We start from the raw sequence: 57,093 nt of genomic DNA on the forward strand, positions 1-57,093 counted from the left end.
TACTCATGAGTAACCTCCTTTGGAAGAGTATTAATATTCTAATTATATATAGCTCAATAACTGGTGAAAAGAGGATAAATTGAAATCATTTTACTTTATAGTTCAACTTTTGAAGAATAGTGCATACAATATAAAGTCTTTTCCTTTCTTCATTTAAGTTTTACGTATATAATTTAAAAGTACTATTTTTATTTTATATTTTTTATATTTATAACAGAATAGAGGTTTAAAAATGGGTGTTAAAATCATTACGGATAGTGCGGCGGATTTACCGGTAGAATTGCTGCAAGCATATGATATTGATTTAATTCCACTCCGTGTATATGATGAAGCAGAAACAGAGTATTTAGATGGGGTTACATTAAAATCGGTTACATTACTGCAAAAAATGAGAGAAGGTGCAGTGTATAAAACGTCACTGCCTTCACTTGAAACATTCCAAGAAAAATTTGTTTCCTATGCGAAAGAAGGTAACCCTTGTATATATTTAGCCTTTTCATCTGAATTGTCTGGTACATATCAATCGTCAGTTCTCATTAAAGAAGAAGTGAAAGAAACATACACTGATTTAGATTTAGAAATTATCGATACAAAATGTGCTTCGCTTGGCCAAGGGCTTGTCGTATTAGAAGCTGCTAAAATGGCGAAAGATGGCGCATCGAAAGAAGAGATTTTAAACCGTGTCGCTTTTCTAATGAACCATATGGAACATATCTTCACTGTAGCTGACTTGCAGTACCTTGTTAGAGGTGGACGTTTAAGTAAAGTAGCAGGTTTTATCGGCGGTTTATTAAACATTAAGCCGATCTTAAATGTGGATGAAGGAAAACTTGTACCACTTGAAAAGGTACGAGGGAATAAGAAAGTATTAAGTCGTATTGTTGATATTATGGAAGAGCGCGGAAAAGACCTTAAAGATCAAACAATCGGTATGACTCACGGTGATGATTTAGAAACTGCCGAAGCATTAAAAGCATTAATTACTGAAAGATTTGGCTGTGAAGTATTTATCGTAAATACAATTGGTGCAGCAATCGGAGCGCATACAGGACCAGGTGCGTTAACATTGTTCTTCTTAAATGAGGTAGAGTAAAGGATTGATCTTTTGATCAACCCTTTTTTATTCTAATATAATTGTTTTATGTTAATAAAAAATATGTAATTATTTATTAGTTAGTAGCTTTCTTTTTAGTAGGTAAGAAGGTAGATAGGAAACCGGTGAAGGCTAGCATGAAACCAAATGTTTCAGTATCATCAACTACTAAACCATTGTTCCACTGATAAAGGAAGGATGCTAGCAATAAAAGAATAGCAGCGCCTCCAACATATCTTGCTATTTTTCGTGTTGAATCTTTTTTTGTTTTTACAATCATATTTGTCATCCTTTCATATTTACTAAATAATTCGACAAACTAATTTCTAGGATGTGATATTGATAATTCATCTATTGAGCTCATTTAATTTATTTTCATTTACAATAGATGTCTTCCATGTACTAGGTAAATGTAATTAACCATTCGATCTATTTTAAGAATGATAGTTTACATGTAGTTAAATCCTTTTCATTAAGTTTATCGTAATTCAAGTATATGGCGCCGTCTTTGTTAATAACAAGAAGTAAAATTGTATGAAAAAAGTGGGCAAAAACCTTAAATTTAAACCATTAAATTTAACAAGCTATCTAGAAATAATCATAATATGAATGTAATATTAAAATGAATGATACATTTTTTTACATTTGTGAAATTGTATATTTTATATAGTATGAAAGATTAAGAAATACATAATGACTTATTTAGTGAAAAGCATGAAATGGTTAATTAGGGAGAGAAAAAGATGGAAATTGGGGAACGTATTCGGCAAGTTCGTATGCATAAAGGATTGACACAGGGGGAGCTCGTATCAGAAATATGCTCAGTAACCTATTTAAGTAGAATTGAGAGTGGGAAAATCAAACCATCATCTTCTTTTTTAAAACAAGTTTCTAAGAAGCTGGGTGTTGATTGCGATTTTCTCATAGATGGCAATTACGAGGAGATAAAGCTTACTATTCTTGAAATATGTGATAAATATAAAAAAGATAAAAGTATAACTGAAGCTGAATTATCTTTGTTAGAATTATACGTTCGTGAAGTGGACGCAATTCCTTTATTATTAAAGACGTATGGCGGCATCATATACTATCATGTCCGAAATAAAAACTTATTATATGTGAAGTTATTTGTAGATCAAGCTTCGCAAATGATTCCAAGTCAAGTGAAAATGCAAAATACTGAAGATTATATATATTATTTAAGAGCTCGAGGTCTTTATTTTTCTAATAAAGGGGAGTATTTTACAGCATATGAAGTTTACAAAAAGATAGAAAATATGCTGGAACCAGAAGAGACCGAGTTGCACGCAGATACGTATTACAATCTAAGTATAGTAAGTCAGAATCTTAATAAAGATCAAAGTATTAGTCGCATATATGCAAAAAAAGCATATAAATTGTATAAAAAGTTTAATATAGAACAATATAAAATTTATACGTTAATACTTCTTGCGATGCAATATAACAAAGATAAACAGTATGAACAAGCATATGAAACTTTAAAACAAGTAGAAAATGAATCAAAGGTGGAAAATGAGCCATTAAATTTATGTTTTTTGAAATATAATTACGGGAAAATTTATCAAGCATTAAAAGATTATAAAAATGCAATAAAGTGTTACGAGGAAAACTTGATCCTTTGTGAGTATTTACCAAACAAAGAAGGTAAGGTATATACAATTCGGAATTTAATAGAAATTTATATAGAATTAAAAGATTGGCAAACAGTAACTAAACTTATAGATGAGGCATTTGAAATTTTATCGATTTGTGATGTACCGTATGCCCATGTTCAACTATATGGATTTAAAGCGGAAAAATCTAGAATATGGGCAGATTATAATGGATATGAGAAGAATATGAAAACAGCAATTGAGATGGGTATAGAAAAACAGCAATATAGCTTAGTTGCCGCATTAGCTTATAAATTGGGGGATTATTATTATGAGAATCGCTCATATAAATTATCTGCTAAGTATTTTAAACTATCAGCTGAAAATAAAATGGATTAAAAGGGGGGGTAGTTGGATACTTCAGGAAATCATAAGCTTAAAAAGGATATTCAAAAGAGTATGTTATTTTATGCTCTTAAGAATATCCTTTTTTATTTTTATTCTACAACTACCGGTCGATATGGTATTGGTGAAGATAAAATCATCGAAGTTTTCACTGTACCAAACGGAATAACGATATCAATTAATTCCTCTAATTCTTTCATAGAGTGAACTGCTACTTTTAAATAATAGCTACTTTCACCGGTTACTCGATGACATTCGAGTATTCTATATTCTTCGTATATTTTTTCCTCAAATTTTTTGCATGGAATCTTTAAATTTTCGATTCTTAAAAATGCTTGAATTGATTTTCCAACTTCATCTAATGATATCCGTGCGGTATATTTCTCAATTATTCCAGTATCTTGTAACCTCTTTAGTCTTTCTGTAACGCTAGGGCGGCTAAGGTGTAGATGCTCAGTCATTTCTGTAATTGTCATCCTGGCATCTTCTTGTAATAATAGGATTATTTTCTTATCGATCTCATCCATTACTCATGCTCCTTTGCAAAGTTGAAAGTAAACTTCTGAAATACATGCATAATATAAAATCTAATGCTAAATTACATACACAATTGAATGTTGAATAGACTGATAACTTTCTATAATTAAAATATAAATGGAGGTGCATGTAATGTCTAATCATTTCAACGTAACAATTTCTATTAAAAAGGGAACAGCTTTATACGTAGGAGCAGTTTTAGGATCAGGAATTCTTATTTTACCTGGTATGACTGCGAGTATAGCGGAAGGAAATGCGATTATTTCTTGGCTTATTATGATTTTACTTAGTATCCCACTTGCATTAACATTCGCTTTTTTATCTATTGAGCATCCAAGTGCAGGGGGAATTGCAACTTTTTCTGAGAAGGCTTTTGGTAAAAAAGTAGGTGCGATTATAGGGTGGTGTTTTTTTATCGCAGGTAGTGTTGGACAAATCATTGTATCACTGACAGGTGGAATGTATATAGTAAAAGTCTTTTCTTTACCATCGTATTTTTCTTATATTATCGGGTTAATCATAGTAAGTATTTCTATCGGTTTCAATTTATTTGGATTAAAAATGAGCGGTTCATTTCAAGTATGTATCGGTGTATTAACTTTTTTTATTTTAATCGTAACAATTATAAGCTCACTACCTTATATTGAAATGAAAAATATAAATGTACATATTTCTATGAAAGAAGTAAACCCGATTTTAGATGCGTCATTTTTAATTTTTTGGTCGTTTTTCGGTTGGGAAGCAATTGCGAGTTTAGCTCCAGAATTTAAAGCACCTAGAAAAAGAAATATTATTTTGTCTACAGGATTTGCGATTATTATTATTGGAGTTTTATATATGGGGATTGCATTATCAGTAATTGGAACAAAATCATATCATATTAATGCTGATAATACTACAGCTCTAGTGCTGGTAATAAAACAAACATTAGGTAATCAATTTGCATGGTTAATTGGATTTTTAGCTTTTATTATTTGCTTAGGGACGACAAATGCATTTATCGCAAGCATGGGCCGTTTAGGCTATTCACTAGGAAAGGAAGAAGTTGCACCTCGTTATTTAGCATGTATTAATGAAAAAAGAGCAGCGCCAACAAATGCAGTAAAAGTTGTAGGTTTTATTGCGATAATAGGTTTGTTAATAAGTTTCGTTTTTCATATTAGTATAGATAGAATCGTATTAATACCGAATTCGTTAGGGATTGTTACATATATAGTCGGCACTGCGGCCGGAGTTAAGTTAATAAATAATAGGTTAGGTAAAATTTTTTCTATAATAGCTTTTACATGTTGTGTAGCGGTTTATCCCTTTATTGGAGGAGTCATACTTATTCCAATACTTGTAGCTCTAGCGTCTTTATGCTATCTACATTTCATAAAAGATAGACTTGTAAATGGGAGGGAGCAGAATAAGGAATGTTAAAATGCATTCGTTTAAGTTTCAATTTTTAGAGATATCTAAAAATTGAAGATTCATATATAATTATGGAGGGATTAAATTATTGTAACTATTTGTAAAAATAGGAGGCTATTAAAAATGAATAAGCTTATATATGCTCCAACTAACTGGGATTTATGCAGGCTATATTCCAATGAACAGGACCCTATGATTTCTATAGAACAGCTAAAAGTAGAATATAAAGCAACAAAAGACTCAGTAATCCTTTCACAACTTATACAGGCTATCGAAAAAGCAGAGTATTACTTATATTGCCGTGCTGCTGAAGATGAGAAGCATTCTGAAGATACTTTACTAAGTGTAAAAGTAAATCAATTAAAGAAAGAAGTTCAACTATTAATAGAATCTAGTAAGGGACAAAGTGTTAATGCAAATCATTCAAGTATTAGACTTATAGAAAATGAATTAAAAGCTTGGGAAGATATGTATACACAATTAAGAAATAAGATAGAAGTAATACACGATAAAGAGACTTTATCATTTGGACAAGCAAATTACGTTGCGATGAATAGTGATGATCATAATGAAAGATTAATAGTATTTGATTCTCTTACAAATGCTTTGAATAAGGAAAAAGATATCTTTGCTACTGTATTGAATCAAATTGGAAGATTACGTAATACGCGGAGTAATGAATTAGAAAGGAGAGAAGTTTTAACTCAATCCCTTCAAATGAATGGTATTTCTGAAACTGTATTATCACAAATGTGGGATGTAACAGAAACACAACTTGATAAGCTAGTAAGTGCTTTAAACGTATTTAAAAAGGAAAAGAATTCGATTACATGGCATGAACTTATGACATTAAAAGAAAGTAATAAGACCGTTATTCCTTTTTCAGTAGGAGTACAAAACATATATGATGCATTTGAAAATATAGATGAAGAGTTGACAAAGTTCGCGCGGAATGCAATAGCGAATGGATGGGTAGATGCGGAACCAAGAGATAGTAAACCACCTGGAGGATTTTGTGCTCCTTTTTTCGGTGAAAAAGAATCCCGTATTTCAATGCGTTATGATGGAACAATTGATAGTGTAAGAATACTAGCTCATGAACTAGGACATGCTTGGCATTTTTATGTTATGAGTTTTGAACAATCTACTTCATTTTTAGATGATTATCTGCCAATGAGTACAGCTGAATCAGCGTCTATTTTCTTTGAAATGGTACTTGTAGATCACTTAATAAAAACAGCAGAATGTACAGAAATGAAAAAGTCATTGCTCAGTTGGAAAATTAGAAATAGCTTTAATTATGTTATGGCAATTCGTGCATCGTTTCAGTTCGAAAAGAGTTTTTATGAAAAAAGTAAAGAAGGTCCTATAAGTGCTGATGAAATTGAGAAATTATCTATAGCCGCGCAAGAAAAGGTATATGGAAATGCACTAACAGAATATCAGCCGTTTGTTTGGATGAAATACGTTCAGTTTTATATAGCAGATGTTCCTTTTTATAATTATCCATACACATTTGGTTATTTAGTAAGTTTTAGTTTACTAGAATTAGCGAAAGAAAATAATAGGGAATTTTATTTGAGGTATAAAGAATTTTTGCGAGAAACGGGAAAAGCTCCAGTTGAAGAACTTATGAAAATACATTTTGAAATTGATCTAACAAATTATGAGTTTTGGAATAAAGCTTTTATACAAATAAATAAAGATATTGATGAATATTTGCAGCTTATGCAGGGGGAGCGCAAATAGATAAAGGGGACTACATACATGAACAGAATCGGTATTATCGGAGCAATGCAAATAGAAATAGACTTACTATTAGAAACACTACTTATTAAAGAGGAACATACTATTGCGGGAATACCTTTTTATAGAGGAAACTTTATGGATACAGAAGTTGTTATTACGCGATGTGGTGTAGGGAAGGTAAATGCAGCTGCATGTACACAAATATTAATTAGTAAGTTTGAGGTAGACTCTATCATTAATACAGGTGTTGCGGGTGGATTACATCCGGATGTGAAAGTTGGCGATCTAGTTATTTCTACAAATGTTACGCATCATGATGTTAATAAAAATCAAATGAAGAATCTATTTCCGTTTCAAGAAGCGTTTCAAGCAAGCGAGGAATTAAGAGATTTAGCCCAAAAAGCTGTTAATAGTAGTAGTTTAAATATTACTGTTCATGAAGGAAGAATCGTCAGCGGAGAATGCTTCGTCGAGGATTCAAAATTAAAGGCGCAATTAGTCACTGAATATGCACCTCATTGTACAGAAATGGAAGGGGCAGCAATTGGACATGTTGCTTACATAAATGATATACCGTTTCTTGTTTTGAGATGCATTTCTGACAGTGCAGATGATTCAGCGCAAGTTTCATATGATGATTTTGCGAAAACCGCAGCGAATTATTGTTCAGAAATTATTGTTGAGATGTTTAAAAATATTTCGAGTAAAACTGTATTGTAGTTAATAAGTAAAGAATGGGAGAGAATGTCATGTTACAAGCACTAATTTTCGATATGGATGGAACTTTATTTCAAACAGACAAAATTTTAGAATTATCACTAGATGATACATTTGATCATTTACGTTCACTACAATTATGGGATACGATAACACCTATTGATAAATACCGTGAAATCATGGGTGTGCCTTTACCAAAAGTTTGGGAAGCTTTATTACCGAATCATTCTATAGAAGTAAGAGAACAAACTGATGCATATTTTTTAGAAAGACTAATTGAAAACATTAAGAGCGGAAAAGGTGCTTTATACCCGAACGTAAAAGAAATTTTTACATATATAAAAGAAAATAATTGTTCAATTTATATTGCTAGTAATGGTTTAACTGAATATTTACGAGCGATCGTATCTTATTATGCTTTAGACCAATGGGTTACTGAAACGTTTAGTATTGAACAAATAAACTCACTTAATAAAAGCGACTTAGTTAAAAGTATTTTGAACAAGTATGATATAAAAGAAGCAGCAGTAGTAGGGGACCGTTTATCTGATATAAATGCAGCTAAAGATAATGGCTTGATTGCGATTGGATGCAATTTTGATTTTGCACAAGAAGGTGAACTTGCTCATGCAGATATAGTAATAGATGATTTAATGGAGTTAAAGGGAATATTTCCTGCTGTGCAGAGATAATAAAGGTGTTTAATTTATAATAAAGTCATTTAAAAAATAATATAATTGTTTAAAAATCCTTCTTCTACTAACGGAGTAGATTAGCTCAATAAGGAATCAAAATAAGAACTTGTAGCTTCTGAAGAAATGGAAAAAAAGAAAGATTTTAAATTCAAAATAGCCTCTGTTATATAGGGGTAGAGAGATTATAATTCATTTGTGATGAATTAGTAATAGTTTGATTTGTTTTAAAGCTGAGTAGAGGATTATAAAGTGTGTGCAGTTTTTTGCCAATTCCTATATGTCTTATTCCACGGAGGAAATATGCTTAAAGATAATTTTAAAATTAGTAATATTCCCACGGTTTTATGGGGAAATAAGAGTGAAAAAATTTTTATTGCAGTACATGGAAATATGTCAAATAAGGAAGATACAGTTATTCAAATATTAGCTGAAGAAGCCAATCAAAAAGATTATCAAGTATTAAGCTTTGATTTACCTGAGCATGGAGAAAGAAAAAATGATAATACTCCTTGTAAAGTACAGTTTTGTGTTAGTGAATTATCTATAATTATGAATTACGCAAAACAACATTGGAAAGAAGTAAGCGTGTTTGCATGTAGTATGGGGGCTTATTTTAGCCTTTTAGCCTATCAAAATGATGTGATAGAAAAGGCATTGTTTTTATCACCAGTAGTTAATATGGAACGAATTATCGAAAATATGATGAAAGGCTTTAATGTAACACCAGAGCTTTTGCAAAAAGAAATGACTATAGAGACACCTATTGGTCAAAAGTTATATTGGGATTATTTATGCTATGTAAAAGAACATCCTATTAATATATGGAATACAGATACGTATATTATGTACGGAGCCAAGGATGAACTGTGCGAATTTGAAACTATTAACTATTTTACAAAAAAACATCGTTGTGAATTAGAAGTCATGGAGACAGGCGAACATTACTTTCATACTGAAGAACAGTTAAAGATATTTGAACAGTGGTTACACAAACATATCGATTAACAAATTATAATTTATCTTGAACCTGTTAGAGAAGAATAGTGAATATATAAACTGATATTATACTTGAGAGACATTATAAATGTGAATGTATTCACTTAAACAAACAAGTGCTTTAGTTCAATAAGAATTAAACAACTTTATTAATGATTTTTGAGTACAAATACCTTTAAATGTATAGAAATTAAACAATTATATTATCGATTTATATCTGAAGTGAAGAATACGCATATACGAATTGAATAAAGTAACAATCATAAAAATGCTCAGAATAAATGATTCTTGAGCATTTTTATGTATTTTCATATTAAGGAGGAATTTACTTGAAAGATATACATATTCAACAAATTGAAGATTTAATGATATACGAACACGATTATCTTGTTCAAGAAAGCAAAGACGAAGGATTTAATTTCCTAATAAAACTAATAAGTGAATATGAAAATAAAATAAACACATTTAATAAAACTGGTGAATGTTTATATGGCATTTTTCAAGGGGGAAGGCTAATTGGGATTGGAGGTATAAATGAAAATCTGTATACAGAAGACAATAAGATTGGTAGGTTAAGGAGATTTTATATTGCAAAAGAATACCGAAGGAAAGGATTAGGGAGGTTACTGTTAGTGAGAATTTTAAGCGATGCGAAAAAATATTTTACTATTGTTGTCTTAAATACAGATACAGAACAGGGTGACAAATTTTATACTTCGAGTGGATTTGTGAAAGGGACAAAATATGTAGGAGCGAGCCATTATCTAAACTTAGATAAAAGGATGTAGTGAATTATTATTTGTTCTTCTTCGGAACGTTTGTTCTGTTCTGTGTAGGTTTATGATATGATTTATTTAAATATATTATTGGAATGGGGAGTTAGATGGTGGGAGAAAATAAAATTATTAATGATTTCAATGAATATTCAATTTGGATAAATACATTGAAAGGTATGAAAGAGGAATTGTGGGTGGCACCAATATCAGAGGGGAAATGGACTGTTGGTGAAATCATATCTCATATTATGAATTGGGATGACTATCTTTTACGTGAGACATTATCATCAGTGAGAGATGGACTGGGAATGGAGTTCCCTGACTTTGATACATATAATAAAATAGCCTCTAATTATGCAAAATCAGGTATATCTAAGATAAAACTTCTTGAAGAAGCACAAGCTAAAAGAGATTTACTTGTTCAAGAGCTTAACCGACTGTCTATTGGAAAGCTAAAGGAACATTTGACTGCCAATGGAGTATCATATTGTCCTCATACTGGAATACCGTACTCTCTAATATATATTATTAAAGAATTCGTAGATCACGATAACCATCACAAAAGGCAGATTATTAATTTTTTAAATGAAAATCAAGTTGTTAACTGATAAAGAAAGATCCCGCGAATGATACTTGCGGGATCTTTCTTTAATTAATTATAATTTAACATTCATTTGTTTTAATAAAGTTTTCGGATCACCTTTTACATAATAAAAATGTGGATTATTCTCATCATCGTAAAGCATAATGTAAGGTTTTTCATTAAGTGGGAGCAGGATGAGTACTTCATCGATTGTTGTATGTAACCATTGATTTGTAATAGAAACAGGCCTAAATAAAGGGATTTTTATCATATGTCCATCTTTCGGAACGACATTTAAGTTTTTGAATGGACCGGTAATTGATTTTGCGTATTGAACTGCTTCTTTTTGAATGGCTGAATCTAAAGATTGTTTTTGGACTACCATTTCTTTTTTGCAATCAAATACTTCAATTTGTTTATTTGTATTTGCGAACGCATTTGTTGATAATAAAAAGAAGAGAAGAGTAATGACTCCTATTTTTTTGAACATGAAACAACACCTCACACTTACTATACCCTCAAACGTTGTAAATATTTTTATGTCACATTGATGTAACAAAGAAGTTGTATGATAAAATTGGTATTTGTTTATAAGTAATGGAGGAAATATAATGAAAGTATTAATCGCGGATGATGAACAAGATATGCTGAAAATTTTAAAAGCGTATTTTGAAAAAGAAGGCTTCGAAGTTTTATTAGCAAAAGATGGAGAGGAAGCACTTCAAATATTTTATGATGAGAAAATTGACTTAGCTATTTTAGACTGGATGATGCCGAAAAGTAGTGGTATTACTGTCTGTCAGGAAATAAAAAAGAATTCAAGTGTGAAAGTATTAATGCTTACTGCGAAAAGTGAAAGTGAAGATGAATTAGCAGCTCTTCAAAGCGGGGCAGATGAGTTCGTGAAAAAACCATTTCACCCGGGAGTGCTAATTACTCGAGCGAAAAAGCTTGTGCAGCATGAAGATGTTATCCAAGTTCAAGATTTAAAAATAGATTTCACCAAAAATAAAGTATATAAAAATGAGAAAGAATTAGACATTACAAAGACAGAATTACAATTAATAAAGTGCTTTTTAAATCATAAAGGCACGATTTTAACGAGGAAAAAGTTGTTAGATATCGTTTGGGGATTTGATTATTTTGGGGAAGAGCGAACGGTTGATACGCATGTAAGAAGGTTACGTAAAAAAATAGGAGAAAATATTATAAAGACACATCGTGGTTTAGGATACAGTTTGGAGGAAGAGTGTGAATAAACTCGGTAAAAAGTTATTTTTCAGCATCTCTTTAACAGTCATCCTTATTTATACGGTCTCTTTATTATTAATTAACTATTTTTTACCAAAATATAATGTGCACAAAACACGCGAAAGCTTGGAAGGCATTACAGCGCAAATACAGTCAATACCGCGTAAAGAACTGGATGATGCCATAAATCGTATTGAAAATGAAGGTAATGTTACGATTGCTTATACATCAATAAATAGTTCAGAAGATGCTATTAATGAAGAATTACGCATGCAACTTACAAAAAAGAGAGTTGCATTGAATAAACTTTGGATTACAAAAGAAGAAATTACGAAAGTGAAGAACCTCGGACAATCGAATAAAATATATGATCAAGAAAAGATAAAATCTAGTTTTTTTGCGAAATACATTGCGAAAGATGATATGTTGATTTTAGTAGGAGTTTCTATCGCACATTCTAATGAAGTAATTAAAACTCTTAACTCATTTTATTTATATATTTTGGGATTTTCACTATTCCTTATTATCGTGCTCGTCTGGATTTTTTCAAAAACAATCACTACACCATTGAATGAATTGAGTGATGTCGCAGAAGATATTTCACGTCTGAAATTTAAACGGACGAAAGTTAAAACGAATGATGAAATAGGTGATTTAGCAAATAGTATCAACATTATGAGTGATAAATTACATGAAGCACATCAAGATTTAACAGATCGAAATGACCACTTAAAACGATTTATGGGCGATGTAACTCATGAATTAAAAACACCAATCGCATTAGTAAAAGCATATTCTATTGGAATAAAAGACGGTTTAGATGATGGTACATATGTTGATACAATCATTAAACAAACAGATCAAATCTCAAATTTAATTGAAGAGTTATTACGATTTTCTAAATTAGAAAGAGATATTTTACATAAAGAAGAATTCCCTATTGAACCACTAGTCCAAAGTATAATAGATAAGCATAAAATTGAACTGGAGTCGAAAGAAATCAATTTGCAAGTGAACTATAATGCTGGTGACGCGATTGTTTATGCTGATTTAAATAAAATGAGAATGGTCTTTCAAAATTTAATCTCTAATGCGATAAAATATACAACGAATCAAAATATAAAAATCACAGTAGAAGAGAAAAATGACATTGTGTATTTTCGAATTCAAAATGGAATTGCTGCTGAGGGCATTAAAGAGATAGATAAAATTTGGGAACCTTTTTATGTATTAGAATCTTCTCGTAGTAAAGAAAAATCAGGTACTGGATTAGGACTAGCGATAGTAAAAAGTATTTTAGAAAGACATGGATTTGAATACGGGGTTTCGGTAGTAGATGGGGAAATACAATTTTATATGTATATAGATAGGAACTAATTGTTATTAGTTCCTTTTCTTTATATGAAAAGATTTGATAGTTCTACAAATTTCTCAACTTTTTACATAAAATATAAACTGAATTTTCTGTATTTTTGATGTATAGTAAAAGAAGGAATATATGGGGAGGGAAGGGCATGAAAAAAAAGAAAATAGCAATTACACTATCGACTATATTATCTTTAACAATTACTTCAGGAGTTTCTAGTATGACTGCTCATGCAGAAAATAAAGAAGGGATCTCCGCAAAGGAGAATAATGTTAAGTTAAATGGTCAAGTTTCAGAAGCTTTAATGTCAAACACGAAAATTGAATTAGAAAATGGGATGACGAAACCAATTTATTCACTTGATGAAGCCATTGTAGAAAATCTATTTGTAGAGACAGAAGTTGATAGTGATCGAGATGGTAAAAAAGATCGTGTATCAGTAAAGGTTATGCGTCCAAAGGCGAATCCAGATGTGAAAGTTCCTGTTATTTATGAAATGAGTCCATATCGATCTGGTTTAAAAGATGTTCCTGTTTATAATGTTGATGAAGAATTGTATGCGTATGAAGGAAAACCGTATGGGGCAGTTAATCTTGGATCGTATGGTAATTATTATGTTCCGAGAGGATATGCAGTCATTTTAGGCGAAAGTATTGGAACTGGAAAATCAGATGGATGTCCGACAACTGGAGATGAGCAAGAAATACTAGGGACTAAGTCTGTCATTGATTGGGTAAATGGTCGTGCGAAAGCATATACAGAGGATGGTAAGGAAGTAAATGCAAGTTGGTCTTCGGGAAATGTAGGAATGACAGGAGTTTCTTATAATGGTACATTACCGAATGCTGTCGCAACGACTGGAGTTGAAGGGTTAAAAACAATTATTCCAATCGCAGCAATTAGTAGTTGGTATGATTATTATCGTGCAAATGGAGCAGTAATTGCGCCAGGTGGATATCAAGGAGAAGATACAGATAATATGGCTGAAGCAGTACTAACAAGAAAGAATCCTGAAGTTTGCGGGCAGGTTATTAAAGAACTAACAGCTGGACAAGATCGTAAAACAGGCGATTATAACGACTTTTGGGATAAACGTAACTATGTAAAAGATGTAAAAAATGTGAAAGCAAGTGTATTTGTAGTTCATGGGCTAAATGATTGGAATGTAAAAACGAAGCAGTTTTCACAGTGGTGGGAAGCTCTTGGCGAAAACAATGTTCCTCGTAAAATGTGGTTACATCAAGGTGGACACGGCGGAACATCAAGTAATAACTGGCAACAAACGCAAAATAAATGGTTCGATTATTGGTTATATGGAATTGAAAATGGAATTATGGCTGAACCGATGGTAGATGTACAACGTGAAAATAAATCGTGGCAAAAAATAAAAAATTGGCCAGATCCAGCGGCTGTACCATCAAAAGTCCGTATGTATTTAAGTAATAAAGCAGTCAATCTACCATTAAGTATGGGATCAGTAAACACGGTTTTTTCATTAATAGATGATGCAAAAATAAAATCGAATCAATTAGTAGAAAACCCAGAGCTGGAAATAGCGAACCGATTAGTATATACAATGCCTGTACTGCAAAAAGATATGCGAATAAGTGGGACGCCGAAAATTTCAATAACAGGTAATATTGATCGGTCTGTTTCAAATTTAACCGCTTTACTCGTTGATTACGGCGGAGCGAAGCCTGAAATTGTAACGAGAGGTTGGATGGATCCGCAAAACTTAAATAGTATAGAAAATTCAACGGCACTTCAACCTGGTAAGAATTATACATTTACATGGGACATGCAGCCAGATGATTACGTATTTAAAGCAGGACATCAAATTGGAGTCGTATTAATCGCAAGTGATTATGATTATACAATTAGACCGAAAGCAGGAACAAAGCTTACGGTGAAATTGAGTGAAGTGACATTGCCGATTGTGAAATAAAGGTACATGAGGGGAATGAGATAAAAGAGCTTACTAAGGTAAGCTCTTTTATATTGAGTGGATTTGTTTGCTAGAGTTTTATTAAAAATGTTTCTGTTAGTTTTCATTGTCCAAGCATTCTCTTGAAAACCACATATACTATTTATATTCAAGGTGGTCACTATTCTTATTGGGGCTGTTTTTTTAATATAAATGATACTTTAGGGAAGTAGGGAGATTAAATTTGGAAAACGAAGAACAAGGAAGAATTGAAAATCAAGTGTATTCTAATCGGGTTGTAAGATCAGAATTTGATAAGCATTGGGAAACTTGTATTTCAAAAAGTGGTTATGTAATCTATGTAGCGACGAGTGATCATGCTGAAGTAATAGTACTACTTTCAGATGGTTCAAGTAAATTATTAATCTTCAAAAAAGGCGGTAAAGTAATAGTGGGTGGCGGTGGAACGAGTCACTACAGCAAACCACATATTGCAAGAAATATTTAATGTAAAAAATGGTAATCGAGAAGACGCTGACAACCGTATAGTCTTTAATTTGCATATGGAGATACGTATCCTAAAGTGAGTTTTTGTTTTAGATTCTGGCGTTTTTAGTAATAAAAATAAGATGAAAAAGATCTTTAACGTATAAAGGTCTTTTTTGTTTATTCACAAATAAAATTAATGGAGGTGAGCTAATAATGAAAAATATTGGAGTAATCTATGTTCTTTCGGGAGTTCTCCTATTCGGGCTTACATATATAACTTCCGCAATTTACGCGGGTTCATTAGAAATTTGGGATAGACCAAGCGGGAAATTCTTTACTGCATTTTATGAAATTCATGGTACAATTTTATCGATAATTTCAATTTGTTTTATTATAGCGGGGATATACTGTATACATAAAAAAGTGTAGTGAAAATCAATCAGCCTTTCATGTACTATACATGAAAGGCTGATTGGTTGTATGTGTTGAAAGATTTTTTTATAAGAATTGTAGTTTTTAGGTAATAGTTAAAAATGTAACTGCTTATGTATGATTAAAATTATTTCGTCAAATGAATGTCACATAAAAGTCTTATAGTGTATATAGAAGGTGAAACATACATAAAGCAGGAGATGAAATGATGAAAAAAGCGCTACAGTATATATTCATATTACTTACGCTATTTACTTTAAGTTATGTAATTTATACTAACTACGAAAAGCAGAAAGAGATTAAAAATAATAAACAAGTAATTAGTGAAGTTGCAAAGAGGTATGGTATTCCAGAGTGGATACCATTATCTATTGCTGATCATGAAACAAAATTTGATCGAAAAGCAATAGGGGATAAAGGGACATCTTTCGGTCTGTTTCAATTACATCGTGATGGTTTAGCACCAGCACAATTATCGGAAGAGAGCTTAATAGATTCACAAATAAATGCAACAATAGCGATTTCTAATATGGTTAAATCGTATGAACGCGGTGTGAAAAAAGGATTGGTTGATTGGGAGTTACTTAAATATGTTGCCAATACATCAGGATGGCCAGGAAACTTAGGGGGAGAATGGACGGACAATAATACAAAATATAATATAGGGCTAGAACAATCATACCAATTATATAAGTAAGAGGAAGAAGTATAAAAGGCATTTCCAATTTGGGGAAATGCCTTTTATATGTTATAGTATAATAGTGTTTGAATGGTATGTTATTTTACTATATCTTCAAATTTGTTATGTAGTATTTTTATATTAAATAACTACTAATATCATTTTTTTATATAAGGAGTAAGTAGTAGGAATATGAAAAATATAGATTTTATACTAGAAAGTGATGAAACATTAAAACCGTCAGAAAGATTAGTACTATTATTATTAGAGAAGCATAGAATGTTATATACGAACGATCTATTAGCTCTTTCAAATTTATCATATAAAACATTAACAGATTCACTAACAGCACTCGTTTTAAAGTCTTATGTTTTAAAGGATACAGGTAAGGGAAGAAGGCAGAATTGTTATAGATTAGTATGATAAGATTAGTAATTATAGATATTTTATATGTGTTTTTTTCAAATGTAAGGTAAAATTCATTTTTTATTTTCGAATGAAAAAGTTAGTATAGAGGGTACATATATATTTAAATTTCATTTTTTTATTGTATTTTTTAATGATAGAAACAAGAAAAATAAACTGTATAAAAATGAAATTTAAAAAACAATCCGTTTTTAAAATGGATTGTTTTTTATTGGAATAATATTATTTGATAAATTGAAAGCATGAATGATTATTCTACTTCACATGTATATTTTTCAGGTAATAATTCCATAACGCTACATTTTACAAGTTCACCATTATAAGAAAGTATAACATTCGTATTTTTTCCGTAATCACTTATTAATTCTCGACACATACCACATGGAGCGACAACCCAACATTTTTCTATATCTTCATGAGGATGTGGGTGAGCAACTGCTACAATGGTATCAAATTCATGATCACCTTCTGAAATAGATTTTCCGATTGCCATAGCTTCACCGCATACTGTTATTCTTCCAACATTTGCTTCAACATGTACTGCTGCATACACATTACCCGTGTTGGTTCGTACAGCTGAACCGATATGATGACGACCATATTTATAGTTTTTTTCGATTACTTTTTCAGCAGCTCTAATTAAATCATAGTCTTCAGTGTTTAAAGGCATTACTTGTAACATAGTCTCTCTCCTTTATTAAGCATAATACGATCACTTTAACAGAAAATTTAAATATTTAAAACGGATAATTAAGTTTAATCACTATTATCAAAAAAACAATAAAATAACATTATTATGTAAATTATTAATTTGAAAAGGAAAATATAATAATGAATAGAACATATAGAAAGGGATATTCAAATAATTTGAAAACGGGGGGATTATTATGAAACATTTACAATCAATATCACAAGCAGTCATAAGCGGCGACAAGGAAAAGGTAGAAGAATTAATAAAGATTGATCCAAGTGTTGTTAACGAATTTAGTGAAGATGGCTGGACACCACTTCATTTAGCAGCTTATTTTGGACAAATAGAATTAGCAAGTTTTCTTTTAAAAAATGGTGCAGATATACATGTTAGAGCAAAGAATGAAAATGAGAATACACCACTTCAAGCGGCAATTGCGAACAAACAAAGCGAGCTTGTAGCTTTCTTAATTGAAAAGGGATCAGATGTGAATGCAGTTCAAAGTGGTGGTTGGACAGGTCTTCATGAAGCAGCTTTATTAGGAAATGAAGAAATAATTATATTATTACTTGAAAATCGGGCTAATAAAACGATTAAGAAAAATGATGGGAAAACAGCATACGATATTGCATTAGAGAAAGGGCATGAGCATCTTTTACATTATTTGCAGGGGGAAGTAAGTTTATGATTAATCGCTGGAATGTAGGGATTTTTCTATTTAATGAAGTGGAAGTGTTAGATTTCGCGGGGCCGTTTGAAGTTTTTTCCGTTGCTACAACGAATGGCGAACGACCATTTACTGTACATACCGTTAGCCAAGATGGGGAAATGATTATGGCGCGGAACGGATTAAAGGTACAACCGGATTATAGCATTGAAAACTTACCTCCAGTTGATATTTTAATTATTCCTGGTGGATTAGGTGTTAGAGAAAACGAAGTAGAAAATAAAATTGTAATAAATTGAATTCGCAAGCAGATGAAAGAAGTGAAGCTAATGGCCTCTGTTTGTACTGGAGCGCTTTTGTTAGCTAAAGCAGGTTTACTTGAGGAAAAACAAGCGACAACACATTGGGATAGTATTGAAAACTTTAGAAATAATTTTCCGAATGTTGAAGTATTAGAAAATGTAAAGTTTGTAGATGAGGGGCATATTATTACGTCTGGTGGAATTTCAGCCGGAATTAATATGTCATTTCATATTGTAAAAAATTTGTTAGGTGTTCGGGTTGCTGAAGAAACAGCGAAGATAATGGAATATGATATTGATTTACAATATTAAAAGTAAAACAAGACCAGCAGTTGGAAAAATCCAAATGCTGGTCTTGTTTTATATTGACTGAATATACGCTAATTCCTCATTTGTAAGGATCGGACGGGTAGTTGCATCTGCATTTTCTTTCGCTTGTGTTTCTGTTTTTGCGCCAGGAATTGCGACCGATACTGCTGGATGGGAGAGGACGTAGCGAAGTGCAAGTTGTCCTAATGTCTGATTTTTATTTGAGAGTAACCTTAATTTTTCTACTTTTTGTAAATCTTCTTGAAACCACTTTTCTTTTGGCCATTCTTTGCGTAAATCTCCGTCAGGAAAAGTTGTTTTATTTGTAAACTTTCCAGTTAATATCCCCATTTTTAAAGGTCCGCGTATAACAGCTCCTAAATTGTTCTCTTGTAGGTAGGGCAGTATGTCGATTTCTGGTTTTCGGTTTAATATGTTGTAATCAAGTTGCACAACATCAATTTCATTGTTTTTATTGAAATGTTTTATATATTGTAGGTCGTGAGTTGAAACACCAACAGCTCTTACTTTTCCGTCCCGTTTTAATATTTCAAATGCGCGTAAAAATGCTTCTGTTTCTTCTTGTTTATCCCACCAAATGTGACAGAAATAAACATCAATATAATCTGTTTCTAAGCGCAGTAAGCTAGTTTCAAATACTGCGATTACTTTTTCGGCAGTATTATAAACAGGCTCTCCACTTGGATCATAGTGATGCCCAATTAAACCGCCTTTCGTTGATAAAACGATATTATTACGGTGCTCTCTTATTGCTTGAGTTACTAACCTTTCACTATGTCCTAAACCGTATACATCAGCAGTATCAATAAAGTTTACGCCGCATTCAATTGCTTTCTTCATAGCGGTTATAGATTGTTTGTCGTTAACAGGACCCCATTCATCGCCGCCAATCGCCCACGCTCCAAAGCCAATTTCAGAAACAATAATTCCAGTTTTACCTAATGTACGGTAGTGCATCGCTTTTCCTCCTTGTAAGCATGTTATAACATCGGTATGCAAAACTGGAATTTATGTGTGTAAAAATGTTTTCTACAATTGGGGAAAAAGAATAACATAAACTACTATTTTATAGCAGCATAAATAAAAATTTTCATATCAAATACGGAAATGTCGTCGAACGCTATCTCTAATTGGTTAATTTGTGAGATTTTTTTGTGAAGGAGCTTATTTTATAAGAATAGAATTTAAGTTAGTAAGAGGATCGTGCCGATGGTAGTGAAAAATATGGGTTAGGGGGATTTGAAAATGAGGAAACTCAAAAGAGTAAATGTTCCTAATATACCAGAGCAACTATCACAGTCTAATGACAATCGAGCAATAAATAAAAAGAAATTAAGGCGATTTATATTCATGTTTATTTTTGTCGCTGCAACTACTTTGTACGTTCAATATATATTGACGAAACAACAAGAAATAATAAGTGAAAAAAAAGATACAATAACGAATCAAAAAAAACAATTAGTTTCATTAAAGAAAGATCAAGGTTCTTTAAAGACTAACATCGAGAATTTAACGGATAATGAAGAAGAAATTTTAAAGTTTGCGAGAAAAGAGTATCAATTTTCTAAGTCCAACGAAACAATATTCGTATTGCCAAAGTGAAGTGGTGGAACAGTTAGCGATAGCTAACTGTTTTTTGATGTATGAGGGAAAAGGTGTTTGTAGTATGAATGTCATGGTACAAGGAGCAATGACATATTGTAAAAATGAGAAGTTTGAGCCATTTTTAATTGTTGAAATAGATTTTCATAATTATGGAATATACGTCAAAATAAATATTGTTAAAATTCTGTCAATTGTATATAATACAAGGTAAGCGGATACATTTTTTAATCAACGTTGAGTTAACAGCTCATACGTCTGTTAAGAAAACCATTATCCTCGTATAAGAAAGGAAGATAGCTGTGTACGCTTCAAATACAATTTACGTCGTAGGGGATGCGAAAGCACCTCAAAATAATCCTATTACCGAAAAGTTCAAAAGTTATTTTGTAGCATTTGTACTTGAGAAGGATACAGGGGAAATTGTAGATGCAGATTGCTCAGCAACAATTGCATTAACATCTCAATTTGTTAAATATTTGTTTCTACATAAAAATATTAATGACCCAGCATTAGTAACAGAAATAAAAAATCGATACTTCGGTTCGTCTCAAAAGGCGCTACTTGTAGCGCTAAAGGATGCACAGAAAAAATATAATCAGATTGCTGCTTTGTCTACCCATTCATAGACAAAATCCAGCCGTAAGAATTTTCTTATGGCTGGATTTTTTTATTTCGTATTAATAGGCAGAATAAAAGCCTCCCGTGGATTAAAGTTACACTCTAAAGACAACGAAAGGATGAACAAAATGAAAATTACTGATGTGAAGGTAAAACGTCGACACGTAAAACTTCATACACCGTTTAAAACAGCGCTCCGTACTGTAACGGAAATCGAAAGTATAGATGTGGTTATTCATACAGATGAAGGGATTGTTGGGAAAGGAGCTGCTACTGCAACGCCGGTTATTACAGGTGATTTTGCCAACGGGATTGAGGAAGCAATATTAGGGCCAATTCGCTCTGTATTAGTTGATAAAGATGTACTGCAGTTTCAAACGTTATTGTTACACATTCAAATGAGCTGTATAGGAAATACAAGTGCGAAAGCGGCGGTAGATATGGCTTTATACGATGTATATTGTCAATTTCACAACATACCATTATACGCATTACTAGGTGGAAAGAAAGAGATTTATACTGATATTACTGTAAGTGTGGATGAACCTTTATTAATGGCAAAAGAAACGAAAAAGCATATCGAAAAGGGATTCCAAACATTAAAAATTAAGGTGGGTAAAGAGGCGCATTTAGATTTGGAACGCATAGAGGCAATTCGAAATGTGGTTCCAAAGAGTACAACGTTACGTTTAGATGCAAATCAAGGATGGAAACCGAAAGAAGCGATTTCTATTATTAGAGAAATGGAGAATAGAAATTTAAATATAGAATTTGTAGAACAACCAGTTCATGCGAAAGATTGGGAAGGATTAAAGTACGTAAAGGACAATGTACAAACGCCTATTATGGCAGATGAAAGTATGTTTTCAGCGGGTGACGCATTAAAAATTGTCCAAGGAGGATATGCAGACCTGATTAATATTAAATTAATGAAATGCGGTGGTATTCGAGAAGCCTGGAAAATTGCGGATATCGCGGAAGCAGCAGGTGTGAAATGTATGGTTGGAAGTATGATGGAATCTTCACTTTCAGTTAGTGCTGTTGCCCATTTAGCTGCGGCACATCCGAACATTCATTACTTTGATCTTGATGCACCGTTATGGTTAGTAGAAGAGCCAGAAGGAATGACTTACACTGGTCCAAAGGTAAACCTGCATTCTGTAGTGAATATACAATCTTAGGAGTAGTACCTAGTAAACTATCTTTTAAGGGGGATATATATGAAAAAAGTAGGAACTGCATTTTTAACAACTTTATTTATATTTTCATCGTTTACTTCGGCAAATGCTGAAGAGAAGAAGGATAATAAAGCATTTATAGATGTATCTGCTGCAACGTTATGGACTGCGCCTGACTCATTACGACCAATTGATGCACCGAGCGCAACAAATCCAGTTGATTTGTGGAAGTGGACGAAATCAATGACGCTTGATGAGAAGCTTTGGTTAACGAGTGCAAATAAATTAGAAACGCAAGCGCTACTCGGTCAAGAAGTAACAGTAATTGATAAAAAAGGTGATTGGGTAAAAGTACTAGTGCACGGACAGCCAACTCCACGAAACGAAGAAGGCTATCCAGGTTGGATGCCTGAAAAACAATTAACATATAATCAAGAATTTGCAGATAAAACAAATGAACCTTTCGTATTAGTAACGAAACCGACAGCCATTTTGTATATAAATCCTTCTGAAAAACATAAATCACTTGAAGTCAGTTATAATACGCGACTGCCGCTATTAAGTGAAGATCCGATTTCATACCGTGTATTGTTACCAAATGGTCAGAAGGCATGGCTACGAAAAAATGATGGAACTGTTTACCGTTCTCAAAATGATATTCCAAAGCCGACAGCTGATGATTTAATAAACACGGGAAAAATGTTTTTAGGATTACCGTATATATGGGCTGGTACAAGTGGATTCGGATTTGATTGCTCTGGATTTACACATACGATTTATAAATCACATGGTATTACAATACCGAGGGATTCTGGGCCACAATCAAAAGCAGGAATTGCGGTTGATAAAGAAAACCTACAAAAGGGCGATTTAATATTCTTTGCACATAACCAAGGAAAAGGTAGTGTTCATCACGTTGGAATGTATATTGGTGACGGAAATATGATTCACTCACCAAGAGCTGAAAGATCAGTTGAAATTATTCCGTTAAATACACCAGGATATATAGAAGAATACGCGGGTGCTCGTCGTTACTTACCTTAAAAAATAGAGGGGGTTTTCAAATGAAAAAAGTTGTTCGTTACTCATTAGTTAGTACTCTATTAGTTTCTTCATTTTTAGTGGGCTGCGCAAAAGAAAAAACAACGACAAAGCCGAAAGATGAGAAGAAAGTATTACAGCTACTAGAAACGGGTGAAATTCCGTCATTAAATTCAGGAAAAGTAACTGATGCGGTATCGTTTAACGTGTTAAATAACGTAATGGAAGGGTTATTCCGTTTATCGAAAAATGATGAAGTGATTGAGGCTGGGGCACAGAAATATGAAGTGAGTAAAGACGGAAAGACTTATACATTCCACTTGCGTGATGCGAAATGGTCTAACGGTGATCCAGTAACAGCTCATGATTACGTATATGCTTGGAAGCAACTTATTAATCCAGATACAGTCTCTCAATATGCATATATCGCGTACGATGTGAAAAATGCGGAGAAGATAAATAAGAAACAATTAGGCTTAGAAGAATTAGGTGTGAAAGCAAAAGATGATAAAACGTTCGTTGTTGAGTTAGAACATCCAGTACCGTATTTTACGAAACTACTTATTTTACCGTCTTTCTATCCAATTAATGAAAAGTTTGCGAAAGAGCAAGGCGATAAATACGGGTTAGAAGCAAATAAAGCGATATATAATGGGCCATTTACATTATCAGAGTGGAAGCATGAAGCAAGTTTTACAATGAAGAAAAACGATAAATATTGGGATAAAAAAGAAGTGAAGTTAGATGAAGTAAACTATCAAATTGTTAAAGAAATTTCAACTGCGGTAAATTTATATGAAACAGATAAAGTAGATAGGGCTGTCATTTCCACAGAATTCGTAGATAAATATAAAAATAATAAAGAGCTAAAACAATATACAGATCCGGTTATGTACTTCTTCCGTTTCAATGAAAATGTACCAATTCTTAAAAATAAAAATGCCCGTCTTGCACTAAGTACTGTGTTTGATAAGAAGGGGCTCGCAACTTCATTTTTAAATGATGGTTCTGTCGCTGCGAACTACTACGTACCAAAAGGATTTTTAAAAGGTCCAGATAAGAAAGATTTTAGAAGTACGGCAGGTGAGTTTAATAAGACTGATGTAAAACAAGCGAAAGAATATTGGGAAAAGGCGAAGCAAGAAACGGGAACAAATGAAGTAACGCTGGAGTTATTAAACTATGACTTAGAAAACTTTAAAAAAGTAGGCGAGTATATTAAAGAACAGCTTGAGAAAAATTTACCAGGCTTAAAGGTAAATGTGAAATTACAACCACATACACAAAAACTAGCGCTCGAGAAGAAAAAAGAATATGAAATGTCGTTATCACGTTGGTTACCTGATTATCCAGATCCAATGACATACTTAGAAGTTTTCCTTTCGGGAAGTACCGTAAATAATACAGGATATGCAAATCCAGAGTATGACGCGTTAATTAAGAAGATTAAAACTGAATTAGGTAATGATGAAAAAGCTCGTTGGAAAGCACTGCAAGATGCTGAAAAAATGCTTCTGGATGATGCAGTAATTGCACCAGTATTCCAGCGAGGATTATCGTATTTACAAAAGCCATATGTGAAAGACTTATATGTACATCAATTTGGTCCAGCTACAAGCTTAAAATGGGCAGATGTACAAAAGTAAAGTGATGGAGAAACAGACTTCACGTATGTGATAGTCTGTTTTTTCTTATAGCTTCAAATGAGTTATAGACATTTCAAATGTTTTCTCGCCGTTTAAAAATAAAATTATTACATAAATTCCAGTGTGAAATTTATGTGGAATCTTGTATAATTAACGTGTTTCTTTGGAAACATTTTCTTGTGCTATTTGTATAGGACTTAATAGAACAAGGAAGGAAATACATACATGTATAATAGATAAATAGAATGGAACATGTATAGAGAAAAAGGAGAGAAATGATGACGTGTCAAAAACAAGGGTTACAATTTAATAGTACTAGAAAGAGGAATAGCAGATGAAGATGAAGCATGTTTTCGGACCAATTATTTTAGCTTGCGTACTTTTTTTCATTGTATTGCTTATTCCCTCTAAGAGTTTAGTATCACTAATAAGCGATAAAAAGGTAGAAGATGCAGCAACTTCCTTGCAAAAAGAAAAATTGCAAAGTGTTTTCTTACAGCAAAAAATGTTAGAGAATTCGCAGTATTTACCGATGTATGGTTCATCAGAATTTTTACGAATGGATGCATATCATCCGTCTAATTATTTTAAAGTAAATCCGGCAGGCTTTACTCCATTTTTAATAGGGACTGGTGGTACGCAAAGCTTGGCTCATATTTTAAATATGACGTCTACAATGGATGGATTAGAAGGTAAAAAGGTAGTCTTTGTTCTTTCACCACAATGGTTTACAAAAACCGGTGTGTCACAAGGGGATTTTACAAATAATTTCTCCAAACAACAAGCCTATCACTTTATTTTTAATGATGAAATAAATCCTGAAATGAAGAAAAAAATCGCGAAGCGTTTATTAGATTACAAAGTTGTTCGTAAAGACGCGATCTTAAGTAGTTCTCTAGAAAGTATTATATATAACGATACAAAACATAACATAAAAGCTGGATTAGCTAAGCCGCTAGCGTATATGTATCGGAACATTTTAGATCATCGAGATTTATTTAACTCTCTATTTAAGATTGAACCGATGAAAGAGAAAACGAATATGGGATTACGTTCGCTTTCTTGGGAAGATGCACGTAAACATGCGGAGCAAGAAGGTAAAGTGGGATCCACAACAAATACATTCGGAATTGAAAATCCATATTACTATAAACATAATTTAAAGAAAAAATTAAAAGGTTTAAAAAACTTTAGAGCAAATGAATCTTATGATGATTCACCAGAATATGATGACTTACAAATTGTTTTAGATCTTTTCAAAGAAAAAAATATAAAACCACTCTTTATTTCTGTGCCTGTAAACGGACCGTGGTATGATTACGCTGGTTTCCCGAAAGAACGTCGTGATGTGTATTATAATAAGGTTCGCGAGCAAGTCGAGAAAGCGGGATACCCAGTAGTCGATTTTTCTAGCCATGAATATGATAAGTATTTCTTAAAAGATACGATTCATTTAGGTTGGAAAGGCTGGATTTATTTCGATGAAGCAGTGCATAAGTTTTACTCTGAGAAATAACAACTTAGAAACAGGAATGGCAATTAAGCCGTTCCTGTTTTTTAATATAAAGGATTTTGGTGTGGGCAATTTGGAAAGGCGTGTATATCTTGAATTTGTCTAAAATCATAATGTTTCATTGCAAATTGAGCTTGGTAAAGGTATTCATAAACAAATAATTGATTATTTTGTACGCCGCATAAAACGCCGGATGTCCCTTGCCCATTAATGAGGGAAACACCAACAGGGCGTCCGATTAAGTATGGTACTTTTTGCTGCCAATGCATAGGGGAAATCACTCCTTTTGAGTTACTATACGAATTATATGACTGAATGGTTGCTTATCCACGTAAATCTTAAACGGGAGGGGTTTTTATGTAATGTCTAGAAGTTATATATGAATCGATTATTAGTGTGAAAGAGGAATGAATTATGGAGAAAGAAAGTATTCTAGAAGAAAAGTTAAGACTAATAGAATGGTGCCAAACATTGAAGTGTGTAACTAATGATGTATGGTTTGAACCTTTTAGAAAAGGTTCATGGGGAATTGCGGATGTGATTTCACATTTAATCATTTGGGATGAGTTTTTAATGAATTTTAGAATTCCATACTTTATAAGTGGACAATCTGTACCCCATGTTCCAACAGGTGTTGAGGAAATGAATGAGGGTGCAATAAAATATGCGAGATCCGGTATTTCAAAAGAAGAACTATTAGATCAATTCAGCTTTACTCGTAAACAGTTAGTTGATCAAATTAATCAAATTTCTGCCCGGAATTTTAAAGATGATTTCCAATTCGGCACGAAAAGAGTGAGATTAAACAATTATTTTTCATCACTCATTCAACATGATTTAAAACATAAAGAAGAAATTATACAATTCCTAAAACTTAGCGAAGCCAATAATAAAAACCGCTATAATTCTAAATGAATTTATAGCGGTTTTTATTATAATCTTAAGCAAGATTTTTACGTTTTTTTGTCCACTTTTTTATTACGAAATATAAAATAATAAGAACAACCCCGCCAATAGCGAAAGATTTCACATACGGTCCAGCAATTTCATTAATATTCTCCCAGTTTTCACCTAGTTTTTCACCTAGATAAATGAAAATGATAGACCAAGGGATTATCGCAAGTGCTGTTAAAGTAGTGAAACGTAGTAATGGCATTTTTGTAATACCAGCAGGAATTGAAATCGCATGACGCACTACCGGAATGAAGCGCGCTGTGAAAATTACGCCAGTTCCGTAACGATTAAACCAATCTTCAGCAGCATCCATTTGTTTTTTATGTATGAAAATATACTTACCGTAACGTTCTAATACAGGGCGACCACCATATCGACCAATCCAGTAAACAAAAATTTGGGCAATAACACCACCAATTGTACCGAATATAACTGCGCCTACAAATGAGATACTACCATTGAATACTAAGTATCCCGCATAAGCAAGGACAATCTCACTTGGAATAATTTCAATCATAAGTCCGAGCATAATGCCCCAATAACCTAATCCTTCAAAAAATGTTAATACTGAGTGAATAAAACTACTTAACATTGTTGCACCTTCTAATTTATGAATTTTGAATATAAGCCCCTTTATTTAACAACATAAAAGGTTCACTATATGTAGATTATACCTTATTTATATAGGGGATTGCCATTTCAATTCTTTTATGTCTCTCATAAGTATTATAGTAAAGGATATAAGTTGAGTTTTCATGAAGAGAGAATGAAAGGAATATTAAAAAATTCTCATTTTATATGTAGTAAAAATAGGGGGATTTTTATTTGTATGTTATACAATAAAGGTGGAATATTTGGAATTTATATCTATAAAAAGGGCTATATGCAGGAGGAGTTAAATGAATGTTAGGATTACCCCGTGGTGAAGTTTTTTTAGTTCCATGGACTGAGGAATGGGAAGTTGCATTTTTAAAAGAGAAACAATTAATTGAAGACCAAATTGGAGAATATATTTTGGCAACACACCATATTGGAAGTACTTCTATTCCATACTTGAGTGCAAAACCTATTATTGATATTGCAATTGAATTGAAAAATTTTGAGAATGGTGTGAAATGTATTGCTAGGTTAGAGCATTTAAAATATAGGTATAGAAAAGATGTATTACCTGAAAGATATTATTTTAATAAAGGAGAGCCGAGAACACATCAAATTCATATGTATGAAAAGGGGAATAAATATTTAATTGAGCAATTGTGTTTTAGAAACTACTTAATAAATAATAAAACTGCTCGGATTGAGTATGAGCAGTTAAAGATGAAATTGTCACAGGTTACCCCCAATAATAAACATAAATATGCTGATGATAAAACAGGCTTTGTTAAATCTGCATTGGATAAAATAAACAATTGAAAAAGGAGGCTATGTGAAACTATTGGCATTCCTAAATTAAATAAACCTATTATCTACATAGAAACATCGATATAATCGTATCTTTTATAATGACAAAAAGAGGGGCCATAATCTATGGCTCCTCTTTTTACGGCTTCACATCTAAATTTTGTAAAAATAACGTTGCTGTCACATATCGTTTCGCTAACATTTGTACATATGCGGTATGTACAGATAGTGTAGCGATAATAATAGCGTTACGAATTGCTTCGCGTTGTTCGTTATTTATTTGATCGAACTTGCTTGCGATTTTATCCGCTTTTTCTTTTACAATATTTTCAATCGTATGAATTGTATCTGTAGCATTTAGTTGTATGCAATTCCCTTGATTTAGTTCTTCAAATAAAGAGGAGTAAGCACCATATAAATGAACAGGATTAATTAAATCGTCACTACGATCGGCCGGGTCGTTTACGATGAGTCGTAATAGTTTACGAATAGATTCAAAATCAAGTGCCGTTTTTAAATCTTCAACAATAAATAGTAAGGCTGCTTGTTCGATTGAGTATTTCTTCCCTTTTTGAGGGGAGCCAATCATTTCTTTTATATCTCGTTTCACCCAGTTTTGCATAGCAGTTACAGAGAAACTCGTGTTTTCAATCTGATTACCAAGCGCAACTATTTCATTTAAAGAAAAACCAACATCTGTATCATCGATTTTAATTAATTTTTCAAAAATAGGTGAAAGTGCGGTTGTAATAAAAGCTGTAACGCTTTGTCCGCTTTCAATATCTTTTTTATGTGACTTTGCCCAAGCTTCTTGTAAAATGCTAAGAGGCTTTTTCGGATTCCATCCTCTAAGTGATAGAAGGAGCGTTGCCATTTCGTTTCGTGTGAGATGAAATGTTTCCATCTTTTCACCTCCAAAATTATAAAAAGTTCTTATGAACTTATAATATGTTTTGTTTCATTTAAAGTCAATTCTGTTTTGCTTAATTTTTCCTATGTCATAAATTTGTCGTAAGTAAATAATACTTGCATATTTCGACAAAAGTTCATATAATAAGTTCATAAGAACCTTTAAAAAGTTTTTAAAATAAATCTATCATTCTTATTTTAAAAGAAAGGTAGATTTCACATATATCTATATAAAAGGAGAATGGATATAATATGTTGAAAAAATTTGTAGCAGTAATGACAGCATTCATGGTTATCTTTGGAGCTAGTAGCTTTATGTTCGTAAATCACGCGGAAGCGAAAAGTTACAAATCTGGTAAGAAATCATATACACCAAGTTCTGGTCAAAATTCAAAAGTTGATTTAAACAAAAAAGATTCTAATGTAAATTCACAAAAAACGACAACAGATTCAAAAACAAAAGCAACAAACACAGCACCAAAAAGTAATAAAGGTGGCTTTATGAAAGGCTTATTACTAGGTGGTCTTGGTGGTTTACTAATGGGTAGCTTATTTGCAAATATGGGAGCTCTTGGTTCTGTATTAGCGTTTATGGTAAATATGTTAGTAATGGCTGGTATCGTAATGTTAGCAGTTCGTGCATTTAAATACTTCAAAGATCAACGTAAGAAGAAGGCAGATGAAGTAGCATGGAAACAATAAAAATTTCTGAACAAGAGCTTATAAATGCACTTTGTGTATATATCGCTGAAAAAAGACAAGTTGGTCCAGAAGAAGTTGCAGTTGAACTAATGTATGATGATGACTACGGTTTCTCTGCAGAAGTAGAGGTAAATGGTCGCCAGCAAATTTTAATTCAAGCAAACTTAATCGAAGCGCTACGCTTACTACTTGATCGAGAATACAACGTCAATTCATTTGCTGCAAGATTGCAACTTGAATTAGATGATGAAGAAGGCATTTACGCATTAGCGAAATTTAATAACTCAGAAGAGTAGTGAAAAGAGCTGTTGAGAGTAATCTCAGCAGCTCTTTTTAGTATGTGCATATACAGAAGAATAATCACGCCAAATTTCATTCATCTTCCGTCTGCCAACATCAATCATGGGATTAAATTGAATTGCTGCTTTTTGACGAACAGAGTGAACGTTTTGCATTGCTTGGTGTAATTGTTGCTCGATTACGTCACGTTTCTCACTTGCATGTTTAGCAATAGATAGACCTGCAACCTTTCCTTGCGCCATTGCGATTTTACCACTTTCAATTCCAGTAATATTGCCAGCTACAAATAAACCAGGAAGGGGGGTTTCCATTTCTTCTGAATGAAGTGGAACATGTCCGCCTAATTCTGGAATGTAATGGAAAGGGCATCCCGCTACAGCGGCAAGCTCAGCAAGAGGATACAAACCTCCGGCAATACAAACGAAGTCAGCCTCATATATCTTTTCTGAGCCATTAATAACATTTCCGTTAGAATCAATATTAGCTACACGCACACCTTCAACTTGATCTGTACCGATAATTTCAAGTGCAGCTTTCCGGAGATGAAGTGGTGTCCCGTTTATTTTCATTCCGTTATTTGGATAGAAGGTTAATCCAGCTTTTCGAATCCAATCATATTTCATAAAACGGCTACCTATACGCAAAAAAGCAGAAGGAGCGAGGTGTGCCGCATTTAAAAGAGAGTTTAAAACTTCTTCCGGTTCACCAGCTTTTTGGCTTAACTCACTTTTTTCAGGAAGTACAATATGATCCACATTAATTCCAGCTAACTGTAGTTCATTTAAAATAGCGAATGACAAAATGTTAGCGCCAATAATGATTCCTTTTTTTCCAACTTGCACGCGATGAACATTTGTCATAACTTGAGCTGCTCCAATTGACATAACCCCTGGAAGTGTCCAGCCAGGAAGGGGAATAGAATACTCAGCAGCCCCAGTAGCAATGAGTACGAACGGTGCTTCTAATGTACCGATATTTGTATGTATGAGCCAAGAGTTCTCATCTTTTTCTAAATTAAAGACAGAAACACCGCACCGAATATCGACTAAAAGTGATTTTGCTTCTTCGTGAAGGCGTTTGGATTCTTCTATGCCGTTCCACCATTCTCCAGTAGGCTCTTGATGCAATTGTCCTAACAATCTTCCGCCAGGCTTCATAAATTCATCAATAACAAGTACGTTAAGTCCAAAATGGGCACAAGAGATAGACGCTGATAATCCTGCTGGTCCTGCGCCAATAATAATTACATCTATCATTGCTTTTTCACCATCTCTCTCACGATATTTGGATGCTGTTTTCCGCTTTCAACAACCATATTGTCTTCTACAACAGTTAAGCACGCTCTTACGTTCGTTTGATTATTTACTGTCACGCGGCATTCTGAACAATGTCCGATATTACAATAAATACCTCGTGGTGTCCCGCTATCTTCATGGACCCTTAAAGTTCGTATTCCGTTTGCTAACAGGGCAGCAGCTATACTTTCGTGTTCATAAGCTTCGTATTGTTGACCGTTAAATTGAAATGTGATGCGTTCACTATTATTTAAACTACCTAAAATAGGGTGATCTGTAATTCTACTCATTTACTTTCACCTACCGCTCCAAAAGTAACCGCGCGCACGGGTGGTTGATATTTTAAAGGTATTTCATTAGGAGTTATGTCAGGGTTTGCATTTTCAATCATTCGATCTATCATCATTCTACATGTGCGGCCACCGCAAAATCCCATGCCAGCACGTGTTCTTAGTTTTAATTCTCTTGCCGAGCATTTATATTCAGCAATTGTCGATTGAAGTTGTCCGTATGTAACTTCTTCACAACGACAAACAATTAAGTTCTCTTTATTCGTCATATGTACTCCTCCTCTAGTTCGGTTTACATAAATTATTATGCAAAAACTATGCCAATATAGAGGGGGAGGGGGGTATCTCGCTATTTGCCGGGCAGTAAGACTCCACCTCAAAATTCAGTGAAAGCAAAGAAGTTAGGTGGGGGTCGGGCTGCCCGTAAAAGCCCGATTGGTGAGGGCTGATAATCAAGTGGGGATGAACAAAACCCCCACTGATTAAAGTTTCACTTTATTGTAACCCCAGCCTTTTTAAACGGTTATATAAAGTGGCCCTCGTTACGCCAAGTTGTTTCGCACATTCTAATTTATTACCATCCAAAATGCGTAAAGCTCTTTCAATTACCTTCTTCTCGTGCTCATCCATTTCTTCTTGTAAAGAAAGAATCGTATTATTGTTGCTGAGTAATAGGGATTGAGCTGTATGATTGTCTAAAGTTTCATTTGTATGAAATGGTAAATATTCTTGTTTAATAATGCCGTCTGTCGCAAATACGACGAGTCTTTCAACTACGTTTCGGAGCTCGCGAATATTACCAGGCCAATTGTAATGAAGTAGTTCATGCATAATATTTGAAGGTAAGTCTCGAATTGGTCTGTTATAGTTTATTGAAAAATCATTTAAGAATGAGTATGTTAATTCAATAATGTCCTCGCGTCTTTCACGTAGTGGTGGAATATGCAAGCTAACTACATTTAAGCGATAGTATAAATCTTCTCGGAAAGTTCCTTTTCTCATTTCTTCTTGTAAATCACGATTTGTAGCAGCGATAATACGGAAATCAATATTTATTTCTTTCTCTCCACCAACTCGGTAATACTTTCTTTCTTGCAATACACGTAAAAGTTTCACTTGCATATCGAGAGGCATTTCACCTATTTCATCAAGGAACAAAGTACCACCTTGAGCGAGCTCTATTTTACCTTTTTTTCCTTTACTATTCGCTCCAGAAAACGCCCCACGTTCGTATCCGAATAATTCACTTTCAAATAACGCTTCTGGAATTGCGCCGCAGTTAATTGAAATGAAAGGCGCCTTTGCTGCCTCACTTGCTTCATGTATTGCTTTCGCAAATACTTCTTTTCCGACACCGCTTTCGCCGAGTATTAAAACGGTTGATTTCACTGAACAGACCTTTCTAGCTAATTGAATAGTCCTTTGTATAACAGGGCTTTTTCCATTCATCGCAAGGAAAGGATCCGATGTATCTTTATATTTTGCTACTTCTTGCTCTAACCGGTGCATTTCATGTGACATATTAAATAGTTTTTCATTCAATACAACTTGATTTGTAACATCTGTTTCTGAAACGACTGCTCCTATAATTTCATCGTTACAGTAAACTGGGTTTGAATTTATTAATACGAACAAATCAGGACGAGGCTGATGGAATTGAGCGATTATACTTTTTCCGTCATGTAATGATTGTAAAATTTCTAAATCTTTATAATCAAAAAAACGAGTGATTGCTTGTCCGATAATTTCATTATGGTTGACTGAAAAAATCTTTTCGGCGCCATCCGTCCAAGTACGGACGTATTCTTTATCATCGATGACTGTAACAGAAGAATCAGTTGTTTGAATAACAGTATTATAAAAAGCTTGTAGTTCATTGTAATACTTATAAAGAAAAGGAATCGTTTGCTGAGCAGTTATACAGCATATAGGTTCTTGAGTTTCGCTTATAATAACGACCGCTGAATAGCTAGAAAAGGCTTCGATTAAAGCATTGAAAGAGTCATTTTCATATATAACTGCACAACTCCATTTTTCAGTAGATGAATGGATGTAATAAAATTTGTCACCTACCTGTTTCATGTACTTAAATATACTTGTACGATCGATTGATAAAATTTTTATAAACTCTTTTATTGTTGGAAATGAAAATGTCATAATGTCCTCCTATTATGTATAAAAATTTAGACAGTGATAAAAAAATAATACACCTATTTACGATAAATTTAAAATATTTTTACAAATAAAAATTATTTCATATAAATAGTTCTGCCTGTAGAGTTGGCACACCAATTGCATAAATAGAAAGTGAGAGATTTAGGAGAAAGGAGGGTGCTATGTGAGACACTGTGACGTTTTAATAATAGGCGGTGGTATTATAGGCTGTTCTATCGCGTATTACACATCAAAATACGGAAGAGACGTAACAATCATTGAAAAAGGAGAATTTGTCAGTGGGACGTCTTCACGGTGTGATGGGAACATTTTGGCTATCGATAAAGACCCAGGGTTTGATAGTCAAATGTCGTTAGTAAGTCAAAGATTAGTAACTGAATTAAGTGAAGAATTGGAGCACTCATTTGAATATAGGGCGCCAGGAAGTATTCTCGTTTGTGAATCAGACGAAGAGATGGAGGCAGCGCAGCAATGGGTGAATCGTCAAAAAGATGCTGGGTTACCGTTTCGAATGCTTGATCGGCAAGATATAAGAGAGGAATCACCATTTTTTGCGGATGATTTATTGGGTGGTTTAGAATGCGCAACTGATTCTACTGTAAATCCATATCTCCTTGCATTTTCACTTCTAGCAGAGTCGAAAAAATTGGGTGCGAAAGCTTTTAATCATACAGAAGTAAAAGAAATGAAAAGAGATATAGACGGCTCCTTTATTGTAGAAACGACAAATGGGACGTTTACTGCGAAGCAAGTTGTGAACGCAGCCGGTGTGTGGGCTCCTAAAATCGGGCAGATGTTAGATGTAAACATCCCAATCGAACCGAGAAAAGGGCATATTATTGTAGCCTCAAGGCAACAGCACGTAGGTTGCCGTAAAGTAATGGAATTTGGTTATTTGATTTCTAAATTTGGTGGAAAACGAAAAGTGGATGCTTTAACTGAAAAATATGGGGTAGCTCTTGTGTTTGAGCCAACAGAAAGTCAAAATTTTTTAATTGGTAGTAGTAGAGAATTTGTAGGGTTTCATACGAGGATAAATAACGAGGTTATTAAATGTATTGCAAATAGAGCAATTCGTTTTTATCCGAAAATGGCAGATATGATGGTGATTCGTTCATATGCTGGATTACGCCCGTGGACAGAAGATCATTTGCCAATCATTTCAGGAGTGGAACATATTCCGAACTACTTTATAGCAGCAGGACATGAAGGCGATGGAATTAGTCTTGCGGCAGTTACTGGGAAAGTGATTGAGGAGTTATTAAATGAAAAAGAAACAATCATTCCTATTGAACCACTTCGTTTGAGTCGTTTTACAGAAAGGGTGTTAAACGGATGAGGTCACAGAAAGTCTTTACGACGATTGATACACATACGGGCGGAAATCCAACGAGGACATTAATTAGCGGACTTCCTAAGTTAATTGGAGAGACGATGGCAGAGAAGATGTTACATATGAAAAAGGAGTATGACTGGATTCGCAAATTGTTAATGAATGAGCCACGTGGTCATGATGTAATGTCAGGAGCACTATTAACAGATCCGTGTCATCCTGAAGCTGATATAGGTGTTATATACATAGAGACAGGTGGATATTTACCGATGTGTGGCCACGATACAATCGGTGTATGTACAGCTTTAGTTGAATCAGGTTTAATTTCAGTAGTTGAACCGGTTACTTCTTTAAAGCTAGATACGCCAGCTGGCTTAGTTGAAGTAGATATTACTGTTCAAAATGGTAAGGCGAAAGAAGTCTCCTTCTGTAACATACCTGCTTTTTTACTGAAAAATATTTCTGTACACGTCGATGGAATTGGAACTGTAGAGGCTGAAATTGCGTATGGAGGAAATTTTTATGCCATTATCGATGCGAAGTCAGTAGGACTAGAGTTAGTACCAGAAAACGCATCTACAATCATTGATAAGGCGATTCATATTCGAAACACAATTAATGAGAAGTTTGAAATCATTCATCCAGAGTATTCGTTTATAAGAGGATTAACACATATTGAATTTTATACAGACCCTACTCATGAAAGTGCACATGTGAAAAATACAGTTGTTGTTCCGCCGGGAGGAATAGATCGATCTCCATGTGGTACAGGAACATCAGCGAAGTTAGCTGTATTATACGCTCATAAAAAAATCGACATCGATGAAGAATTCGTTCATGAGAGTATTGTAGGTTCACTATTTAAAGGGTGTGTTATGAATACGACATATGTAGAAAACATTGAAGCTGTAGTAACGAAAATTACGGGATCAGCTTGGCTTATGGGAATGCATAGATTTTTTTACAATGAAAAGGATCCGCTTAAAGAAGGCTTTTTGCTAATTCCGCCGATGGAGCATGAAACGGAGGATGTAAAATGAACATTCAAAAAATGTATACAGCAGTAGATGTGCACGTAGCTGGCGAAGCATTTCGTGTAATAAAGGACGTACCATGCAAATACTACTACAGTTTAGAACATTTAAATGAACAATTTTCAGGCGAATTAGCAGAAGAAATGCAGCTTTTATTAAATGAACCACGTGGTTTTATTGGGTTAAATGGATGTATTGTCGTTCCTTCTATTCATAAGGAAGTTGATGCAGCTGTATTATTTTTTAATCATGAAGGATCTATTCCTCTTCATTATGGAGGTATTGTTGCGGTAATAACGATGTTACTAGAAAGTGGATATTTAAAAAAGAGAGAGTCTAATCAATACAAAATTGAAACACTATCTGGAATATTTTCAGTCCATGCCTATGTAGAGAATGATGAAGTTATTTCGGTGTCGTTTGAAAGTAAACTATGTTATATGATTGAGAAAAATTTAAAGGTTGGTAATATAAGTTACTCTCTCGTACAGGCAGATAAAGTATATGCAGTTGTAGAAAAGGATACGTATTCGCCAGAAATCAGTATTGAAAACATCTCTAAATTAAAAAAATGGGGTGAAGCTACACTTCAAGCTATACAAAAACAGTCATTAATAAAAAGACTTATTTTAGTAGATTCTATGCAAAAAGAAAAGAACCATATAAAGTCGATTACATTTCATGAAGATAACTTTATAGTGCGTTCACCAGGTTTTGTTTCTACTATTGTGTCTTATGTTCATGCTTTATTTAAAAATGAATATATAGCGGATAAAGCTATTAAAAATGAAAGTATTTTTAATAGCTTTATAACAGTGGAACAAGTGAAGAAAGAAGAGCTAGGATACATTTTCCGTTTTGAAAGTAGAGGGTTTATTACAGGCATGCAGACGTTTCTATTAGATCCTACAGATCCGTTTCCAACAGGATTTCTATTAAAATAAAATGTTAAAGGGAGAGATAAAGATGCAAAATATTAAAGGGGCATTTCCAGTATTAATAACACCAATGGATGAGTTTCAAGAGATTGATTGGAAAGGTGTAAAGCAAAACGTAAACTACTTTATTGAGAAAAAAGTAGCTGGAATTATTATTAATGGAAGTACGGGAGAATTTGTTAGTTTATCAAAAGAAGAACGATTTAACATGGTAGAAACAGTATTAAAAGAAGTTGATGGCCGTATTCCAGTCATTGTTGGAACTGCTGCGGAGACGACGAAAGAAACGATTGAATATACGAAACATGCAGAAGCGCACGGAGCGGATTGTGCATTAATTATAAACTCTTACTATTGTAAACCGAAGGAAGAGGAAATCTATTTTCATTTTAAAGAAATCTCAAACGCTGTAAATATACCAATAATGTTATACAATAACCCATTTACTTCTGGTGTTGATATGAGTACAGAGCTAATGCTCCGTATTGGAAAAGAGTGTGAAAATGTTACACATATTAAAGAATCTAGCGGAGATATTCGAAAAGCGAGAGATTTAGTAAGACAAGGCGAAGGTGCTTTTCAAGTTTTCTGTGGGTCTGAAGATTTAGTTATGGAATCTTATTTAGTTGGTGCAACGGGATGGGTTTCAGTGGCTGGAAATATCGTTCCAGGTCTCGTTACGAAAATGTATGAGCATTTTCAAAATGGTGAACTAGAAAAAGCATGGGAAATAAACGATGCTATTTTACCTCTTTGTGAGTTTCTTGAAGGGTCTGGGAAATATGTACAAATCGTTAAACGATCAATGGAATTACACGGGCAAGTCGGAGGACCTTCTCGTTATCCGAGATTAGGATTAACTGAAGAAGAAGATCAAAAGCTTCAAACGATATTATCCGAAATCGCAGCTCATGCAGCTGTTTAAATAGGGAGGCGTGTATATATGTTAACGACAAACATTGAGCTGAAACCAAAAGTGAAAGCGTTTTTAAATGAAGAAATTAAAATGTTTATTAATGGCGAATTTGTTCCTTCTATTAGTGGGAAGACATTTGAAACATACAATCCAGCGACAGAAGACGTTCTAGCGGTCGTATGTGAAGCACAAGAAGAAGATGTTGATATTGCAGTAAAAGCGGCAAGATTTGCTTTTGAATCAGGCCCTTGGGCGGAAATGACTACTGCTGAAAGAGCGCATCTTATTTATAAATTAGCAGACTTAATTGAAGAACATAGAGAAGAATTAGCACAGCTTGAGGCTTTAGATAATGGGAAGCCATATCAAGTAGCACTTGATGATGATATTTCAGCGACTGTAGAAAATTATCGTTATTACGCGGGATGGGCTACAAAAATTATCGGGCAAACCATTCCAATTTCAAAAGATTATTTAAATTACACACGCCATGAACCAGTTGGTGTTGTTGGTCAAATTATTCCGTGGAATTTTCCGCTCGTTATGTCTTCTTGGAAAATGGGTGCCGCTCTTGCGACAGGTTGTACCATTGTACTAAAACCTGCAGAGCAAACGCCTTTATCTTTATTATATACAGCGAAGCTATTTAAAGAAGCTGGTTTTCCAAGTGGTGTCGTAAACTTTGTACCAGGTTTTGGCCAAGGAGCAGGAGCTGCAATTGTAAACCATCATGATATTGATAAAGTAGCTTTCACAGGTTCCACAGTTACAGGGAAATATATTATGCGTCAATCTGCAGAAACAATTAAACATGTAACTTTAGAACTTGGTGGTAAGTCACCAAATATCATTTTAGAAGATGCTGATTTAGAAGAAGCGATTAACGGTGCATTCCAGGGCATTATGTATAATCATGGTCAAAATTGTAGTGCAGGATCCCGTGTATTTGTTCATCGGAAGCATTATGAAACTGTAGTAGAAGAGCTTGTAAAAAGGGCAAATAATATTAAACTTGGAGGCGGGATGGAAACAGATACAGAAATGGGTCCACTCGTATCTAAAAAACAACAAGAGCGTGTGCTAAATTACATTGCACAAGGAAGAGCTGAAGGTGCTACTGTTGCAGCTGGTGGTGAACGTGCATTTGAAAAAGGTTATTTTGTTCAGCCGACAGTATTCACAAATGTTACTGATGATATGACAATTGTTAAGGAAGAAATCTTTGGACCAGTTGTCGTTGTACTTCCATTTGATTCGACAGAAGAAGTAATTGAAAGAGCAAATCGCTCTTCATATGGGCTTGCTGCTGGGGTATGGACACAAAATATTAAAACTGGACATCAAGTTGCTAATAGATTAAAGGCAGGAACAGTGTGGATTAATGATTATAACTTAGAAAATGCAGCTGCACCATTTGGTGGATATAAACAATCAGGTATTGGACGTGAGTTAGGTTCATATGCACTTGATAATTATACAGAAGTGAAAAGTGTTTGGGTAAATATAAAGTGAAACTCTATTCAGTGAGTAGCTTTACTGCTCGCAAATAGCGGGATAATAAAATGATGAAATATAGTAAGAGATGCGGACAACTGGAAGGCATGAAAAAGGTTGTCCGTTTTCTTATATATAAAATTGCTTTTTCAAAAGAATTATAAGGGGGATTTGGATGGAGCAGTTAGTAGAATGGTTAGTAGGGCAAGTATGGAGTATTGGTTTAGTTGTTTTCGCATTAGGAGCAGGAGTGTATTTTACAATTGCCACTCGTTTTTTACAAATTCGTTATTTTAAAGAGATGATTAAACTATTATTTGAAGGGAAGAGCTCGGAGACGGGAATATCATCCTTCCAAGCGTTTTGTTTAGCCTTATCAGGTAGGGTTGGAATAGGTAATATCGCAGGGGTAGCGACAGCTATCGCTTTTGGCGGGCCTGGAGCTGTATTTTGGATGTGGGTAATGGCTTTGTTAGGGGCAGCTAGTGCGTTCGTTGAATCAACATTATCTCAAGTGTATAAGAGTAAAGTAGGGAATGAATATCGCGGCGGTACACCATATTTTATTGAAAAAGGTTTAAAAATGAAATGGTTTGCAGTTATTGTAGCGGTCGTTGTAACACTTTCATATGGCGTTTTATTACCAGGTATTCAATCTAGTAGTATCGCAGTTGGGTTTGAAAATTCTAATGGTATTAGCAAATATATAACTGGTATATTATTAGTCGTATTATTAGCAGCTATCATTTTTGGTGGCGTAAAGAGAATTGCGGGCGTTTCACAAATGCTTGTTCCTTTTATGGCAATTGGTTATGTAATTGTTACATGTATCATTTTAATTGCGAATATAACGGAAATTCCAAGTATGTTTGCTTTAATTTTCTCAAGTGCTTTTGGTGTAAATGAAATGTTTGGCGGCATCGTCGGCGCAGCTATTGCATGGGGAGTAAAGCGTGCTGTATTTTCAAACGTCGCTGGTGTTGGGGAAGCGACGTATAGCTCAGCTGCTGCTGAAGTATCGCACCCTGCAAAACAAGGGTTAGTTCAAGCATTTTCTGTATATATCGATACAATTGTAGTATGTACTGCGACAGCGCTTATGATTTTAATAACAGGTATGTACAATGTTATACCTGAAGGGAAAAGCGCTATTGTACAGAATATAGGAAATGTGGAAGCAGGTCCAATTTATACACAACAAGCAGTTGAAACTGTTATGACAGGATTTGGTCCAATATTTATTTCAATCGCAATATTCTTCTTCGCATTTACAACTTTACTCGCGTACTACTATATCGCTGAAACGACGCTTACTTATTTAGATCGTGACCTCAAATATAGCTGGTTAAAACCAGTATTAAAAATTGGATTTTTAATTATGGTATACATCGGTAGTGTAGAATCAGCTTCGTTTTTATGGAATCTCGGAGATTTAGGAATTGGTAGTATGGCATGGTTAAACCTTATAGCAATCCTATTATTAAGTAAAACGGCATTAAAAGTGTTAAAAGATTATGAAACGCAGAAAAAAGAAGGGAAAGATCCAGTATTTGATCCTAAAAAAGTAGGGATTGAAGGTTTAACGATTTGGGAAGAGCGGGGTAAAGAGATTGAAAGAAAAAGTTCTAAAGAAAAAGTATCGGCGGATGATAGTGTTAAATTTTAAATATGTAAACTTCCAATATTAAAAAACTGAAAATTCAATCTTTTTATCTAGGTTATATATGGTCTTTTTTTAACCTTAAATAAAAGAATGTATCGATCTTAGTAAAGGGGTATTAGAAGTTTAATGTGTCTCAGTTGTAATTACTGGTGAACTAAAATGTGTTGAGCGCTGATTTTAATGCACGAGTGTATGGTGGAATTGAAAAATCAAAGTTATTAAAAGTGAAAAAGCTCTCCTTAAATTATGCTTGTAAGGAGAGCTTTTTATTTTAGCCTAATTTTTTTGAAAGAGTTTCAATTGTTTCATATAATCAATAGCTTTCGTTTTATTTCTTTGTGCAGAAACATACTGTGCCTCGTTTATATCTCTATAATAATTATTAAATATTTCTTCAGAAAGAATACCGTTAGATACAGCATCTTGAACTGCACAGTGTGGTTCATTAGTATGCGAACAGTTAGAGAATTTGCATTTCTTGGATATATTCGTTATATCTTCATATCCAAAATCGAAGTTACCTTCATGATTTATTAAGTCAAATCCTATTTTACTAATAATAAATCCCTCCACTTTTGAAAAAGTTTTGTAGAATCATACAGTCAAATTATTTTGTTTTTAATATTCTATATTTCCGTAAATCGATTTCTCTACATCAGGGAGAAGTGTGTATATACTCTTACCGATTAAAGATTCTAATTCATTCTTAATTGTGTAGAATCCTTTCCAATGAAAGGAGGTATGAGAGGTTGTTCCGTGTCGCAAACCAACTGAAATCAATCTTTTTTCAAGAGTAGTAAAGCCTTCCGCATCAGCGAGAGCGTCGCAAAGGGTAATTACTTTATTGTATAAGTCGTAGTCACTATGTTCATTAAGTATGTCAACCAACCGGCTTTCAATATAATCGGGAACAAGGCTCCACTCTGCCGCGATATCTAACTGCTCATTTTTGCAAGGAAATGAATGCGTCACACATATAACGGCGTTTCCTGTATACCCTAAATCATTCATATACATGTAACCATCATAGGAATGAATGATTTAGTAAAACCTTTATATCTTCCTATATCATGCAGGAGGGCAGCATTGTATGCTATATCAGCATCTAGGTCGTACTCATTATTAATAAGTTCAACAACTATCTTTTCAGTCGCAAGGGCAACATTACATGAATGTTCGAACCACGGACCTGGGTTTTGTTCATATGCCCACTGGAGTAATTCTCTTGCATATGTCCTATCTAATATATATTTCATATAGGTATCCTTTCTCTAAAAAATCATATATTTAATAATTTCATCTTAGAATTTCATTATTCCTTCTTTAAAAGTTGTTACAATGAAACAAAAGGGGGATTAGTAATGCAAAATTTAGTAATTGAAGAAATTAAGCAATTAGAAAATGATATGGAAGAGCTTTCTAAACTTTTGAAAACAGTAGTAGATGATGAGGCGTCAATTGGTTTTTTACCTCCACTGGAACAACAAGAAGCCATAAATTATTGGCAAACCGTATTAGCACCAGAAGTGATATTATATGTTGCTAAAATAAATAATGAAGTGGCAGGAAGTGTACAATTACATCTTGTTACAAAGCCTAATGGGATCCATAGGGCCGAAATTTGTAAGTTAATGACTCACCCAAACTTTAGACGGAATGGCATCGGACGTTCATTATTGAAAAAAGCAGAGGAACGAGCAAAGCAAGAAAATAGGTCTCTTTTAGTGTTAGATACTAGAGAAGGGGATCCATCGAATAGATTATACAAATCATTAGACTATCAAGAAGTTGGAAAAATACCGGAATATGCAATTTCTCCAAATGGTGAGCTGGATGCAACGGTAATTTATTATAAAATGCTTTAGTTTTTTTATTTGAAAAGAGGGATAATTTCAAATAATGTTTGATACACCCCTGTATAATAGTGTTTTTCTTTTGACCCTTTATCTTCATCTGGAATGTTTAATTTAAAGGACCAGTCTGTAGAGAGCTTTGACAGTTTTTTTAGATTTTGATTTTGAAGTCATTTGGTGAATATTAAAATGTTAATCTAAAAAATGGAGGTTGTTGTGATGTTGAAACTGTTTCAATATAACTGGCAAGTTCGTGATGATTGGTTTACATTGTGCGAAGATATGTCGGCTGAAGAACTATTAAAGAAAAGGGTTGGTGGATTTGGTAGCATCCTACATACCCTATTTCACATTGTAGATGTGGAATATATGTGGATCTTAGGTTTGCGAGGTGAACCAGTGCCTGAGGAGCCATTGTTTGAAGATTATACTAGCTTGCAAAAAGTGAAAAATCTTTCGGATCAATACCACGAGAAAGTGAAGCCATTTGTGACATCTTGGACAAATGAAATGGATTCTTGGAAACTTTCAGAAACTGATTTCAATGAAGAACCGATTAGCTCTAGAGACGCCCCAATCAGGCGCCGGGTCATTGAATGTACACACGGAGAGATAATACGTCATGTCATTGTCCATGAAATTCACCATATCGGCCAGTTATCTATATGGGCACGTGAAATAGGAAAGGAGCCTGTTTCCGCAAATCTGAGAGGAAGAGGGCTATTCGATAATTAGACTGCCTTTGCCAATTTCACATTTAATAACTTAGTGCAAGTACCACCTTTATTTTAACGAAAAGATAACTTTTGGCCATCTAAATTATTTTAGAGGGTCTTTTTTTGTGAAAACGATGAAAAATATAGAAGAAACTGCAATTATTTATAAAAAAATGTGTCTAAAATATTGTCATATTTGCTTCTTTAAGATATCCTTTTCATGAAGAGGTGGAAAACATGGAAAAAGTACTAGTTTTCGGGCATAAAAACCCAGATACAGATGCAATTTGTTCTGCGATTGCTTATGCAGAATTGAAAAAAGAATTAGGAATGAATGCTGAGCCTGTACGTTTAGGCGAAATCAGCGGTGAAACTCAATTTGCGTTAGACTATTTTAAAGTAGAAGGACCGCGTTTTGTTGAGACAGTTGCAAGCGAAGTGGACAATGTTATTTTAGTTGACCATAACGAGCGTCAACAAAGTGCTAACGATATCGAATCTGTTCGTGTGTTAGAAGTTATTGACCATCACCGTATTGCTAACTTTGAAACAAGCGATCCTATATACTACCGTTGTGAGCCAGTTGGTTGTACAGCTACAATCTTAAACAAAATGTACAAAGAAAATGGTGTTGCAATTCGTAAAGAAGTTGCAGGTTTAATGTTATCTGCAATCATTTCAGATTCTTTACTATTCAAATCTCCAACTTGCACAGAACAAGACGTAGCAGCAGCTCGCGAATTAGCAGAAATCGCTGATGTAGATGCAGATAACTACGGCTTAGAAATGTTAAAAGCTGGTGCTGACTTAAGCGAAAAAACAATGGAGCAATTAATCTCCCTTGACGCTAAAGAATTCCAAATGGGTAACGCGAAAGTTGAAATCGCACAAGTAAACGCTGTTGATACAAACGATGTTCTTGTACACCAAGCTGAACTTGAAAAAGTTATCTCTACAGTAGTAGAAGAAAAAGGTTTAGACTTATTCTTATTTGTTGTAACTGATATCTTAACTAACGATTCTGTCGGTCTTGCGATCGGTAAAGCAGCAAACGTTGTTGAGAAAGCATACAACGTATCTCTAGAAAACAACACTGCTACATTAAAAGGTGTTGTATCTCGTAAAAAACAAATCGTACCAGTATTAACAGAAGCATTCCAAGCTTAATATAATTGTGTATGGTTTAACAAAAAAAGGACAAGTAGTCAGATTGGCTACTTGTCCTTTTTATCTTTAAAAAACAGAAAATTAAAAACGGGAGGATTGTGTATGTTTAATGATTTGGAAAATAAATTACAGTCACTTTTAGAGCGGAAAATTACTTCTGTTTCAGAATTAGAGCGTTGGCTTTTAGAGGAACTGCGTGTAAACGCTGAAGTAGAAGAGGAGATAACAAGTAGTTTAATCGCCACGTATAGAGATACAAATGACAGAGATAAACGTAATTTACATATGTATAATCAAAATACAATTCAACCACTTTTAAAAAGCTACACTGCAAAATTTGACCAGAAATTTAGAGAGTGCCCGTTTTCCGACTTATTAGAGGAGCAGAAATACGGATTTATGAAAAAAGCACGATTGGTGAAGAGTAAAATGTTTAATGAAAAGAACATTTCTCTTTCCGTTAAAGAGCAAGAGCTTATTACGAAATATAGAGAAATAATGTCTAACATATTTATTAATTGGGAAGGCGAGCAAAAGACGTATGCATACATAAAAGCAAAGCTAGATAACAGGAATAGAGCTATTCGCAAAAAAGCTTGGTATGCTTTATGTGAAGCAAGAAGTGTAGTGAAAATAGAAATAGATTGTATTATGAATAATCTCGTACAATTGCGGAATGAGATAGCTTTAAATGCAGGATTTAATAATTATAGTGAATATGCTTTCAAACAAAAAAACAGAGATTATAGAATTGAAGAGTGTTATAAGCTTCATGAATCTATAGAGAAGTATGTTGTACCAATTTGGAAACAGTTAGGGAATCTTTCTAAAAGTAATCTCGGTGTAAAAACGTATCGCCCTTGGGATCTTGCTGTTTGTAATTTACAAAAAACGCCATTTGAAAATCCCATTGATTTATTGGATGGGGTGGAAGAAATGTTTCAGAAGACAGACTTATATTTTTATGAGGAATTTATCCATATAAGGAAAGCAGGATTCATTGACGTAGAAGAACGTGAAAATAAAGCACAAGGAGCTGCTTGTTTTACCTTACCTCATAGTAAAGAGGTTTTTGTGTATTCTAACTTTAGTCCTTCATTTTATGCAATTAATGCACTAGTACATGAAATGGGGCATGCATTTCATTTTTATAAACAATTTAACAATGATAGTAGCATGCAGGAAAGATATCTTCGTGAAGAGGTAGCTGAGCTTTATTCCCTCAGTCTTGAGTTGCTAGTAATGGATAAGCTTACTGTTTTTTATAAGCAAGAGGATGAATATAAAGAAGTGCAGCGCGTACAATTGTATCGTGCTTTGTCTTTATTAATGTCATCAATTGCAGGAGATGTATTCCAGCACTGGATCTATGCAAATCCAAACCATACACCAGAAGAACGTGATAAGAAATATGTTGAACTATGTAAAAGGTATCAACACTCATCAGTTAATATTGCAGGATTAGAGAATGAAATCGGTGCAATCTGGTTAGAGTCATTTCACTTTGTCCAGTTTCCTTTTTATAAAATTGAATATGCAATTTCGCAAATAGGAGCAATGCAATTGTTTCAAATTTACCGGGAAGATCCAGAAAAAGCGATTGCTTTCTTTAAAGAGGGAGCTAGTTCAGATTGGAATTTACCTATACAAGTAATATATGAAAATACAGGTGTTACGTTTGACTTTTCGGAAGAAAGGATAGAAAGTACTGCCAGGGCTATTTTGGAACTGATTAATGAATTAAAATAAGGATAGTGTTTAGCTATCCTTATAACCGTTTATTCTTAAGACTTTTTCTTGTTTATATAAAATGTAATAATAGCAGTAATAATGAAAATAGGTATTGCGTACGCTTGCCCAACAAAGAATTTCCAACCTATAGTATTATAGCCGTCAGATGCTGGAAGGATAATCGCGATGATACAAACGATAATATAAGCTAATAATGCTGGGAGTATATTTTTCATACGTATTCACCTCCTTGTTATACTATATTTATATATTGTACTATTGAATAGTGGTTAGAAGATTTATTGTACTTAATTTTACGAAATCTTCACAAACACACTAAAGGATGGGGTGTATGCATGCTTCATGAAAGTAACTTTAGTACGGTGTTTTTATGTAATAATATAAATGCTTAATCAACTGCTCTAAAGTAAACTCAACCAAATATAGGGAATAATGTAATTTTATCTTTCGAGATTATTATATAGTATTCTTTAAAAAAATGTACTGAAAAATTTTATATTTCATAAGAAAGTTAGAAGCGAGGTAAGAAATAACGATGAAAAGGTTATGCATAATTCCATGTGGAAAGAAGAAAATTTGGGATAAGTACCCAGATCACAGAGAGGCAGAGGCAAAAGACGTATATATTAGTCCATTCGGAAAAGCATGTCAGGCGTATGCAACTGAGTTTTTCGAGAATTGGGTTATATTATCTGCAAAGCATGGTTTTTTAAGACCAAATGATATTGTAAAGGAAAACTATGATCTTGCATTTGACTCAAAGAGTAATGAGATTATTAACATAGAACAATTAAAACAACAGATGATTGATAAAGGCTTACTTCAGTTTGATGAAATAGTATTACTTGCAGGGAAGAAGCATAAAAAAGTTGTGACGAAGCTATATCCAGAAGAAATCATTACATATCCGTTAGAAGGATGTAGAGGGATTGGGTATATGTTGCAGAGGTTGAAGGGTGCTGTGGAAGGGCAGCAGGAAATATAGTCATATTAGTACTTGATTCAAATTACATCACATTTATACACTTTAAATAGACTATTAAACAAGCCTTTTTACCCTTTTAAACATAGAATATGATGAATTCTATTTTATATTAGGGGGGAATCATATTCATGTGTAATAATTGTCGGTGTAGACGCAGAGATTGTAATAGATTTTGGGATGATTTAATGTTTGGAAGATGTAGACGCAGAGAATGTGATGATTGTCGTTGCAATCGTAAACGTCATTGTGATTGTGATGATTGCCGTTGCAATCGTAAACGTGACGATGATGATGATAAATGCCGTAAGTGGTAATTTTCTTTGAAAGAGTACTTTGAAGTAAAGTACTCTTTTTTTGTATGAACCTTTTAAATTCCATTTTGAACAGATTTCTTTTCAATTTCCCATGAATCTTGCTTTTTAATTTTTAGAGCTACATTCGTACCATTAGATTTTGTATAAAAGATATACCCGTGGTTGGACTTAACGTAAGTTGAAGGTTCACCTGTGCAATCTTTAGAACAAGATGTGTTGATAAGTTCAATTAAGGATAGTTCGCTAGGATCGGTTTTACTAGCATCTATAAGTGTATCAAGGTTCGTTTTGCGAAAGCCTTGTAAGTTTACATGGAAATTCTTTTCTATTTCTCCAGTAACGCTAGTATTCATTACTTCAACTGAAGTTTTCTTTTCGAAAAGAAAACCATTTCCATAAAGGAATTTTGTATATCCAAGCCATGCGATTAAAAATAGTATAAAAAACATACCAGTTGTTTTAAGTTTTCGGAGCCGTTTACTTACGATTGATTCTGAATATTTCATTCAGCCTAATCCTCCAATGTTTTTATTTTAAAGTATGCTTGGGTATATATATTTAGAAGGAGATGAAAGTTAGAGAGTTACTGATTCAAAAAAAGAAAGCATCTGAAGTTAGGTGCTTTCTTTTTGAATACTGTCCGCTATCTGTTAGTTACTTGTTTCATAAGAGGTCTTATTTCTTTAACAGGTGGTTTTTTATCATAGGCATCAACGTAAGAAAAGTAATAATTTAAGTTTCTGAGAAGTCCTTTTCCTATTTTAGCGTTTAAGAAGGGGAATACTTGTCCAGTATAATCATCGAGAGATTTACAGTAGTATTTTTCGTCTAAATATATACTGTATTTACATGTTAGTTCTACTAATGAGTTTCCTTCATCATCAAATACTTCTTTAGAATCAATAATGTCTATTAATGCGAATTTTTCATTCAGATAAACTTTTTTCTTTTTCTCATGCTTATTTGTGAGAATAAATACGAGACCAATTGCGTTAATCAAACTATTTCCTCCTATAAAAAACGGATATTAATAAAATATATCGATATACGTTAAATGTAAAGAGGAGTGGTGAAATATCATTGATAGAAAACTAAATAAGCCGATTTGTTTTTTCAAATCGGCTTATTTTTATTGAAATACTTGCGGAAATTGTTTTACGATTGCGTTTGTTATCATGTCGGCCATTTCTAATGCTTCTTTTTCAATTTTATCGTAAAGTTTTACTCCTGCTTCATAATCTTTATTTAGGAAGGCAAGTGCTTCCGCTTTCGTTAGTGCTAAATGTTCATAAAACATTTTTCTGAATTCTTCTTTATCTATATATGGGTTGATACTGTTAAGAAATTCAGTAATTTCATCACCATTAGCGTACCATTTCTTCTCTATAGCGGCTGCTGCGTTTTGATCACCAGCTTTTGCTGCTTTCACAAGATCGGCTGCAATTACTAAATGATCTTTAATTAATGCACTATATTTCTTTACTGCATTCTCGCCATAGAAGGGCTCAAGTGATAGTCCCATATGTGTTGCGTTTTGTAAAAGCCGTCCAACAGTAACATTAACATCTGGTAAATTAAATACAATACTTATAATAGCTAATCTCGTCCAAGCGACGTGTTGTTCCCATAAAGAACGCATATACCCTTTTAAAAAATTCTCGTTTTTACTAATTCGGTAGTTACGTACGGATGAATCATAGTTTACATAAGGGTTATGATAGGGGGAGTAATACGATTGCCAATAAGAATACATAAATAGTAACACTCCTTTGAACATGTATAACTCAAAGTATGATAAAGATTTATTTTTAGTTACGTGTCCTAGATTATTTTCAGGGAATTTGAAATGGAGAAATTCAATGAATAATGTTGTGGTATATATGAATAAATTGAATATAAAGTAAAAGAGGCTCTGCAAGGGAAGTTGCAGAGCCTCAAAAGGGTATTGCCGAGATGTCGGACTCGACTACGTAATATTAACATAAAATTCTTTTAAAATAACCTGGTAAATGCGTCCAAATGAGAAGGGTACTTTTTAATAAAGTTAAAGGGATCTGCTTCCCGCGGCAGATCCCTTTAACTAGATAATGTTGATGAGCAAAAACTCATCTGGAGTATTTTCATAGTAACAAATGAAATTCACTTTGTGTATTGAGAAAAAAATGAATTACTTGTATGAATGTAAAGGATTTATATTTTGCTTTTGGGAATTATAATCATTTGTGGAGAATGGAATAGGGTTCTAAAATGGAGAAAAGACTTTTCAACCAGGCTACGATATATCGCGATATGTAAGTATAAAAAGACCTGCTAATTTAAGCAGGTCAACATAAGGGGTTTATCTAACAGATTATTATATATGGTAACAATTGTATTGTAGTAAGTCTATAAGTTTAATGTTGAGAAAATTTGTTTGAATGATATATATTTGGCACATGTATTAACGCATAAAAAGTTGAGAAAGGAAATTAAATAGTTTTTTATAAGAAAATAAAGGCTGATACTTATAAAATGATTCATATTTCCACGCATCATTATTAGAGAATTGGAGTTGTTTATTTGACGCTTTAGGTTTGTTGGAATTATTGTAACGACTCTTCATAATTTAACCTCCTCAAATTCATATGTATACGATTAGTAGTATTCTAGGAAGGTAAATTAAATGAATATTTATTTTGAAATTCTTTCTTCTTGTGTACTAGATTTGTTTTTTTTATGTTGGAAAACCTAGGAAGCAAATAGAACTCAAATACTTATAAAATTCAAAGTGGCGAGAATCAGTTTGATGATATAATGGGAATAGATGAAAGATAAAGAAAAGCAGGTGACTCTTTTTTGTTTACAAAAGCTCAAGAACTTTTAGCGTCTTATTTCGGTTATTCGTCATTCCGAAGAGGACAAGATGAAACAATTAAAAATGTATTAGATGGGAAGGATACGGTTTGTATTATGCCTACGGGCGGTGGTAAGTCAATTTGTTATCAAATTCCCGCACTAGTATTCGAAGGAACGACATTAGTTATATCACCTTTGATTTCACTTATGAAAGATCAAGTAGATACATTAATTCAAAACGGTATTTCCGCTACATATATTAATAGTTCTATTTCTATTACAGAAGCGAATCAACGAATTCAATTGGCGAAACAAGGACATTACAAATTGCTTTACGTGGCGCCTGAGCGTCTTGATTCTATGGAGTTTGTTGACCAACTTATCGATATGAAAATTCCAATGATTGCGATTGATGAGGCGCACTGTATTTCCCAGTGGGGTCATGATTTCCGTCCAAGTTATTTACATATACATCGCATATTAGATTATCTTCCAGAAAAACCGCTCGTTTTAGCTTTAACGGCAACGGCAACACCACAAGTACGTGATGATATATGTAGCACGCTTGAAATTAATCAAGAAAATACAATTATGACAACGTTCGAGCGCGAGAACTTATCATTTTCAGTAATTAAAGGACAGGATCGTAATGCGTATTTAGCAGATTATATTCGTCAAAATCAGAAGGAATCTGGGATTATATATGCAGCTACAAGAAAAGTAGTCGATCAGTTATATGAAGATCTAGGGAAAGCAGGAGTTTCGGTATCGAAATATCATGCAGGTATGAGCGATCACGATCGAAATGAACAACAAGAACTCTTTTTACGAGATGAAATCAGTGTGATGGTAGCGACATCTGCGTTCGGGATGGGGATTGATAAATCGAATATTCGTTACGTTATTCATTATCAACTTCCGAAAAATATGGAAAGTTACTATCAAGAGGCGGGACGTGCTGGTCGTGACGGGTTAGATAGTGAATGTATTTTGTTATATTCTTCTCAAGATGTACAAGTGCAACGCTTTTTAATTGATCAATCGACTGGAGAATCACGTTTTTCAAATGAACTAGAAAAATTGCAAAATATGACCGATTACTGTCATACAGAACAATGTTTACAATCATTTATTTTGCAATACTTTGGAGAAGAACCGAAGGAAGATTGCGGTCGTTGTGGTAATTGTACGGACGACCGTGAAAGTATTGATGTAACGAGAGAATCACAAATGGTTCTATCTTGTATGATCAGGACGAACCAACGATTCGGAAAACAAATGATTGCACAAGTATTAACTGGATCGAAAAATAAGAAAGTCATTGAATTTAATTTTCATACTTTGCCAACGTATGGTCTTTTATCAAACCGTAGTGTAAAAGAAGTCAGTGAGTTTATTGAGTTTTTAATTTCAGACGAGTTGATTGCAGTTGAACATGGTACATATCCGACATTAAAAGTAACGGAAAAAGGGAAAGAAGCACTACTTGGTAAAGTGAATGTTTTACGCAAAGAACGAGTAGAAACGAGACAAATTGTTCAAGACCATCCTTTATTTGAAGTGCTTCGTGAAGTGCGTAAAGAAATTGCGCAAGGAGAAGGTGTACCACCGTTTGTTATTTTCTCTGACCAAACGTTAAAAGATATGTGTGCAAAAATGCCACAAAGTGACTCCGAACTCCTAACTGTAAAAGGAATCGGAGAACACAAACTTGTGAAGTACGGGTCTCACTTCTTACAAGCAGTTCAGCACTTCATTGAGGATAATCCAAACTATGCTGAAACAATTAAGACAGAAGATGTTTTAGAGCGTAAAAAATCAGGAAAAGCTTCAGCGAATTCTCATATAGAAACGTATGAAATGTATAAACAAGGCATTGATCTAAATGAGATTGCGAAAGATAGAGGTCTATCAAGACAAACGATTGAAAACCACTTAATCCGTTGCCATGAAGATGGTATGGAAGTAGAGTGGCAAAGCTTTGTTCCAACAGAGTATGAAGCTCTTATTGAAACTGCCGTACAAAATGCAGAAGGTGGTTTGAAATCTATTAAAGAACAGCTTCCAAATGAAGTGAGTTACTTTATGATTCGTGCATATTTACAAATAAGAAAGTAGAGACATATAAAGGGGATAGGGATATATGTATCATGTTTTCGTGTATGGCACGTTAAGAAAAGAGCAAATGAATGCTCATTATATGCGAGGTGCAACATGCATCGCAGACGGAGCATGGACGTATGGCAAATTATTTGATACAAACGAAGGGTATCCCGCAATGGTTTGTTCAAACGAGGAAAAAGTATATGGGGAAGTTTATGAAGTAAATAGTGATGTTCTACAAAAATTAGATGAACTTGAAGAATATACAGGTAATGCAGAGACTGATTTATATGATCGAATTACACAAACGGTATATTTTGCTGATAAAGAAATACATGCATATGTGTATGTTGCTCAGGATAAAGAGATATTAAAGAAAATCATTGATTCTGGGGATTGGATCGTGTATCAAAAAATATAATAAAAGCAGCTAAGGATAAATTGGTAAGCAGATAATGGAATAATTCATTATCTGCTTTTTATTTTGTTTTCAGTTGAAATTCTCAAACCAATAAAGAATAAAGTGCATTTGAATATTCTGTTTAATTTGATAATATAGAAATGTAGGTGATAAATAAGGGGGATTTTTAATGGGTATCAGAAATTTAGCTTCTAACCTGTAGTAGAAAAAACTATTACAGGAGGAGAATAATAATGAACGAATTAAATGTGAAGGAATTTTACAAAAAACAATTTGAACTGTCGAATTATGATGTAAATACAGAAAGCTGGATAGAACAGGTTGCTAAAGAGGTGCAAGAACAAGTTGGATATCCGTTTCAAACGATGTTGGAACTTGGTGCAGGGAATGGTGGATTTGCACGAGCAATGTCTAAGTTACATGTGAGAATGACAACTGTTGAACTTGTATCAGAGCTGGTTTCCTTTGCAAAAGAACATTCTAGTAGTGATATTGCCATTCATTGTGGAGATTTTTATCAAATTAACTTTGAAGAAAAATTTGAGGTGGTTAGTTATTTAGATGGATTTGGTGTAGGAACAAATAATGAGCAATTGTTTCTACTAAAACGGATTAAAGATTGGATGAAGGATGATGGATGTGCACTTATTGATATTTATCAACCTTTGTATTGGAAAAAGGTTAGTGGACACGAAATGTCATTAAGTTCGGCTATGCGAAAATATGAATATGATAGTATAAATGAAAGAATGTTAGATCATTGGTGGAATCCTAATCAACCTAATGAGATTGTGACACAGTCTTTACGTTGTTATACAGTAAAAGAGATTAGTGATTTATGTGCTAAAGCAGGTTTAAGTATTGTAGGATTCTTCCCAGGCGGAGCATTTGATTTTGAAAAATTGCGATATAAAGAGCAAGCTTCACTACATGAGTGCTTATCTTATCGTATAAAAGTAAAAAAGAAATAAAGAAATAAAGAAAAGGTGGGGATTATCCCTCATACACATCAAGCTAAGTTTATGTGAGGGGAATTTCAAATTTGTAGAATCTAATAAGTAAATGCAACGAAAATAGTTGGTATACATCGTTGGTTGAGTGCGTCTGGATTCATAGAAGTATCAGTGTTTGCTTCTAATCGACTACAAGGTTGAGTTAATGAAGTATGTGCTATGTGTTTGCGTAATCAAACACATAGGGCTACTAGTTCTTGTGTACCTTATTCACTTGATTGTTAAATGAATCAAATCATTCCAAAGTATTAGGTGATATATATCATCGCGATTCTTTAGAAACTAATTTTAGTTCATCAGAAATCGATAAATTCATATTAAAAACGCTATTCTTTTTATATATTCCTATAAAAAGAATAGCGTTTTTTCGTTATATGGATACAAATTTACATTATCTTGATAATAGTAATAGGGCGAGAACCTATTATGTTTAACCAATAATAAAATGACACAATTGACAAAATATACATCGGTGTTATAATGATACATTGTTATCAAGGTAACAAAATATTGTTTTTTCACGGTAAGGATGTGGAATTATGAAACAAAATAATGAACAAGTAAATGGAAAGAATCAAAAAATTAAAGTTGAACGTGTACAAACTGGAATTAGAATGGAAAAAAGAATGGTGAAGGTTCTGAAAGCGATGGCAGAGTATCATGATATTTCACTAGGCGTTCTTCTTGAAAGAATCGTTCTACATTCTTTTGAAAATAAACCTGTGTTTAGCGATGAAAGTCTTGAAAAAGTTAAAGCTATAAAAGAAGTTTACGATATGGATTATGGGCTAGAAATAAGCCGTCAGTGGAATGATTCGGATAACTAGAATATTAATAATACCATTTAGATTATATGTAAAAGATCTATGAAATATAGAAATGAATATAAAGTATCAGGAGCGATATTAAATGAAATTTAGTACATTAACTATATTTGATAATTACCCCAATCGATTATCCCGAACACCTAGACAATTCTATAATGAGGTATTAGAGCAAGCCGTTCGGGCTGAAGAAGTGAATTTTGATGGGGTATGGTTTGCAGAACATCACTTCTCAGATTTTGGTATTAATCCTTCGCCAGCAGTTCTGCTCGCTGCGGTATCTCAAAGAACGAATAGAATTCGCCTCGGTGTGGGTGTTTCAGTACTGCCATTACACAACCCTATACGAGTTGCTGAAGATTATGCGATGGTTGATCTTTTATCAAACGGAAGATTAGATTTAGGGCTAGGTAGTGGATATGCACAGAAGGAATTTGATGGCTATAATATTTCATTGGGGGACAAAACCGAGCGTTTTAACGAGTCTCTAGAAGTGCTACGTAAGGTATGGTCAGGCAAAATTTTTTCTCATCAAGGGAACTTTTATCAATACAAAGACCTTAAACTTAATGTTCAGCCCATACAAGCTCCGTTTCCGCCTCATTGGATTGCAACCTCTAGTGAAACAGGTGTTAGTCATGTTGCTAGTATGGGAAACAATTTCATGGGGCTTGGGTTTAGTAAATCACGAGATGAATTAGCAAAGCTGATTGATACTTACAAGAATACGTATCTAAAGTCAGGACACGGTAATCCAGAAGAGCTGGAAATTCCTGTTGCATTTCATGTCCATGTCGGTGAAGCATATGCAGAGGCTGAATCCAATGCAAAAGGTCCTTATCAATTATTTATGAATACTCCGCGTGGGACGAATATTTCATATGAAGACCTTAAATGTAAATTCAACCCAGTAATAGGAAGTCCTGATGAAGTTATTAAACAAATTCAGTCCTACAGTGAAATAGGTGTTA

General features: G+C 33.6%; 64 protein-coding genes and 3 pseudogenes (2 of these 67 running past the window's edge). 46 read left to right on the forward strand and 21 right to left on the reverse strand.

The window, feature by feature from the left end; translation table 11 throughout:
• On the reverse strand, positions 1–7 hold the 5' end (the start) of the coding sequence (locus JDS80_RS16165) for a GNAT family N-acetyltransferase (protein ID WP_071746228.1). It extends 425 nt beyond the left edge of the window; the window shows 7 of its 432 coding nt (coding positions 1–7); the start codon lies at positions 5–7; its stop codon lies off the left edge, out of view.
• Positions 8–232: 225 nt separating this feature from the next.
• Between JDS80_RS16165 and JDS80_RS16170 the strand changes: the two genes are divergently transcribed.
• A complete protein-coding gene (locus tag JDS80_RS16170) occupies positions 233–1,093 on the forward strand; it encodes a DegV family protein (RefSeq protein ID WP_199639274.1) in 861 nt (286 codons plus the stop codon).
• A gap of 76 nt (positions 1,094–1,169) precedes the next feature.
• On the opposite strand, the gene JDS80_RS16175 is transcribed toward JDS80_RS16170, so the two are convergent.
• A complete protein-coding gene (locus tag JDS80_RS16175; RefSeq protein WP_071746226.1) occupies positions 1,170–1,373 on the reverse strand; it encodes a hypothetical protein in 204 nt (67 codons plus the stop codon).
• A gap of 463 nt (positions 1,374–1,836) precedes the next feature.
• Here JDS80_RS16175 and JDS80_RS16180 point away from each other — a divergent pair, with 463 nt between their 5' ends.
• Complete coding sequence (locus JDS80_RS16180; protein WP_199639276.1) at positions 1,837–3,105, forward strand: helix-turn-helix domain-containing protein; 1,269 nt, start codon at positions 1,837–1,839, stop codon at positions 3,103–3,105.
• 98 nt (positions 3,106–3,203) lie between these two features.
• Here JDS80_RS16180 and JDS80_RS16185 read toward each other — a convergent pair whose 3' ends face one another.
• Positions 3,204–3,638 carry an Lrp/AsnC family transcriptional regulator gene (locus tag JDS80_RS16185; protein ID WP_071746224.1) on the reverse strand — a complete coding sequence of 145 codons (435 nt, stop codon included), beginning with the start codon at positions 3,636–3,638 and terminating at the stop codon, positions 3,204–3,206.
• 142 nt (positions 3,639–3,780) lie between these two features.
• Here JDS80_RS16185 and JDS80_RS16190 point away from each other — a divergent pair, with 142 nt between their 5' ends.
• The 7 genes from JDS80_RS16190 (at position 3,781) to JDS80_RS16220 (ending at position 10,602) form a co-directional block, all read left to right on the forward strand.
• Positions 3,781–5,070, forward strand: a complete 1,290-nt coding sequence (locus JDS80_RS16190) for an APC family permease (protein ID WP_071746223.1) — start codon at positions 3,781–3,783, stop codon at positions 5,068–5,070.
• A gap of 114 nt (positions 5,071–5,184) precedes the next feature.
• Positions 5,185–6,810 carry a M3 family metallopeptidase gene (locus tag JDS80_RS16195; protein ID WP_071746222.1) on the forward strand — a complete coding sequence of 542 codons (1,626 nt, stop codon included), beginning with the start codon at positions 5,185–5,187 and terminating at the stop codon, positions 6,808–6,810.
• Between the two features lie 18 nt (positions 6,811–6,828).
• Positions 6,829–7,530 carry a 5'-methylthioadenosine/adenosylhomocysteine nucleosidase gene (locus JDS80_RS16200; RefSeq protein WP_098889566.1) on the forward strand — a complete coding sequence of 234 codons (702 nt, stop codon included), beginning with the start codon at positions 6,829–6,831 and terminating at the stop codon, positions 7,528–7,530.
• A gap of 29 nt (positions 7,531–7,559) precedes the next feature.
• On the forward strand, positions 7,560–8,219 hold the full coding sequence (locus JDS80_RS16205; RefSeq protein ID WP_199639278.1) for an HAD family hydrolase: 660 nt from the start codon (positions 7,560–7,562) through the stop codon (positions 8,217–8,219).
• Positions 8,220–8,522: 303 nt separating this feature from the next.
• A complete protein-coding gene (locus tag JDS80_RS16210; protein ID WP_199639280.1) occupies positions 8,523–9,227 on the forward strand; it encodes an alpha/beta hydrolase in 705 nt (234 codons plus the stop codon).
• Positions 9,228–9,547: 320 nt separating this feature from the next.
• On the forward strand, positions 9,548–10,006 hold the full coding sequence (locus JDS80_RS16215; RefSeq protein ID WP_071746218.1) for a GNAT family N-acetyltransferase: 459 nt from the start codon (positions 9,548–9,550) through the stop codon (positions 10,004–10,006).
• Positions 10,007–10,104: 98 nt separating this feature from the next.
• A complete protein-coding gene (locus tag JDS80_RS16220) occupies positions 10,105–10,602 on the forward strand; it encodes a DinB family protein (protein ID WP_071746282.1) in 498 nt (165 codons plus the stop codon).
• Positions 10,603–10,650: 48 nt separating this feature from the next.
• Here the strand turns inward: JDS80_RS16220 and JDS80_RS16225 are convergent, their stop codons facing one another.
• Positions 10,651–11,067, reverse strand: a complete 417-nt coding sequence (locus tag JDS80_RS16225) for a hypothetical protein (RefSeq protein WP_071746217.1) — start codon at positions 11,065–11,067, stop codon at positions 10,651–10,653.
• A gap of 121 nt (positions 11,068–11,188) precedes the next feature.
• Here JDS80_RS16225 and JDS80_RS16230 point away from each other — a divergent pair, with 121 nt between their 5' ends.
• The 7 genes from JDS80_RS16230 (at position 11,189) to JDS80_RS16260 (ending at position 17,141) form a co-directional block, all read left to right on the forward strand.
• Positions 11,189–11,836, forward strand: a complete 648-nt coding sequence (locus tag JDS80_RS16230) for a response regulator transcription factor (protein WP_071746216.1) — start codon at positions 11,189–11,191, stop codon at positions 11,834–11,836.
• Positions 11,829–13,205 carry a sensor histidine kinase gene (locus JDS80_RS16235; protein WP_071746215.1) on the forward strand — a complete coding sequence of 459 codons (1,377 nt, stop codon included), beginning with the start codon at positions 11,829–11,831 and terminating at the stop codon, positions 13,203–13,205. The genes JDS80_RS16230 and JDS80_RS16235 overlap by 8 nt, the downstream gene beginning before the upstream one ends.
• Before the next feature lie 137 nt (positions 13,206–13,342).
• Entirely contained in the window at positions 13,343–15,139 is a 1,797-nt protein-coding gene (locus JDS80_RS16240; protein ID WP_199639282.1) for a Xaa-Pro dipeptidyl-peptidase, read from the forward strand.
• Between the two features lie 223 nt (positions 15,140–15,362).
• Positions 15,363–15,626, forward strand: coding sequence for a hypothetical protein (locus JDS80_RS16245; protein ID WP_000426648.1), 264 nt, complete (start codon positions 15,363–15,365; stop codon positions 15,624–15,626).
• Between the two features lie 194 nt (positions 15,627–15,820).
• Positions 15,821–16,036, forward strand: coding sequence for a hypothetical protein (locus JDS80_RS16250; RefSeq protein WP_071746213.1), 216 nt, complete (start codon positions 15,821–15,823; stop codon positions 16,034–16,036).
• Between the two features lie 208 nt (positions 16,037–16,244).
• Positions 16,245–16,736, forward strand: coding sequence for a transglycosylase SLT domain-containing protein (locus tag JDS80_RS16255; RefSeq protein WP_098889375.1), 492 nt, complete (start codon positions 16,245–16,247; stop codon positions 16,734–16,736).
• Between the two features lie 174 nt (positions 16,737–16,910).
• Positions 16,911–17,141: a hypothetical protein gene (locus tag JDS80_RS16260; RefSeq protein WP_000789035.1), complete on the forward strand. Its 231-nt coding sequence runs from the start codon at positions 16,911–16,913 to the stop codon at positions 17,139–17,141.
• 253 nt (positions 17,142–17,394) lie between these two features.
• Here the strand turns inward: JDS80_RS16260 and JDS80_RS16265 are convergent, their stop codons facing one another.
• The gene (locus JDS80_RS16265) at positions 17,395–17,826 is read right to left on the reverse strand and encodes a cytidine deaminase (RefSeq protein WP_071746211.1); all 432 of its coding nucleotides are present in this window, start codon (positions 17,824–17,826) and stop codon (positions 17,395–17,397) included.
• 205 nt (positions 17,827–18,031) lie between these two features.
• On the opposite strand from JDS80_RS16265, the gene JDS80_RS16270 reads away from it, so the two are divergent.
• Both JDS80_RS16270 and JDS80_RS16275 read left to right on the forward strand, forming a co-directional pair.
• A complete protein-coding gene (locus tag JDS80_RS16270; protein WP_071746210.1) occupies positions 18,032–18,523 on the forward strand; it encodes an ankyrin repeat domain-containing protein in 492 nt (163 codons plus the stop codon).
• Positions 18,520–19,116: pseudogene (locus tag JDS80_RS16275) on the forward strand (DJ-1/PfpI family protein). The gene JDS80_RS16270 and the pseudogene JDS80_RS16275 overlap by 4 nt, the downstream one beginning before the upstream one ends.
• 48 nt (positions 19,117–19,164) lie before the next feature.
• Here the strand turns inward: JDS80_RS16275 and JDS80_RS16280 are convergent.
• Entirely contained in the window at positions 19,165–20,091 is a 927-nt protein-coding gene (locus JDS80_RS16280) for an aldo/keto reductase (RefSeq protein WP_071746209.1), read from the reverse strand.
• Positions 20,092–20,379: 288 nt separating this feature from the next.
• Here JDS80_RS16280 and JDS80_RS16285 point away from each other — a divergent pair, with 288 nt between their 5' ends.
• The 7 genes from JDS80_RS16285 to dltD all read left to right on the forward strand — a co-directional run bounded on the left by JDS80_RS16285 (position 20,380) and on the right by dltD (position 26,738).
• On the forward strand, positions 20,380–20,736 hold the full coding sequence (locus tag JDS80_RS16285) for an FtsB family cell division protein (RefSeq protein WP_071746208.1): 357 nt from the start codon (positions 20,380–20,382) through the stop codon (positions 20,734–20,736).
• A complete protein-coding gene (locus JDS80_RS32120) occupies positions 20,675–20,950 on the forward strand; it encodes a hypothetical protein (RefSeq protein WP_071746207.1) in 276 nt (91 codons plus the stop codon). Before JDS80_RS16285 ends, JDS80_RS32120 begins: the two co-directional genes overlap by 62 nt.
• 88 nt (positions 20,951–21,038) lie before the next feature.
• Positions 21,039–21,365 (forward strand): DUF3870 domain-containing protein, encoded by a 327-nt coding sequence (locus tag JDS80_RS16290; RefSeq protein WP_002012954.1) that lies wholly within the window; start codon positions 21,039–21,041, stop codon positions 21,363–21,365.
• Positions 21,366–21,476: 111 nt separating this feature from the next.
• Positions 21,477–22,538 carry a dipeptide epimerase gene (locus JDS80_RS16295; protein ID WP_180237364.1) on the forward strand — a complete coding sequence of 354 codons (1,062 nt, stop codon included), beginning with the start codon at positions 21,477–21,479 and terminating at the stop codon, positions 22,536–22,538.
• Positions 22,539–22,577: 39 nt separating this feature from the next.
• Positions 22,578–23,579 (forward strand): C40 family peptidase, encoded by a 1,002-nt coding sequence (locus JDS80_RS16300; RefSeq protein ID WP_071746205.1) that lies wholly within the window; start codon positions 22,578–22,580, stop codon positions 23,577–23,579.
• 20 nt (positions 23,580–23,599) lie between these two features.
• On the forward strand, positions 23,600–25,222 hold the full coding sequence (locus tag JDS80_RS16305; RefSeq protein ID WP_090813539.1) for a peptide ABC transporter substrate-binding protein: 1,623 nt from the start codon (positions 23,600–23,602) through the stop codon (positions 25,220–25,222).
• A gap of 334 nt (positions 25,223–25,556) precedes the next feature.
• Positions 25,557–26,738 carry a D-alanyl-lipoteichoic acid biosynthesis protein DltD gene (gene dltD, locus JDS80_RS16310; protein ID WP_071746203.1) on the forward strand — a complete coding sequence of 394 codons (1,182 nt, stop codon included), beginning with the start codon at positions 25,557–25,559 and terminating at the stop codon, positions 26,736–26,738.
• A 41-nt stretch (positions 26,739–26,779) separates the two neighbouring features.
• On the opposite strand, the gene JDS80_RS16315 is transcribed toward dltD, so the two are convergent.
• Positions 26,780–27,004: a hypothetical protein gene (locus JDS80_RS16315; protein WP_002032598.1), complete on the reverse strand. Its 225-nt coding sequence runs from the start codon at positions 27,002–27,004 to the stop codon at positions 26,780–26,782.
• 145 nt (positions 27,005–27,149) lie between these two features.
• Between JDS80_RS16315 and JDS80_RS16320 the strand changes: the two genes are divergently transcribed.
• Positions 27,150–27,650 (forward strand): DinB family protein, encoded by a 501-nt coding sequence (locus tag JDS80_RS16320; protein WP_098889378.1) that lies wholly within the window; start codon positions 27,150–27,152, stop codon positions 27,648–27,650.
• Positions 27,651–27,675: 25 nt separating this feature from the next.
• Here JDS80_RS16320 and uptA read toward each other — a convergent pair whose 3' ends face one another.
• Positions 27,676–28,281: an undecaprenyl phosphate transporter UptA gene (gene uptA, locus JDS80_RS16325; RefSeq protein WP_071746201.1), complete on the reverse strand. Its 606-nt coding sequence runs from the start codon at positions 28,279–28,281 to the stop codon at positions 27,676–27,678.
• Between the two features lie 311 nt (positions 28,282–28,592).
• Between uptA and JDS80_RS16330 the strand changes: the two genes are divergently transcribed.
• Entirely contained in the window at positions 28,593–29,102 is a 510-nt protein-coding gene (locus tag JDS80_RS16330) for a GrpB family protein (protein WP_098889379.1), read from the forward strand.
• 127 nt (positions 29,103–29,229) lie between these two features.
• Here the strand turns inward: JDS80_RS16330 and JDS80_RS16335 are convergent, their stop codons facing one another.
• On the reverse strand, positions 29,230–29,994 hold the full coding sequence (locus JDS80_RS16335; RefSeq protein ID WP_000447222.1) for a DUF1836 domain-containing protein: 765 nt from the start codon (positions 29,992–29,994) through the stop codon (positions 29,230–29,232).
• 257 nt (positions 29,995–30,251) lie between these two features.
• On the opposite strand from JDS80_RS16335, the gene JDS80_RS16340 reads away from it, so the two are divergent.
• Positions 30,252–30,701, forward strand: a complete 450-nt coding sequence (locus JDS80_RS16340) for a hypothetical protein (protein ID WP_000913423.1) — start codon at positions 30,252–30,254, stop codon at positions 30,699–30,701.
• Positions 30,689–30,997, forward strand: coding sequence for a YxcD family protein (locus JDS80_RS16345; RefSeq protein WP_071746199.1), 309 nt, complete (start codon positions 30,689–30,691; stop codon positions 30,995–30,997). The genes JDS80_RS16340 and JDS80_RS16345 overlap by 13 nt, the downstream gene beginning before the upstream one ends.
• 24 nt (positions 30,998–31,021) lie before the next feature.
• Here the strand turns inward: JDS80_RS16345 and JDS80_RS16350 are convergent, their stop codons facing one another.
• The 4 genes from JDS80_RS16350 to JDS80_RS16365 form a co-directional block, all read right to left on the reverse strand.
• Positions 31,022–32,257, reverse strand: a complete 1,236-nt coding sequence (locus JDS80_RS16350; RefSeq protein ID WP_071746198.1) for an NAD(P)/FAD-dependent oxidoreductase — start codon at positions 32,255–32,257, stop codon at positions 31,022–31,024.
• Positions 32,254–32,586: a (2Fe-2S)-binding protein gene (locus JDS80_RS16355; RefSeq protein WP_071746197.1), complete on the reverse strand. Its 333-nt coding sequence runs from the start codon at positions 32,584–32,586 to the stop codon at positions 32,254–32,256. The genes JDS80_RS16350 and JDS80_RS16355 overlap by 4 nt, the downstream gene beginning before the upstream one ends.
• The gene (locus JDS80_RS16360; RefSeq protein WP_071746196.1) at positions 32,583–32,855 is read right to left on the reverse strand and encodes a (2Fe-2S)-binding protein; all 273 of its coding nucleotides are present in this window, start codon (positions 32,853–32,855) and stop codon (positions 32,583–32,585) included. Before JDS80_RS16360 ends, JDS80_RS16355 begins: the two co-directional genes overlap by 4 nt.
• 226 nt (positions 32,856–33,081) lie before the next feature.
• Positions 33,082–34,743: a sigma-54 interaction domain-containing protein gene (locus JDS80_RS16365; protein ID WP_199639284.1), complete on the reverse strand. Its 1,662-nt coding sequence runs from the start codon at positions 34,741–34,743 to the stop codon at positions 33,082–33,084.
• Positions 34,744–34,924: 181 nt separating this feature from the next.
• On the opposite strand from JDS80_RS16365, the gene JDS80_RS16370 reads away from it, so the two are divergent.
• The 6 genes from JDS80_RS16370 (at position 34,925) to JDS80_RS16395 (ending at position 42,142) form a co-directional block, all read left to right on the forward strand.
• Complete coding sequence (locus JDS80_RS16370) at positions 34,925–36,100, forward strand: NAD(P)/FAD-dependent oxidoreductase (protein WP_071746194.1); 1,176 nt, start codon at positions 34,925–34,927, stop codon at positions 36,098–36,100.
• A complete protein-coding gene (locus tag JDS80_RS16375; RefSeq protein WP_071746193.1) occupies positions 36,097–37,134 on the forward strand; it encodes a proline racemase family protein in 1,038 nt (345 codons plus the stop codon). The genes JDS80_RS16370 and JDS80_RS16375 overlap by 4 nt, the downstream gene beginning before the upstream one ends.
• Positions 37,131–38,072, forward strand: a complete 942-nt coding sequence (locus JDS80_RS16380) for a proline racemase family protein (protein WP_199639286.1) — start codon at positions 37,131–37,133, stop codon at positions 38,070–38,072. The genes JDS80_RS16375 and JDS80_RS16380 overlap by 4 nt, the downstream gene beginning before the upstream one ends.
• Positions 38,073–38,094: 22 nt before the next feature.
• On the forward strand, positions 38,095–38,991 hold the full coding sequence (gene dapA, locus JDS80_RS16385) for a 4-hydroxy-tetrahydrodipicolinate synthase (RefSeq protein WP_199639288.1): 897 nt from the start codon (positions 38,095–38,097) through the stop codon (positions 38,989–38,991).
• A gap of 18 nt (positions 38,992–39,009) precedes the next feature.
• The gene (locus JDS80_RS16390) at positions 39,010–40,494 is read left to right on the forward strand and encodes an aldehyde dehydrogenase family protein (protein WP_098889384.1); all 1,485 of its coding nucleotides are present in this window, start codon (positions 39,010–39,012) and stop codon (positions 40,492–40,494) included.
• 157 nt (positions 40,495–40,651) lie between these two features.
• Positions 40,652–42,142, forward strand: coding sequence for an alanine/glycine:cation symporter family protein (locus tag JDS80_RS16395; protein WP_071746189.1), 1,491 nt, complete (start codon positions 40,652–40,654; stop codon positions 42,140–42,142).
• A gap of 273 nt (positions 42,143–42,415) precedes the next feature.
• On the opposite strand, the gene JDS80_RS16400 is transcribed toward JDS80_RS16395, so the two are convergent.
• Positions 42,416–42,712, reverse strand: coding sequence for a ribosome small subunit-dependent GTPase A (locus JDS80_RS16400; protein ID WP_175546576.1), 297 nt, complete (start codon positions 42,710–42,712; stop codon positions 42,416–42,418).
• A 45-nt stretch (positions 42,713–42,757) separates the two neighbouring features.
• Positions 42,758–43,395 (reverse strand): annotated as a pseudogene (locus JDS80_RS16405) (HD domain-containing protein).
• A 105-nt stretch (positions 43,396–43,500) separates the two neighbouring features.
• Here JDS80_RS16405 and JDS80_RS16410 point away from each other — a divergent pair.
• The 4 genes from JDS80_RS16410 (at position 43,501) to JDS80_RS16425 (ending at position 47,624) form a co-directional block, all read left to right on the forward strand.
• A complete protein-coding gene (locus tag JDS80_RS16410; protein WP_071746188.1) occupies positions 43,501–44,004 on the forward strand; it encodes a GNAT family N-acetyltransferase in 504 nt (167 codons plus the stop codon).
• Positions 44,005–44,211: 207 nt separating this feature from the next.
• Complete coding sequence (locus JDS80_RS16415; protein WP_199639290.1) at positions 44,212–44,727, forward strand: DinB family protein; 516 nt, start codon at positions 44,212–44,214, stop codon at positions 44,725–44,727.
• A gap of 218 nt (positions 44,728–44,945) precedes the next feature.
• Complete coding sequence (gene ppaC / locus JDS80_RS16420) at positions 44,946–45,875, forward strand: manganese-dependent inorganic pyrophosphatase (protein WP_199639292.1); 930 nt, start codon at positions 44,946–44,948, stop codon at positions 45,873–45,875.
• Positions 45,876–45,977: 102 nt separating this feature from the next.
• Positions 45,978–47,624: a M3 family oligoendopeptidase gene (locus tag JDS80_RS16425; RefSeq protein WP_199639294.1), complete on the forward strand. Its 1,647-nt coding sequence runs from the start codon at positions 45,978–45,980 to the stop codon at positions 47,622–47,624.
• A gap of 35 nt (positions 47,625–47,659) precedes the next feature.
• Here JDS80_RS16425 and JDS80_RS16430 read toward each other — a convergent pair whose 3' ends face one another.
• Complete coding sequence (locus JDS80_RS16430) at positions 47,660–47,842, reverse strand: DUF4017 family protein (RefSeq protein ID WP_071746185.1); 183 nt, start codon at positions 47,840–47,842, stop codon at positions 47,660–47,662.
• Positions 47,843–48,162: 320 nt separating this feature from the next.
• Between JDS80_RS16430 and JDS80_RS16435 the strand changes: the two genes are divergently transcribed.
• On the forward strand, positions 48,163–48,612 hold the full coding sequence (locus JDS80_RS16435) for a DUF6884 domain-containing protein (RefSeq protein ID WP_071746184.1): 450 nt from the start codon (positions 48,163–48,165) through the stop codon (positions 48,610–48,612).
• A gap of 128 nt (positions 48,613–48,740) precedes the next feature.
• Entirely contained in the window at positions 48,741–48,926 is a 186-nt protein-coding gene (locus JDS80_RS31490) for a hypothetical protein (protein WP_071746183.1), read from the forward strand.
• 53 nt (positions 48,927–48,979) lie between these two features.
• On the opposite strand, the gene JDS80_RS16440 is transcribed toward JDS80_RS31490, so the two are convergent.
• From JDS80_RS16440 to JDS80_RS16455, 4 genes are all read right to left on the reverse strand, one after another.
• Positions 48,980–49,432, reverse strand: coding sequence for a hypothetical protein (locus JDS80_RS16440; protein WP_071746182.1), 453 nt, complete (start codon positions 49,430–49,432; stop codon positions 48,980–48,982).
• A gap of 137 nt (positions 49,433–49,569) precedes the next feature.
• Entirely contained in the window at positions 49,570–49,926 is a 357-nt protein-coding gene (locus JDS80_RS16445; RefSeq protein WP_071772754.1) for a cytoplasmic protein, read from the reverse strand.
• Between the two features lie 129 nt (positions 49,927–50,055).
• Positions 50,056–50,679: an acetylglutamate kinase gene (locus JDS80_RS16450; protein ID WP_071772753.1), complete on the reverse strand. Its 624-nt coding sequence runs from the start codon at positions 50,677–50,679 to the stop codon at positions 50,056–50,058.
• A 687-nt stretch (positions 50,680–51,366) separates the two neighbouring features.
• Positions 51,367–51,528: a hypothetical protein gene (locus tag JDS80_RS16455; protein ID WP_083596212.1), complete on the reverse strand. Its 162-nt coding sequence runs from the start codon at positions 51,526–51,528 to the stop codon at positions 51,367–51,369.
• A gap of 233 nt (positions 51,529–51,761) precedes the next feature.
• On the opposite strand from JDS80_RS16455, the gene recQ reads away from it, so the two are divergent.
• The 3 genes from recQ (at position 51,762) to JDS80_RS16470 (ending at position 55,256) form a co-directional block, all read left to right on the forward strand.
• Positions 51,762–53,879, forward strand: a complete 2,118-nt coding sequence (gene recQ, locus JDS80_RS16460; protein ID WP_071746179.1) for a DNA helicase RecQ — start codon at positions 51,762–51,764, stop codon at positions 53,877–53,879.
• Positions 53,880–53,904: 25 nt separating this feature from the next.
• Positions 53,905–54,285: a gamma-glutamylcyclotransferase family protein gene (locus JDS80_RS16465; RefSeq protein ID WP_071746178.1), complete on the forward strand. Its 381-nt coding sequence runs from the start codon at positions 53,905–53,907 to the stop codon at positions 54,283–54,285.
• A gap of 233 nt (positions 54,286–54,518) precedes the next feature.
• A complete protein-coding gene (locus JDS80_RS16470) occupies positions 54,519–55,256 on the forward strand; it encodes a class I SAM-dependent methyltransferase (protein ID WP_071746177.1) in 738 nt (245 codons plus the stop codon).
• A gap of 57 nt (positions 55,257–55,313) precedes the next feature.
• Here the strand turns inward: JDS80_RS16470 and JDS80_RS31495 are convergent.
• Positions 55,314–55,557 (reverse strand): annotated as a pseudogene (locus JDS80_RS31495) (IS4 family transposase); the annotation flags it as partial.
• A gap of 280 nt (positions 55,558–55,837) precedes the next feature.
• Between JDS80_RS31495 and JDS80_RS16475 the strand changes: the two are divergent.
• Positions 55,838–56,125: a hypothetical protein gene (locus tag JDS80_RS16475; protein WP_071746176.1), complete on the forward strand. Its 288-nt coding sequence runs from the start codon at positions 55,838–55,840 to the stop codon at positions 56,123–56,125.
• 82 nt (positions 56,126–56,207) lie between these two features.
• Positions 56,208–57,093: the 5' portion of an LLM class flavin-dependent oxidoreductase gene (locus tag JDS80_RS16480; RefSeq protein WP_071746175.1), read on the forward strand. Its footprint extends 101 nt past the window's final position; only the first 886 of its 987 coding nucleotides appear in the window; the start codon lies at positions 56,208–56,210; the stop codon falls past the right edge of the window.

It is taken from the genome of Bacillus cereus group sp. N8 (assembly GCF_016483685.1).
Lineage (GTDB): Bacteria > Bacillota > Bacilli > Bacillales > Bacillaceae_G > Bacillus_A > Bacillus_A proteolyticus.

Bases quoted from the DNA above. Each gene is read 5' to 3' on its own strand.
- JDS80_RS16345 (WP_071746199.1), top strand. From the start codon at position 30,689: ATGGAAACAATAAAAATTTCTGAACAAGAGCTTATAAATGCACTTTGT.
- JDS80_RS16340 (WP_000913423.1), top strand. From the start codon at position 30,252: ATGTTGAAAAAATTTGTAGCAGTAATGACAGCATTCATGGTTATCTTT.
- JDS80_RS16305 (WP_090813539.1), top strand. From the start codon at position 23,600: ATGAAAAAAGTTGTTCGTTACTCATTAGTTAGTACTCTATTAGTTTCT.
- JDS80_RS16430 (WP_071746185.1), bottom strand. From the start codon at position 47,842: ATGAAAAATATACTCCCAGCATTATTAGCTTATATTATCGTTTGTATC.
- JDS80_RS16440 (WP_071746182.1), bottom strand. From the start codon at position 49,432: ATGAAATATTCAGAATCAATCGTAAGTAAACGGCTCCGAAAACTTAAA.
- JDS80_RS16230 (WP_071746216.1), top strand. From the start codon at position 11,189: ATGAAAGTATTAATCGCGGATGATGAACAAGATATGCTGAAAATTTTA.
- JDS80_RS16195 (WP_071746222.1), top strand. From the start codon at position 5,185: ATGAATAAGCTTATATATGCTCCAACTAACTGGGATTTATGCAGGCTA.
- JDS80_RS16185 (WP_071746224.1), bottom strand. From the start codon at position 3,638: ATGGATGAGATCGATAAGAAAATAATCCTATTATTACAAGAAGATGCC.
- JDS80_RS16470 (WP_071746177.1), top strand. From the start codon at position 54,519: ATGAACGAATTAAATGTGAAGGAATTTTACAAAAAACAATTTGAACTG.
- JDS80_RS16300 (WP_071746205.1), top strand. From the start codon at position 22,578: ATGAAAAAAGTAGGAACTGCATTTTTAACAACTTTATTTATATTTTCA.
- JDS80_RS16255 (WP_098889375.1), top strand. From the start codon at position 16,245: ATGATGAAAAAAGCGCTACAGTATATATTCATATTACTTACGCTATTT.
- JDS80_RS16390 (WP_098889384.1), top strand. From the start codon at position 39,010: ATGTTAACGACAAACATTGAGCTGAAACCAAAAGTGAAAGCGTTTTTA.
- JDS80_RS16350 (WP_071746198.1), bottom strand. From the start codon at position 32,257: ATGATAGATGTAATTATTATTGGCGCAGGACCAGCAGGATTATCAGCG.
- JDS80_RS16180 (WP_199639276.1), top strand. From the start codon at position 1,837: ATGGAAATTGGGGAACGTATTCGGCAAGTTCGTATGCATAAAGGATTG.
- JDS80_RS16335 (WP_000447222.1), bottom strand. From the start codon at position 29,994: ATGGAAACATTTCATCTCACACGAAACGAAATGGCAACGCTCCTTCTA.
- JDS80_RS16175 (WP_071746226.1), bottom strand. From the start codon at position 1,373: ATGATTGTAAAAACAAAAAAAGATTCAACACGAAAAATAGCAAGATAT.
- JDS80_RS16465 (WP_071746178.1), top strand. From the start codon at position 53,905: ATGTATCATGTTTTCGTGTATGGCACGTTAAGAAAAGAGCAAATGAAT.
- JDS80_RS16380 (WP_199639286.1), top strand. From the start codon at position 37,131: ATGAACATTCAAAAAATGTATACAGCAGTAGATGTGCACGTAGCTGGC.
- JDS80_RS16435 (WP_071746184.1), top strand. From the start codon at position 48,163: ATGAAAAGGTTATGCATAATTCCATGTGGAAAGAAGAAAATTTGGGAT.
- JDS80_RS16475 (WP_071746176.1), top strand. From the start codon at position 55,838: ATGAAACAAAATAATGAACAAGTAAATGGAAAGAATCAAAAAATTAAA.
- JDS80_RS16455 (WP_083596212.1), bottom strand. From the start codon at position 51,528: ATGAAGAGTCGTTACAATAATTCCAACAAACCTAAAGCGTCAAATAAA.
- JDS80_RS16190 (WP_071746223.1), top strand. From the start codon at position 3,781: ATGTCTAATCATTTCAACGTAACAATTTCTATTAAAAAGGGAACAGCT.
- JDS80_RS16315 (WP_002032598.1), bottom strand. From the start codon at position 27,004: ATGCATTGGCAGCAAAAAGTACCATACTTAATCGGACGCCCTGTTGGT.
- JDS80_RS16200 (WP_098889566.1), top strand. From the start codon at position 6,829: ATGAACAGAATCGGTATTATCGGAGCAATGCAAATAGAAATAGACTTA.
- JDS80_RS16415 (WP_199639290.1), top strand. From the start codon at position 44,212: ATGTTGAAACTGTTTCAATATAACTGGCAAGTTCGTGATGATTGGTTT.
- dltD (WP_071746203.1), top strand. From the start codon at position 25,557: ATGAAGATGAAGCATGTTTTCGGACCAATTATTTTAGCTTGCGTACTT.
- JDS80_RS16320 (WP_098889378.1), top strand. From the start codon at position 27,150: ATGGAGAAAGAAAGTATTCTAGAAGAAAAGTTAAGACTAATAGAATGG.
- JDS80_RS16265 (WP_071746211.1), bottom strand. From the start codon at position 17,826: ATGTTACAAGTAATGCCTTTAAACACTGAAGACTATGATTTAATTAGA.
- JDS80_RS16250 (WP_071746213.1), top strand. From the start codon at position 15,821: ATGAAAAATATTGGAGTAATCTATGTTCTTTCGGGAGTTCTCCTATTC.
- JDS80_RS16280 (WP_071746209.1), bottom strand. From the start codon at position 20,091: ATGCACTACCGTACATTAGGTAAAACTGGAATTATTGTTTCTGAAATT.
- JDS80_RS16375 (WP_071746193.1), top strand. From the start codon at position 36,097: ATGAGGTCACAGAAAGTCTTTACGACGATTGATACACATACGGGCGGA.
- uptA (WP_071746201.1), bottom strand. From the start codon at position 28,281: ATGTTAAGTAGTTTTATTCACTCAGTATTAACATTTTTTGAAGGATTA.
- JDS80_RS16270 (WP_071746210.1), top strand. From the start codon at position 18,032: ATGAAACATTTACAATCAATATCACAAGCAGTCATAAGCGGCGACAAG.
- JDS80_RS16365 (WP_199639284.1), bottom strand. From the start codon at position 34,743: ATGACATTTTCATTTCCAACAATAAAAGAGTTTATAAAAATTTTATCA.
- JDS80_RS16410 (WP_071746188.1), top strand. From the start codon at position 43,501: ATGCAAAATTTAGTAATTGAAGAAATTAAGCAATTAGAAAATGATATG.
- JDS80_RS16295 (WP_180237364.1), top strand. From the start codon at position 21,477: ATGAACAAAATGAAAATTACTGATGTGAAGGTAAAACGTCGACACGTA.
- JDS80_RS16285 (WP_071746208.1), top strand. From the start codon at position 20,380: ATGAGGAAACTCAAAAGAGTAAATGTTCCTAATATACCAGAGCAACTA.
- JDS80_RS16205 (WP_199639278.1), top strand. From the start codon at position 7,560: ATGTTACAAGCACTAATTTTCGATATGGATGGAACTTTATTTCAAACA.
- JDS80_RS16330 (WP_098889379.1), top strand. From the start codon at position 28,593: ATGTTAGGATTACCCCGTGGTGAAGTTTTTTTAGTTCCATGGACTGAG.
- JDS80_RS16360 (WP_071746196.1), bottom strand. From the start codon at position 32,855: ATGACGAATAAAGAGAACTTAATTGTTTGTCGTTGTGAAGAAGTTACA.
- JDS80_RS16240 (WP_199639282.1), top strand. From the start codon at position 13,343: ATGAAAAAAAAGAAAATAGCAATTACACTATCGACTATATTATCTTTA.
- JDS80_RS31490 (WP_071746183.1), top strand. From the start codon at position 48,741: ATGTGTAATAATTGTCGGTGTAGACGCAGAGATTGTAATAGATTTTGG.
- dapA (WP_199639288.1), top strand. From the start codon at position 38,095: ATGCAAAATATTAAAGGGGCATTTCCAGTATTAATAACACCAATGGAT.
- JDS80_RS16395 (WP_071746189.1), top strand. From the start codon at position 40,652: ATGGAGCAGTTAGTAGAATGGTTAGTAGGGCAAGTATGGAGTATTGGT.
- JDS80_RS16225 (WP_071746217.1), bottom strand. From the start codon at position 11,067: ATGTTCAAAAAAATAGGAGTCATTACTCTTCTCTTCTTTTTATTATCA.
- JDS80_RS16450 (WP_071772753.1), bottom strand. From the start codon at position 50,679: ATGTATTCTTATTGGCAATCGTATTACTCCCCCTATCATAACCCTTAT.
- ppaC (WP_199639292.1), top strand. From the start codon at position 44,946: ATGGAAAAAGTACTAGTTTTCGGGCATAAAAACCCAGATACAGATGCA.
- JDS80_RS16425 (WP_199639294.1), top strand. From the start codon at position 45,978: ATGTTTAATGATTTGGAAAATAAATTACAGTCACTTTTAGAGCGGAAA.
- JDS80_RS16210 (WP_199639280.1), top strand. From the start codon at position 8,523: ATGCTTAAAGATAATTTTAAAATTAGTAATATTCCCACGGTTTTATGG.
- JDS80_RS16355 (WP_071746197.1), bottom strand. From the start codon at position 32,586: ATGAGTAGAATTACAGATCACCCTATTTTAGGTAGTTTAAATAATAGT.
- JDS80_RS16260 (WP_000789035.1), top strand. From the start codon at position 16,911: ATGAAAAATATAGATTTTATACTAGAAAGTGATGAAACATTAAAACCG.
- JDS80_RS16170 (WP_199639274.1), top strand. From the start codon at position 233: ATGGGTGTTAAAATCATTACGGATAGTGCGGCGGATTTACCGGTAGAA.